Raw genomic sequence first — 52,320 nt, 5'->3', positions numbered from 1 at the left:
CCGGGGTGGGCGGCGGGTCGATCAGGGAGAAGGTCTCCAGCCAGCCGGCCGGGTTCTTCGCCAGCAGCAGACGCAGGTCGCGGCCCTGGAACTGGACCACGTCGTACCGTCCGGCCACCGCCTGCACCTGGTACATGCGCTCCAGGGCGACCTGCGGCGGCACCCCGAACACGGCGGCGACGGCGGCCGAGGAGGCGGCGTTGGCCTTGTTGGCGCGGCCCGGCAGCTGGAGGTGGATCGGCCAGGCCGAGCCGTGCGGGTCGAGGACGTGGTCGCCGGAGAGCGCCCAGCTCGGCGTCGGACGGCGGAAGCCGCACTCGCCGCAGAACCAGTCGTCGCCGGGCCGCTGCATCACACCGCCGCAGGACGGGCAGGACCAGGCGTCGTCCTTCCACATCTGACCGGCGGCGACCCAGATCACATTGGGGGAGGAGGACGCGGCCCACACCACCAGCGGGTCGTCGGCGTTGGCGACGATCACGGCCTTGGAACCGGCGAGCCCCTCGCGCCAGTTCTCGGCGAGCATCCGGGTCTCGGCGGCACGGTCGAGCTGGTCGCGGGAGAGGTTCAGCAGGGCGATGCACTTGGGGTCGGTGTCCCGGGCGACGCCCGCGAGGTACTTCTCGTCGACCTCGATGACGCCGTAGCGGGCGTCCGAGCCGCCGGCCAGCGCGGAGGTGATGCCCGCGGGCATGTTGGCGCCGAGCGCGTTGGAGACGACCGGGCCCGCGGCGCGCAGCGCCTCCGCGATGAGCCGGGTGGTGGTGGTCTTGCCGTTGGTCGCCGAGACCAGGACCACGTCCAGGTTCTGGGCGAGCCGGGCGAGGAGGTCGGGGTCGAGTTTCAGCGCCACCCGTCCGCCGATCACCGATCCGCTGCCGCGCCCCGCGGCGCGCGATGCCGCCGCGACCGCCTTGCCCGCGGTAACGGCGATCTTGGCCCGCGGAGTGAGCGGGTCCGAGTTGCCTGCCATCAGTCCTCGATCCTCCCAACGTCGTAGGTGGTCAGCCTATCGAGATCCATTCGCACTCCCGAATCGGCCGTAGTCTTGCGCCCATGCGACACGGCTCGATCCCCGGCGCCCACGGGCGTGTCCGGCCCCTCACCCTGTACGGCGACCCGGTTCTGCACGCCGCCGCCGGGGAGGTCACGGACTTCGGCCCCGAACTGGCGACGCTCGTCGAGGACATGTTCGCGACGATGTACGCGGCCCAGGGCGTGGGCCTCGCGGCCAACCAAGTCGGCGAGCCGCTGCGGGTGTTCGTCTACGACTGTCCCGACGACGAGGACGTACGGCATGTGGGCCATGTCGTCAACCCGCGCCTGGTCGAGGTGGACGGGGTGGTGGTACGCGGGCCCGAGGGCTGTCTGTCGCTGCCGGGGCTGGAGGCGGGGACGGAGCGCCACGACCACGCCGTGGTCGAGGGGTTCACGATGACCGGGGAGCCGGTGACGGTGCACGGGACCGGCTTTTTCGCGCGTTGTCTGCAGCACGAGTGCGACCACCTGGAGGGGACGGTGTACGCGGAGCGCGTGACGGGCTGGCGGTACCGGAGGCTGAGGCGCCAGGTGGAGAAGGCGTCCTGGCGCCGTCGGCCGTAGCGTTGTTCTCGGGGTCCTGACCGGGATGCTCAGAACCCCGGTCCGCCCATCTTGTCCCCCGCGGCGGCCAGGCGGCCCCACAGCAGGTCGGCCAGGCTGCGCACCAACTCGGCGCGGGAGCAGGGGCGTTCCCCGAGCCACCAGTCGCCGGCCGCGTGCATCATGCCGACGATGCCGTGGCCCCAGACCCGGGCCAGCTGCTGGCTGCCGGGGCCGAGGTCCAGCCGGTCCTCGATGACCTGCGCCAACTCCTCGCCCATCCGCCGCAGCAGGGGAGCGGAGTGCTTGCCGACGTCGAAGCCCTGGTCGCCGGACTGGCCGCCCTCCGCCGGATGCATGAGGAACCGGTACACCTGCGGGCGTGCCTCGATCGCGGCCAGGTAGGTGTCGAGGGTGGCCTCCACCCGCTCGCGCCGCTCGGCCGGGGCGTCGAGCGCGGCGCGCAGGGAGTCCAGCAGCGCGTCGGTGTGCCGCTTGGCGAGGGCCGCGTAGAGCCCGCCCTTGTCGCCGAAGTGCCGGTAGAGGATCGGCTTGGTGATGCCCGCCTCGGCGGCGATGGCGTTCATCGAGGCCTGCGGGCCGTCGCGCAGCACCACTCTGTCGGCGGCCTCCAGCAGCTCGCGCCGACGGCGATCGGCGGACCGCTGCTGCTCGGTCCGCTGTGTGGTGTCCATGTGCTCTCCCCACCCGTGCTGTTTCGGTGACGCCAGCGCAAACTAACACCCATCTCGGCCCTGACATCGAACGGGCTGCCGACCTGTCATCAGGAGTTGACTTTTCCTACTCGCTGGTAACAGACTGCGGTTACCCCAAGTAACATGCATGTGCGCCGCCGCTGGAGGGAACATGGCCGAGTTCACCATGGAGCTCAACGACGAACAGAAGGAGGTCCGCGACTGGCTGCACGGCTTCGCCGCCGATGTCATCCGGCCCGCGGCCGCCGAATGGGACGAGCGTGAGGAGACTCCCTGGCCGGTCATCCAGGAGGCCGCGAAGGTAGGCATCTACTCCCTCGACTTCTACGCGCAGCAGTACTTCGACCCCACCGGCCTCGGTATCCCGATGGCGATGGAGGAGCTGTTCTGGGGCGACGCGGGCATCGCGCTGTCGATCGTCGGCACCGGCCTCGCCGCGGTGGGCGTCCTCGCCAACGGCACCGAGGAGCAGATCGGCACCTGGATCCCCCAGATGTACGGCGACGCCAACGATGTCAAGGTGGCCGCCTTCTGCTCCTCCGAGCCCGACGCCGGCTCCGACGTCGCCTCCATGCGCACGCGTGCCGTGTACGACGAGGCCAAGGACGAGTGGGTGCTCAACGGCACCAAGACCTGGGCGACCAACGGCGGCATCGCCAACGTCCATGTCGTCGTCGCCGTCGTCGACCCCGAGCTGGGTTCCAAGGGCCACGCCTCCTTCATCGTCCCGCCGAACACCCCCGGCCTGTCCCAGGGCCAGAAGTTCAAGAAGCACGGCATCCGCGCCTCGCACACCGCCGAGGTCGTCCTGGAGAACGTCCGGGTGCCCGGCTCCTGCCTGCTCGGCGGCAAGGAAAAGCTCGACGAGCGCCTGGCCCGCGCCCGGGAGCGGGCCAAGTCGGGCGGCGAGCGGGTGAAGAACGCCGCGATGGCCACCTTCGAGGCGTCCCGCCCCGCGGTCGGCGCCATGGCGGTCGGCACCGCCCGCGCCGCGTACGAGGTGGCGCTGGAGTACGCCTCCACCCGTGAGCAGTTCGGCCGCCCGATCATCGACAACCAGGGCGTCGCCTTCCAGCTCGCCGACATGCGCACGCAGATCGACGCCGCCCGCCTGCTGGTCTGGCGTGCCTCCTGGATGGCGATCAACGGCAAGCCGTTCACCGCGGCCGAGGGCTCCATGTCCAAGCTCTTCGCCAGCGAAACCGCCAAGAAGGTCACCGCCCAGGCAATCCAGATCCTCGGCGGCAACGGCTACACCCGCGAATACCCGGTGGAACGCATGCACAGGGACGCAGCGATCTACACCATCTTCGAGGGCACAAGCGAAATCCAACGCCTGGTCATCGCCCGCACCCTCTCCGGGATGCAGATCCGCTAACGCGGCGCCCCCACTCACCCGGCAACACCGAAGGCCCCGGTCATCCGACCGGGGCCTTCGCGCTGTCCACCTGCGCCCGCCACTCGTTCCGGTCACAAGGCCGCCACACCGCCACCTCACCTTCACCACACCCCATACGGCGCAAAGCCGGTTGCCGGGGCGGACGCCAAGGGCGCGGGCAGTGACAAGGGGGAGGAGGCGGTGAAGAAGACGCAGGCCGAGGGGACATCCTGCTACGAATCCGACAACGGTCTGGTGACTGTGTACGGCGAAGACGGTGAGATGATCGCCAACGCCAACTTCTAGCCCTTCAGCGGTGCTTCAGCGGGGTGAGCTGTTCGATGTCGTAGCGGCGGCGTAGGTCCTCGATTGCCGTGTGGTCCGGTGGGCCGCCGGTGCTGAGGATTTCCAGTAGTTCCTCGAAGTAGCGTTCGTGGTCCGGGGGCGGGCTCGCCTGGAAGAACATCTTGGCGGGCCCGTCCGTCGGGTTGGCGAAGGCGTGTGGGCAGCCGGGGGGGACGACGATCACCGTGCCGGGGGTCGCCCGTACCACTCGGTTGCCCGAACTGGACTCCCAGCGCTGCCAGTTGTCGGGGGTGCGTACCTTCGGCTCGAAGGCGAGCACGTCCAGCTCGCCCTCCAGCACGTAGAACAACTCCTCGCTGCGGGTGTGCACATGGGCGCCCACGTCGAAGCCCGGCGGCACGACCACCTCGAAGGTGGACGCCGTGCGGGAGTGGGAGCCGGTGACCTTGAAGGTCACCTGCTGGGCCGGGGCCTCGACCACCCGGCCCGCACCCGGCGGCACCAGCAGGCCTTCCGTCGCCGTCATCGGTCGGTCACCACGTCACGGGCAGGGCCTCGGGACCGCGGATCAGCGCGCCCTTCCTGAACGGCACCTTCTCCGGCGGCACCGCGAGCCGCAGCCTGGGCAGCCGGTCCAGCAGCGCGTCCACCAGCAACTGCTCCTCCATCCGGGCCAGCATTCCGCCGGGGCAGTAGTGCGGGCCGAAGCCGAAGGACACGTGCGGGTTCGGCGAGCGGTCGAAGTCGATCGTCTCCGGGTACGGGAACACGTCCGGGTCCCGGTTGGCTGCCAGGTACGACACATAGATCGCGTCCCCGGCCCTGATCCGCACGCCCTGGATGCCTACGTCCTCCATGGCGATCCGGGACAGGCCCACCGCGTTGCGGTGCGGGATGTACCGCAGCAGCTCCTCGATGGCCTGCGGGCGGATCTCCGGCTCGGCGCGCAGCCGTTCCGCCAGATCGGGGCGGGTGAGCAGGACGTAGAACAGCTGCCCGCTGTTGTTGGTGACCGCCTCGCCGCCGATCTGGAGCAGCACCGCCAGGCCCACGGCCTCCTGCAGCGTCACCTCGTCCTGGCCGACAGCCGCGCCGAGCAGCGAGGCGACGTCCTCGGCGGAGCTGTTCTCGCGCTGCCCGATGAGGTCGGCGAAGTAGGCGCCCATCTCCTTCTTGGCCTTCTCGCTGACATCGGCGCCGTGGGAGGAGGACAGGATCAGCTGGGTCCAGGTGTGCATCAGGTGCCGGTCCCCGGCGGGCACCCCCATCAGCTCGCAGATCACCGCGATGGGGAACGGCGAGAGGACCGTCGCGGTCAGGTCGGCCGGGGGACCGTCCTGGATCAGTTCACTCACCAGCTCTTCCAGCATGCGCCGGGACCGCTCCCGGATCCGCTCCACGCCCTTGGCGGTGAACGCGGCCGCCACCGAGCGGCGCAGCCGGGTGTGGTCCGGCGGATCGAGGAAACCGACCGCGCCGCGCTCCGGGATGAAGTGCGGGGCGAGCCGGGTGACCGGCCGGTCCATCACCGCCTCGCGGCTGAACCGGGGGTCGTTGGTCACCGTCCGCACGTCCTCGTACCGGGTGACCAGCCAGGCCCAGCCCTCGCCGTTCGGCAGCTGGATCCGGGTGATGGGGCCCTCCCGCATCAGCTCGGTCAGCACCGGGTCGAACTCGACGCCCGACAGGTCCAGGGCCGGCCAGTGCCGGATCGGGGGGAGGATCTCGGTGAGTGTCTCTTCGGTCATGCCGCCTCTTCGTCCGTGCGCTGCCAGCGGCCGAGGCTCATCTCGGCGGTGATACCGGGTCCGAACCCGGCGAGCAGCCCGCGCGCCCGGTGCCGGGCCCCGCCCTCGTCGAACAGCCGGCGCAGCGCGTCGAGCACGACAGCGCTGGCGATGTTGCCGTACTCGGTGAGCGTGGCCCGGCTGAACCGGAAGGCGTGCGGGTCGACCTGGAGGAACTTGCTCAGGTCGTCCAGGATGCGGGGACCGCCCGCGTGGACTATGTAGAAGTCCAGGTCGGCCGCGTCCCAGCCGTGCAGGCCCGCGAGGTCCTGCAGCGCCGGGGCGAGCGGCTCCATGGTGGCGGGCACCCGCTTGTCCAGCTGGAAGTGGAATCCGGTGGCCCGGACGTCGTACATGATCCACTCCTCGGTCTTCGGGATCAGGTACGAGCCGTTGCGCTCCAGCGAGATGCCCTCGCCGCCGCGTCCGCGCACCACGGCCGCCGCGATCCCGTCGCCGAACAGGCCGTTGGAGAGCAGGTTGCCGATGCCCAGGTCGGTGGGCTGGTAGCACAGCGAGCAGAACTCGCAGGCCACGATGAGCGCGTTGGCCTCCGGGTAGGCCGTGCAGAAGTCATGGGCCCGGTTGATCGCCGCGCCGCCCGCCGCACAGCCCAGCTGGGCTATCGGTATCTGGCGGGTGGTGGCGTCGAAGCCCATCTCGTTGATCATCCAGGCCGTCAGCGAGGGCATCATGAAGCCCGTGCACGAGACGTAGATGATCACGTCGATGTCGGTGGTGAGCAGCTCGGCGTCGTCGAGCGCCCGCTGGACGACGGAGGGGACCCGGGACTTGGCCTCCGCCACGTAGATCTTGTTGCGCTCCTCGAAGCCGGGGTGCTTCAGCGTCTCCTCGATGGGCTGGACGATGTGCCGGGTGCGCACTCCCGTGTTCTCGATCAGCCGGAGCGCCAACGGCAGTTGAGGGTGATCGGAGTGACGCGAGCGCGCCAGCTCCAGCGTCTCCTCCATCGTGATCACATGCTCGGGAACGGACACCGAGGGTCTGCACAAAGTCGCCATGAACCGTGCCTGCTTTCGCCTCAGAAGGTGGTCCAGTCCACCTTCACCCCGGAGGTCGGCGACTTCGCGCGGGGCTACTCCGAACGCGCGACGAGGGTGCGACGGCGACGCGGCGAGGGCCGTGCGTACGGGGCCGCTACGGCGTGCCGCTGCTGTGCGCGATGCACGCCACGTCGATACGGTCCGCCAGCTTCGCCAGCTCGATCGTCAACGCGGCCACCGTGTCCTCGTCGAGGTCCTCCCCGGCCTCGACGAGGTGCAGCCAGCGGCCGCCCACGGTGCGCAACAACTTGCTGACGTCGGCCGCGGCCACCTGCAACGTCCCGCGGTCGTCGACGATCAGAGGCAGAGTCACTTCGCGGTTCACAAACGGGATGGTAGCCGCGCAGGTGTCACGCGCCGTGCCAAACCGTGGTGATGTTGCAGAACTCGCGGATTCCGTGCCCGGACAGCTCACGCCCGTACCCCGACCGCTTGGCGCCGCCGAACGGGAACGCCGGATGCGAGGCGGTCATCCCGTTCACGTACACGCTGCCGGCCTCCAGATCCCGCTCGAACCGCTCGACCTCGGCGTCGTCCCGCGTCCACACATTGGAACTCAGGCCGAACGGCGTGTCGTTGGCGATCAGCACCGCCTCGTCCAGGTCGCCCGCCCGGTACAGCGTCGCGACCGGCCCGAAGGCCTCCTCGCGGTGGATGCGCATCTCACGGGTGATGTCGGCCAGCACGGTCGGCGGGTAGTACCAGCCGGGCAGTTCCGGCCTGCGCAGCCGGTGGCCGCCGCACAGCGCCGTCGCGCCGCTGCGGGTGGCGTCGTCGACCAGCTCCTCCAGATCGGTCCGCCCCTGCTCGGTGGCGAGCGGCCCGACCTCGGTCTCCTCGTCCATCGGGTCGCCGACCTTCAGCGCCTTCATGCCCGCCACGAACCGCTCGGCGAAGGCCTCGTAGACGTCGGTGTGCACGATGAACCGCTTGGCGGCGATGCACGACTGCCCGTTGTTCTGCACCCGCGCCGTCACCGCGATCTGCGCGGCCCGGTCGAGGTCGGCGGAGGGCATGACCACGTACGGGTCGCTGCCGCCGAGCTCCAGCACGGTCTTCTTCACCATGTCCCCGGCGACCGAGGCGACGGCCCGGCCGGCCGGCTCGCTGCCGGTGAGGGTGGCCGCCTTGACCCGCTCGTCGCGCAGGATCTCCTCGACCGCGCCGGAGCCGATCAGCAGCGTCTGGAAGGCGCCCTCGGGACAGCCCGCCCGGTGGAAGAGGTCCTCCAGGTACAGCGCGGTCTGCGGGACGTTGGAGGCGTGCTTGAGCAGGCCGACGTTGCCCGCCATCAGCGCGGGCGCGGCGAACCTGATCACCTGCCACAGCGGGAAGTTCCACGGCATCACCGCCAGCACCGGGCCCAGCGGCCGGTAGCGGACCCGGGCCCGTACGGCGCCGGAGTCCCGGACGTCGGAGTCGTCGGGCACCTCGTCGGCGAGGAGTTCCTGGGCGCGCTCGGCGTACCAGCGCATCGCCTTGGCGCACTTGGCGGCCTCGGCGCGGGCCTGCCGGATCGGCTTGCCCATCTCGGTGGTCATCACCCGGGCGATGTCCTCCTGGTCCTGGTCCAGGAGGCCGGCGGCCCGGTTCAGCAGCCGGGCGCGTTCGGCGAACGTCGTCGTCCGGTACGTGCGGAACGTGGCCTCGGCGAGCTGGAGGCGGCGCTCGGTCTCCTCGGCGCCCATGGCCTCGTACGTCTTCAGCGTCTCGCCGTTCGCCGGGTTCACCGTTGCGATGGGCATGACTGACCTCCCGGGGAGCTGATGTGTTTCGACCTTCCCGCGCGGCGCCGGTGCCCGCAACGCGGAGTTCAGCCCGAGTGCTCCGCCAGCCGGTCGAGAAACGCCCCCTGCGCCTTGATGATCACCGCGCGGGCGCGGTCCAGCGGGAACCAGGCCACCCGGTCCAGCTCGGGGAACTCCGCCACATGTCCCGACTTCGGTGGCCACTCCATCCGGAAGGTCCCGGGTGTGACGGCGCCGGGATCGAGGTCCGCCTCGATGGCCCACACGGTGACGAGCTTGCCGTTGGACTGGCGGACCTCGCCGAGCGGCACCGCGTCCCCGTCGGGCGGCAAGAGCCCCAGCTCCTCCTGGAACTCGCGCCGGGCCGCGTCCCAGGCGGTCTCCGACTCCGGTTCGTACTCGCCCTTGGGCACGCCCCACGCCCCCGCGTCGCGGTGGGCGAAGAAGGGGCCGCCCATATGGCCGAGCAGTACCTCCGTGCCGCCGTCGCCGTCACGCCGGTAGAGCAGCAGACCGGCGCTGTACTTCACGGCTTCACCCCGGGGTGTGCCGAGAGCAGGGTCTCCACGGTGTCCGCCTCCTCGGGACGCTTGTCCTCCCGGTAGCGAACCACACGGGCGAAGCGCAGGGTGACGCCCGCCGGATAGCGGCTGGATTTCTGCAGCCCGTCGTAGGCGATCTCGACCACGAGTTCGGGACGGACCGTGACGACGTATCCGTTCTCCTCGACCGCGAGTTCCTGCAGCCGCTCGGTCTGCCAGGTCAGCATCGCGTCGGTCATGCCCTTGAAGGTCTAGAAGGGTTCACAGATACGTATGGGACGCTACTCTGCCGGTCATGCCGATAGCCCCTGAATACCTCCACCTGGTGTATCCGGACCTCGCACCGTTCGAGGCGTTCCTGTACGGCCGCAACAGCGCCGACCCGAAGAAGAAGGCCCGGTCTGTCGCAGACCAGCTGGACGAGGGCCGTGCGCTGTGCGCCGAGCACGGCTGGCCGGTCAAGCGAGTATTCAAGGACCCCGGTATCTCCGCCTCGCGCTACGCCCGGAAGGGACGCGACGACTTCGAGGAGATGCTCGCCGAGATCGAGGCCGGCGAGTGCCGCATCCTCGTCGCGTGGGAGGCCTCCCGCTACTACCGGGACCTTGAGATCTATGTGCGGCTGCGCAACGCCTGCTACGCCGCCGGCGTCCTGCTCTGCTACAACGGCATGGTCTACGACCTGTCCAAGAGAGCGGACCGCAAAGCGACCGCCCAGGACGCGATCCAGGCCGAGGACGAGGCCGAAGGGATCCGCGACCGCAACGTCCGTACGCAGAAGCAGAACGCCTCTAAGGGACGCCCGCACGGGCCGGTGCTCACCGGCTACAAACGCGTCTACGACCCGGAAACCGGCGAGCTGATCAACCAGGTGCCGTACGAGCCACAGGTGGAAACCGTGGGCTGGTGGTTCGAACTGGCCGAGGCCGGCACACCCTCTAACGGGATCGCGCGCGACACGAAGGAGAGGAAGCTCAAGGTGGCTGCCGAACTGGCGGCCGCCGGCATGGAGCCCGGCGAGGTCACCAAGGAGCTGATCGACCGCGCCCTGCTCACCAGGTACGGCAACGACTGGCGCGGCAAAGCCATCACACAGGTGCTGAAGAACAAGGCGTACATCGGGCGCAAGGTGCACGAGGGCAAGGACATCGGCAAAGCCTCCTGGGACCAGCTCATCCCAGGAGAGGAGTTCGTCGAGCGGTTCTACAACGTGCAGGCCATCCTTGAGGGCCGCGAGCTCGGCAGTGCGCACGACACCTCCGTCAAGCACCTTCTGTCCCGGATCCCTTGGTGCGGGGAGCACGGCGAGCACGAGCCCGTGGTGCGGTGGAAGTACGACGTGAACGGACACCACACGTACTCCTGCTCGGAGCGTGGGGACGTGAGCGTGAACGCCATCCGCCTTGAGGCGTTCGTGGAAGAGGCCGTGCTGACGTGGCTCGGCTCGGATAAGGCGGTGGCTGCCTTCCAGAGGGGCAACCGGCCCGCCGAGGCGAAGCGGGCGCAGCTGCAGCTTGCCGGCATGGAGCAGCAGCTGCGGGAGGCCAGAGCCCTGTCGACGCAGTTCGGTCCGGACGGGCAACCGAGGATGTCCGCGCTGACGCTCGCTGACCTTGAGTCGTCGTTGCGCCCGCAGATCGAGAAGCTGAGGGAGCGGATCGAGCAGGCATCGGTGCCACCACTGCTGCGCGGCCTGGTCGGCAACCGGGACGCTGACACGGTGTGGTCGCGGCTGGACATGCATGCGCAGCGCATGGTGCTGCGGAAGGTTGTGACGATCCGCTTGTACAGGGCACCCGCGCAGGGGTCGAAGGTTCTCAGCGGCAGGGTGAAGCTGTCGTTCTACGGTGAGCCCGGCTTCAAGCCCGAGGGGCCGCGAAGCCGGGCATGAACGTTACGCCGCGATCAGCGGGGCCCTGGGTGTGGTGAGCGGGGGCGCCGGGGTGTGGGCGCTGGGCAGGGGCCGGCGGTCGAACCAGACCTGGATCCAGAAGCCGTCTCCGGCGAGCCGGAGGTGGAGGTCGTTGACGGCGTTCTGGAGCTGCGGCGTGCACGTGTCCTCGTCGACGAGCATGACGCAGCTGCCGTCCTCCTCGATGCAGACGGCAGCCCGGCCCGAGGGCAGCAGGCGGCCCGGTATGCGCTCCCAGCGGGAGACGCCTCTCAGGAACCCTTGGGCCTCTCCTGCGGCCTGGCTGCTGCCGGTCCATCTCTGCCGCCAGGAGCCGTGCACGACCTGGTGATTGGCCAGGCGTCTGATCCCGGCGACGAGTCTGGGCTTGATGTGGCCGGGTGCGAACAGCACCTCGGCCCGGCTGCCTGGCAGGTCCCGGATGTCAGCGGTCCGGTCGCCCGGTATCTCGCCGCGCGTCGCGATCCGGTATCGCACATGTATGTGTGGCCTGTAGGACATTCGTCCCCCCAAGTACGCCGCGCTGTCGCTGTGCAGGAGTGACCGCGCGGACCCGAGCTGTCGTCCGCTGCCACGCGGGGGCACCCATCTTGCACACAGCGAACACTTTTGGCCACAAGATCTTCACGCTGTGTTATGGCTGGATCCTCAACTGGGGTTATGTTTCGCGGAGTTGAGGATTCCGAAAATTTTCAGCCACGCGGCGGGCGGGGTGTCTTGCGGTAGAGGTGCATGAGGTTCTGCATCTTGGCGGCGTCCTCGGGGCTTAGCTCACCCTCCACCAAGCCCCGGACTTGGCCGTCCTCGCTCCACACCGTATGGACGTCCGCGAACTGGACGCCCGCCGCTTCCTGCACCTGGGCGGGGTCCAGGTGCAGCACGGCCACCAGTGCGTCCAACTGCGGGTACTCCGGGTGCTCCGACGGGTCCAGCGCTGCCCGCTCCAGACGGTCCAGCCAGTCGGCCTCAACCAGGCGCTCACCGTCGGGGCCAGCCGTCGCGGCCGCCACCGCCTCCAGGCTCAGCCCCGCCTCCGCCCGACCCACACGCACCAGATCCGACAGATCGGTGCGCGGCGGTCCTGCCTCGTTCAGGTCATGCCGGACGGCCTGGAAGACCGCGTCGAGGTCGCTGGCGGTGACGCCGAACTCGCGAGCCGAGGAGCGCCAGACGCGACGCAGAGCCTCGCTCCGATCGAGCGGGTGCTCGACTTGGGGCTCCTCGGCCTCCCTGGCAGGCGCGTGGTGTTCGGCGTACAGATCGGCGGCGTTCTCGGCGATCGCGAATGGGTCCGTGAGGGCAGTAGGCTCGCCGCCCCTGAGGATCGCATCGACTGATCCCTGCTCCCAGGCCAAGGCCCGTTCCAGCTTGCGATATGTAGAAGGGCGCGCCTTGATCGCGCCCTTCCGGATTTTGCTGAGGGTTTCGTCGGAGAAGCCGCCCGCCCGGCAGACGGCTGCGTACTCAAGCCCCAGCTCGGCGATGCGCCGTTCCACGTACTCGCCCAAGCGTGTGAGCGCGCCTGCGTCAACCGTCATAAGCCGAGGTTACCTCCGCATTCCAACTTGTTCCAAAGCTGCACGTCATTGGCGAGTGGCTGGTGTGAGCCACCCGCAGCCTCCCCGTCGGTAATCCAAGAAACCCCATGAATACCCAACCTACTCGCTGGTAGGTGTTGAAGTTGGCCAAGCATGGACTAGATTGGATACATGCTCAGTCGGAAGATCTCCGGGGACAAGCTCCGGCGCGTCCGTGAGGACCGAGGCCTGTCGGTCAAGGCCGTAGCGGACGCCGTGAATCGAACACCGTGGAACATCTACAAGATCGAACAGGGCAAGACGCAGCCGTCGGCCGTCGTCTACAAGGCCCTCAAGGCCGCCCTGGACGTCGGCGACAACGAGCTCGTCGACGACACCGTCGGGAGCGCGGCGTGACGCGGGAGGAGAGGCACCGGATTCTCAGCCCGGCTGAGATCGCGGACGCCCGCGCCCAGGCCCAGCGCGCCATCAGCACGGTGGGTATCCCGCCCGAGCTGATCGACGTGCTGCGGCCGATCCTCGCTCCCGCCGCCGCGGCCCTGGCCGCCGAGGACGCTGCCGCGCAGACGGCGGCCGCCTGATCCAACAAGACGGGGCCGCGCCCGGCTGGCCCCCGGAGCACGACCCCTCGGCCACCTCAACCATCAGAGAAATCGAGGTCACCGTGACCGCATCATCTCAGACACCTGACCAGCCGTGGCCCCCGGAGGGCCTGCACGACCCGCGTCCGCTGCGGGACGCCGTCGCTTCCTACGCCGCGGTGGTTCCCGTGCCGGCCGGCTCGTCGCCGGACCGCCAGCCCGCTGTGGTGACGGGCGCGGCCGGTGTCCTGCGGGCTGCGATGGAGCAGGGCAGCACGGCCCCCCTGGACCTCGCCCGGGCCGAGTACGACCGGGGCATCCTGTTCGACCCGGAACGTGCGCAGGCCATCGCGGACGCCGCCCGCGAGCAGGCGCTGGCGGAGTGCGCGGCGGAGCTCGCCGGCGCGCGGCAGGACCGTGAGGCCCTGGAGTGGTTCCACCAACGCTGCCGCGCTGTGGGCCGCCTGTGTGACGACCGGCATCCCGAGGACCTGTTGAAGGTGGGCGAGGTCCTGGCCGCCGTCGACGGCCGTGCGCCCCGCGCGCTGCCGCTGACCGTCCGCTGGAGCGGGCAGGTGACCGGACCGGCCGGTGACGGCCCCGGCGAGACCACCCTCGTCGGCGGTACCACCGCGCGGGGCGGCCGCGCCGTCCTGGTCCTCACCGACGACGAGCGCCTGCGCTTCGGGGAGCTGCTGCTGTCGACCGTGCACACCGCGGAGGCGTGCACGACGCCCGGCTGCGGGATGCCGGACGAGGACCTCGACGCGTCCGACCCGACGGTGTCCGGCTGGATCCTCGTCGGCGTCGCCGGCACCGAGACCGGGCCGCGCTGGTGGTGCAGCCCGCTGTGCGCGCAGGCCGCGATGACCGCCGCAGGCGCCGAACTCGCCGCCGCCGACCGGGCCGCCGCCCTCGACCCCCGCCAGCAGGCACCGGAGCAGCACCCGTACGGGGACCCGCTGGCGTATGGGCCGACCGGCATCCCGTGCGGCTGCGGCAAGCCCGCGCACTCCAACCTCGTCCCCTGCCAGCCCGACAGCGAGGACGAGGCCGTGCGCCGCTCCGTGGATGCCCAGTTCCCCGCCGTGGCCGCGTTCCTCGCCGAGGAACGGGGTGAGCGCCCGTGAACCGCAAGCCCACCCCTGCCAGCGAGGCCCGCGACCTGCGCGCACTCCTGGCCACCGTCGTCGACGCGCTCACCCTGCCCTACGACCTTGATGACTACGACCAGCGTCTCCTCCGCCGCGCGGGCCTGGTCCGCGTCCTCGTCAGCGAGGCCCTCAAGGAGAACCCGGACAGTCTCGGCTGGAACGTCGACTACCTCCGCACCAAGCTCACCGCCGAGCAGGCCGAGCAGGCCGAGCGGGGTGAGGGCCGGTGAGTACGCACACGGCGCCGGTGGACATGAGCCTCCTGGGCGCCTACAACGGCGGCCCGTGCCACGGGGACGTGGACGCCGAGCTGCGCGAGGCCGCTCGGGTACTGGAGACGACCGCGACCGCCAGCGTCCACGACCAGGAGGACATGATCCAGTCGGCGGTGGCCCTGCGGATCCGGCTGGTCGCGCTTGCCGCGGCCGTGAACGCCGAGCGGGGTGAGGGCCGGTGAGCGCCCGCGAGGACAGCGTGCGTGAGGCGGGCGGCCTCGGCCAGGACACCGGGAAGTGCACCCGCGGCAACGGCCGGTTGCCGGCGGGCGATGCCACCCGGATTCCGGCTCTGCCGCACCTGCCGTACGGGGACGCCGTGCACGCCGGGCTGGCCGCGTCCGGGATCGCACCCGACGTGGTGGAGGCCGGAGTACGTACCGAGCAGCTCGGCGATGGCGGGGAGTTGTTCCTGACGGTGTCGTGGCTGACGGGTCATCCGGACGTGGACGACCCGGGCGGGCTGGACCTGCTGTGGTCGGACCTGACCGGCTGGACTGCCCGCGCCGGCGGTGACGTCCGGGTCCTGGCCCTGGACGACCTCGCCGCCCCCGACGTCGTCGCGGATGCGGCGCTGCACCTTGCCACTGACGGCCTGGACGGCGCATGGATGCCGCCGGACGGGCCGCACCGGTGGGAGCACGCGCCCGCTGTGGAGGCGGCCCTGGCCGACTGGGACGACCGGGAGGCGATCCGGTGACCGGGCTGAACGGCAAGAAACTGGCACAGGCGGGCCTGGTCCTGCCCCGCTCCGCCCGGCCCGGGCAGGCGTGGGCGCCCCGCACCCCGGCCGAGGAGCACCTGCTGCGCGAGGCGCAGCGCCTGGACCGGATCCGGCTGCTGCTCCTGGAGGAGCTCGGCCGGGCCCGGGCGGAGGCCGGGCGCAGGCCGCTGTCGGAGAAGGTGGCGGCCGCGGCCCGCGCGGCGGAACGGCTCAAGGGCTGCCCGCTGCCCCCGGCCCAGCTGAACGCGGTGGCCGCGGCGGCCGCGGGGGAGTCCGTGCACGCGACCGCGCGCCGACTGTCGCTGTCGTGGGAGACGGTCCGCTCGCACCGGCAGCGCGCCCTGCGGCGCCTGGGCGCGCGGGACATGGAACACGCCGTCCAGCTGTGCACGGCCGCGGGGTGGATCACCCCGGAGCACGCCTCGGCGGGGGTGAGCCAGTGATGTGGCTGTTGTGCTGCTGCGGGCTCGGCGTCCTGGTCGCCCTGGTGCTGCTGCTCGCGGTCGCGGCGGACGCGGCCGCCGAACGGCGGCCCGCACCGCGGATCGGGCAGCCCGTACGGGCCACCCCGCCGCCGCTGCCCCGCTCCTCGCCGTGGTGGCACGCCGATCTCCGGCACACCCGCATCCCCCGCCATGGCGGTCAGGGGGGTGTGCGGTGAGCCGCGCGGAGACCATCGCCGCCGTGCTGCGGCGCCCGGACCTGGACCGGCCCCTGCTCGGGCACGAGCTGCGCGGCCGCCTGGTCCAGGGCCTCGCCCCGGCATCCACCGGCGTGGAGTGGACGGCCACCGTGCCGCAGCTCGCCGCGGCCATCGACACCGCCCTGACGGTGAGCGACGCGAGCGCGGCCGCGCACACCGCTGACGCGGAGGCCTCCGGGCACGCCCTGGGCATCCAGCACCGCGGCGGCGACCTGGTCGGCGTCTGCCAGTGCGGCCGCACCCTCGGCCGCATCACCCCCGGCACGCCGCTCGACGCCCTCGCCGTGCCCTGGCTGCACCACACCGGCCTCGAACTCCCCCTGGCCACCGCCCGCCCGGGCGCCTGACCCATCCCCAGTACTCCGGGCGGGCGGGACGTGCCCTGACAACCGTCCCGCCCGCCCGGCACCAGCCCTGAAGGAGCATCACATGCGCCGTACCGAGGCGTTGAAGGCCATCACCCGTGTCCTCAAGCAGCCCGTCGAGAACGTGACCGCCGCTGACCTGATCTACGGGCGCGCGCTGGCCCACATCGAGGACCCTGCCGCGCAGGACGTCAAACCGTGGGCCATGCAGGTCGACATGCTCGCGCTGAAGATCGCCGCGCAACTCCCCCTTGACGACGACCGGAGCCCGCTCGCCCGCGCCGAGGACGCCAAGCGCGCCCGGGACATCGTCGGCGAGGTCGAGGCCCTCAACTCCGGCTACACCGCGCTCACGAAGGCCTCCTGGTATCCGGCCCGGCCCGGTGACATGGTCCACGTCCACTACGAGCAGGCCGGTGAGATGGCCGCGTTCGGCGAGACGTACCTCGTCTCCGCCGGATCCGGCGGGTTCCTGTCCATGCAGCTGCTCGCCCACACCCTGCCCGAGGACACCGAGTTCCTCGACGGCATGGTCGGCTGCTTCGCCGTCGACGACGACCCCGAGCCGCTCACCGAGCTGTGGATGGAGGCCGGGCCGCACCGGCTGACCATCGTCCGCGACGGCCGCCCCGTCCACATCGGGAGTGGCGCATGAACGCCGCCGACCTGCACGCCGAGGCGCACCGGCTGAAGGCCGAGCTCGGCTACGGCGCGCGCCGTATTGCGAAGGAACTCGGGATCACCCGCTACGCCGCCGAGCAGATGTTGAAGCAGCCTTTCCCTGCGAAGGCTCGCGATGCACGGCTGGAAGCGGTCATCGGGGCTGTTGTGGGCACCGTCCCGTACGCGGTGGAGACGGACACGGTGGTGACTGTCGAACACCGCTACAGGCAGGGTGACCGGCACGCGTGTGACACCTGGACGGGCAGCGTCGAGCGGCTGGCCGAGCGGATCGTAGCCGCGCTCGACGAGGCGCCCTCACCCGAGGGGCCGAAGGGCCTGCTGGTGGACGTGCCCCGGCTCGTTGTCGAGCTGCGCGGCCCGGTCAGCCAGGACCAGGTGCGCCGCATCACCACGGGCCTCGCGGCGATGATCCGCCCTGCCGAGGGGGTGGCGCGGTGACGCGGGCGGACCGGCGCACGCTGGTGCGCCAGCTTGCCGGGGAGGGCCTGAGCCGGCGTGCCATCGCCAAGCGGCTCAATGTCAGCAAGGACACGGTGCGCCGCGACCTCGACGCAACCGCCCAGGACAACACGCCGGACAACACGCCGGACAGTGCGCCGGGCAGTGCGCCGGTCATTGATCCGCCTGAGCCGCCTGCGCCGCAGGCCGCAGGGGGTGACCTGCCGGACACTGCGCCGGACAGCGCGCCGGACACTGCGCCGGTCGTTGAGCCGCCTGCGCCGCAGGGTGCGCCGGTGGCGCAGGTACCCGATCCGCATGCGGGTATCGAGGTGAGCCGGTGCGCCGGTCTGCGCCGCGACCTGGCGCTGCTGGCGCAGACGGGGAAGTCCCCGCAGGCGCTGGTCTACCAGGCGGTTATCGCGATGGCGCACGCCTACCGCCTGGCCCGGGCCCGCGGCGATGTGGCGCCCGGGGTGCCGTTCACCGTGCACTCGATGCGGCTTGCGCCGCTGCCCCACCGCGCCGGGCCCGCCGGGCCCGCGGAGGCGGGCTGATGTGCGGGAGGCGGCCGGTGGCGGTCCGTGCCGGGGCCGTGCTGGTGGCGGCGCTTGTGCTGGTGGCCGCGCTCGCTCTGGCCGCGTCCTGCAGCGGGCCGCCTCCGGCTGTGCGGCCGTGGCCCAGCCCGGCCCCCGCCCCGGCCGCGGGCGGGTAGCGGTGGCCGCCAAGGCGTGGCCGCCCGCAGGCCTGCATGGGCTGTGGGCGGTTGCCGACTACCGGCCCCCCTACGGCTGGATACGGCGCCCGTACGCCCGGCTGACCTGCCCGCACGGCTGCTTCCTGGAGTGCTCCGGTGAGGCGGCCGAGGTGGCCCGCTTCGTCGCCGCCGCCCACTTCGTCCACGCCCGGCGCTGCCCGGGCCCGAGAGAGGACAACCCTCATGGCTGAACGGCCGATCCCGACACCCGCAGACCTGGCACGCCGCCGCGCCCCGGCCCCGGCCCCGGCGGCCCCGGTCCCGCCCGTCCCGTACACCCCCGCCGCCTGGGAGCGGGCCGTGCTGGCCTGCGGCCTGGACGCCCCGGCCAAGGCCCTGGCGTTCGCGCTCGCGGCCCGCGCGGACTCCTCGGGCCGCATCCCCCAGGGCCTGTGCCCGCCGCCGGACCGTCTGCGCGAGGAAGCGGGCCTGACCCAGCCTCAGCTGACGCGGGCGTTCGAGGCCCTGCACGTGTCCCGGCTCATTGCCCGCCCGGCCCGGCGCAGCTGGGGCCCGGGCCGGGGACGGCGTCCCATCCACCTGACCGTCCCCGCCGGCGCCACGGTGCGCAGCGAGCCTCCCCATAGCGGCGGTGCGTCATGAGCACCTGCCCCGAGCAGTTACCGCTGCTCCCCGCCGATCCGCCGCGCTGGGGCGGCCCGGCCGCTGTGCCGTGCGATCCGATCACGACGTCGGGCCGCACCGAGTACACGGTCCGCTGCACCGGCCCCGGCGGCTGCGGCCAGAACCACCGCCACACCGGGCCCGGCATCCGCCGCGGCCCGTGCGGCGCCACCTACACCGTCCCCGACGCCATCGATGAGGAGTCCCCGCCGTGAGCAAGTCCCGCACGCCGAAGAACCGTTCGGCACGCACCAGGAAGCGCGCCCGCCAGGAGGCCGCGCGTGCCGCCCGCACCGTCCAGCCTCCCGGCGGTGCGGCGGGGCCCGAGGGATCGGCGCTGTGGCTGATGCGGCCGCCGTACAGCGGCTACGAGAGCTGGATCACCCTCACCCCGTCCAACAGCGTTCCCGAGGGGGCGCAGGAGGGCCTGGACGGCGAACTCGCCGACGTCTACGGCACGGTGCGGCGCCTGGCCCCCTTGTACGAGTACTCGGTGCCCATGGCCGCGCTCACCCTGGAGCGGCTCATCCGCCGCGGGCTGCTGCCCCTGGCCACCCCCGGCACGGCCGACCTGGTGTCCCTCGTCCCGCTGGCCGACCTGGTCGCGGTCTGCGCGGCCGACGAGGTCCTCGCCCGCGCGCCCGAGGGCCTGGACGCGCTGCTGCACGAACTCCACGCCCACGGCGCCCTGGTCGTCGACGACGACCACGTCATCCGCCTGGCCGCGCTGGTCTGACATGCCGTTCCTGCCCGCGCCCGCCCCCGAGCCCCGCCACAGTGGCGGGGCCGGAGGTGCTGGCCCGGCAGGAACGGTTCCCCTGTGGCACGCCCAGAAGATCGCCCTGCCCAAACGGGTGTGGGGCAGCGGCCACTACTCGCCCGGCGCCGTCCGCTACCGCGCCCAGCTCGCCGCGCTCGACATGCGCCGGCAGCGCTGCCGTGCGGGCGTGGCCACGCTGGCCGCGATGCTCGGCGACTCCAAGCGCACCGCCGAGCGCTACCTCGCCGAGCTCGCCGCGCCCGGCCCCGACGGCGTGCCCGAGACCGACGTCATCCGCCACACCGACCCCGGCGGCCGCGGCACCACCGCCGAGCGCCGCGTCCGCCCCCTCGGCAAGGCCGAGCACTTCGCCTACGTCGACGTCTGCGCCTGCAAGGCACTGCGCCCGACCCAGTTCGTCCTGTACTGCGCCCTGGCCTACGCCGACGCCATGCACATCCCCGCCACCGCCTCCGAGCTCGCCGCGCTCCTGGGCGTCAGCGAGCGCACCGTACGGCGTCTCCTCGACGCGCTGGACGCCCTCGGCTGGATCACCCTCGGGCGCCGCGCCGGATACCAGGGACGCCACGTGATCACCGTCAACGGCTGCCCCGGCCACGGCACATCCCCGGCGCCGAGTCCGGACACCAATGGCGGATCGGGTCCGGACACCAGTGGCGGATCCCTCGCGATCAAGGAAGACACTCAACTGACTGACGGGAGAAGCACGCCCGAGCGTGGTTCCTTCCGCCGTAGGCGAGATGACGGTAGTTACGGGCCCGCCCCTGTGGATACCTGCGGTAACACCCCTCGGGTGCCTGCAGCGCTCCGCGGCCGTGTGCGCCCCGCAGCGCGCCCCGCGTACGCCGGGCCGCCCCTGACGCTCAGCCCGCGCGTCTGGGCCGTCCTGGACCCCGTCAGGGATCTCCTGCCCGCCTGCACGCCGTTCACCGTCCGGCGCATCGCCCGCGAGGTCGGCCGCCAGCTCGACACGGGCGTCTTCGCCGAGGACATCCGCGACCAGCTCACCCGGATGCGCGCCCAGACCCACACCATCCACGACCCCGGCCGGTGGATCCTCGGCGCCGCCCTGCCCGCACGCCCCGGCCCCTGCAACACCGCCGACTGCTACCGCGGCTACCAGCGCCACACCGGCACCCCCTGCAAAGCCTGCGCCGAACTCACCGCCGCCCGCCTGCGCGCCGCCCGGCCACCGCACACCAGCGCCTGGCACGAGTGCAACCAGTGCCGCGCCCCCGCACACACGCCCTCCCCGTACGGCCTCTGCGCCGCCTGCCAGCCCACCGGCACCTGAAAGGAGAACCCGCCATGCCCTACCCCACCCCACGCCCGGCCGCCCCCAACGGGCCCGGAACCTGCGCCAGATGCCTCCAGCCGGTCATCTGGTGCGTCAACGCCAACCAGAACACCCAGGCCGTCGACCGCGCCCGCAACCCCGAGGGCAACCAGGCCGTGCGCCAGGACGGCACCGGCCGCTGGCTCACCCGCCAGCTCACCAAGGAACGCCCCACCCCCGAGCACGACGAGCAGCTGCACATGCCCCACCACGCCACCTGCCCCGTCCCCGCGCCCCGCCAGCCCCGCCGCTCCGGCCCCCGCAGCCGCCACGGCGTACGGCCCGTCAGGTGGCAGCGATGAACGCCCCCCGCCTCCTCGGCCTCCTCCTGCCCGCCCTGTACCTCGCCGCAGCCCTCGCTTTGACCGCCCACCACCTCCTGCACCGCATACGGAACCGCCGATGACCCTCGACCACACCCTCAGCACCCTCACCGCCGCCGTCCTCCTCGGCGCGCTCCTGGCCGTCGTCATCCTCGCCGCGACCGCCTACAACACCGTCTGCCACGCCCTCGACACCCACACCGACCGCCGCGCCCGCCGCGCCGCCCGCACACGCCACACCCGCACCCGGACCGCCTTCGACACCGAAGTCGAGGACACCGTGACCACCGCCCTCAACAACGCCTGCTGCGAAACCTGGTGGACCTCATGCGGCTTCCACCACGACCCCACCTGCCCCCACCACACCCACCGGAGTGCCCCGTGACCGGCCAATGGACCGACGACGACTGGAACACCGACCTCGAAGACCCCGCGGACGTCCGCGCGTTCTGGGCCGCTCTCGCCGCCGAACACCCCACCGGCACGAACAGCGAACCCCGGTGCACCTGCACGTACGGCCAACGCTGCCCCAACTGCCGCGACTGACACCAGCCGAGAGCCCCGCGCGCGCCTGCGAACGCGCGCGCGGAACGCAGGCGCACGCACGCGCACGCACGCGCACGCGAGACACCCACCCCTACCCGCCAGTACAAGTGACCTCCGCCCACCGACGGGAGACCCGCCCCATGTCCACCTTCAAGATCATCAAGCCTGACGACGAGTTCATCGTGCAGAACTCCGGCACACAGATCACCGACACCGCGGTCTGCGCACACGGGCAGGCCGCCGCCCTGCTCGTCCTCTTCGGCTACAACCGCTCGCAGCGCGGCCACACCCGCCGCCTCGACGCCCTGATGCCCCGCTGCGTCCTCGCCGAACTCCTCGGCTCCGTACAGGCCCAGATCCTCCGCCACGAAGGCGAGGACGCCCTGCAGCAATTCCGCGCCGAGATCGACGCCCACACCCAGACAGCGGCCCGCGACCTCGAAGAACTCCACACCCAGCGCCGCGACTGCTGCGAAGCCGGCTTCCGCACCAACGGCACCGAACACACCTGCGGCCGCAACCCCCAGGAAGGCCCCACCCCGTGACCGACACCGTCTGGATCCGCTCCGCCACCAACCCCGCCGACGGCCGCGCAGCCTGCCTCCTCCAATGGGGACCCGTCCACGCGCTCCTGGAGCCCGACACCGTCCTGAACACCGCCCGCGACCTCATGGCGGCCGCCGCCCACGCCGAGTCCGACATCGCCCTCATCCGCGTCTTCCGCACCCGTCTCAAGCTCGACATGACCACGATCGGCCACATGGTCCGCGCCATCCGCGCCGAACGCCCCGCCCCCACAGGCAAGACCGCACTGCGCATCGAAGCCGTCGCCGGCGCGAAGACCGGACTGCCCTACGTCCACGTCGCCCGCGGCTCCATGAAGGGCGAACTCAGCCCCGACGAAGCCCGCGCCATGGCCGGACACTGGACCCAGGCCGCCGTCGCCGCGCAGATCGACGTACGCCTGCGCTACGTCCTCGGCGAATACCCCCAGCTCACCCCCCACGACATCGGCAGCATCTTCAGCCAGCTGCAGGAGGTGCAGCGATGAGCGCCGAGCCGATGCCGATCAACATGCTTCAGTTCTCCCGGGACCTTGCACACCTCGAAGAGGTCCTCACACAGGCGGCATACTCCATTGGCCCGAACGGATTCGAACGATCGGCGAAGGCAGCCAGCTATCTGACCCTGCTGCGGGCATTGACCGATGGCGCCGAGCCGGTCCCCGCGATCGCGGAGGCGCTCCGCGTCTACAAGGAAGTCCGACAGCAGAAGTACGAAATTTGGGCGAGCCGCGCAGAGTTGGAGAAGGAACGACACGAGCGGCTCATGGCCGAGGAAGAGATCACACGCAAAGTCGAGTGTCCGTATTGCGGTGCAGCGCCACAGACCAGCTGCCGATCCGTTGGGTCGAGCCGGTCGGTTAGGACCGAGAGTCACAGAGGCCGGTATCGGCTCGCGCGGGGCCTCGATGACAAGATCTGGAAGGGGCAGAAGCCGTGAACGCCTGCGCCGTCTGCCGCCGCAGCACCGACCCCGGCCTGCACGCCTGCCCACGCCACACAGCCGAGCTCCGCGCCTGGCTCGCCGAACTCCCCCACCAGGCCGAACTCCTGGAGGAGTTCCTCACCCCCGCAGCCAGGCCCGCCGCCGGCCGCATCGGAGGCACCGGCCGAGCCCACAGCCCCGCCCCCGCCGACCTCCGCGCCCTGGCCCTCCTCGGACCCGGCCACGCCGACCCTCACGGCCCCGACGACGACGGCACCATCCCCATCCGCGCCCTCCTCGACGCCTGGGCCGGATACATCGCCTACACCTACCCCGCCGTCCACCGCGACCCCCACGGCACCCAGCACACCGCACCCTGCCGCCAGGCCCTGCCCCGCCACGGCGCCACCATCACCGGCTGGTGCACCTGGCTCACCGCCTACCTCCCCTACGCCCTCACCCACCCCTGGATCGGCGAACTCCACCGCCAGCTCGGCGACCTCACCGCCCGCATCCACGACCTCACCCACACCACCCCCCGCGAGCACCACATGGACGCCCCCTGCCCCGCCTGCGGCACCTTCCGCCTCGTCACCGCCGGTGAGGACATCACCTGCCACGCCTGCGGCCACCACCTCACCCGCACCGAGTACGACGACCACACCAAACACGTCCTTGAGGCGCACACGGCCCCCGCCGGATGAACAGCCGCACAGCCACCACGGCGCTCCTGCTGGACAAGATCCCTCACTTAGCGCAACACTCATGCCAACGGCACACGTGTGCCCACCCCCTGACTCCCACTAAGGGGTGACGCCAAGGGATGGGGAGCCGGACCGGCCCAAGGGCCCATGAACCGGCAAGGCTGCCGCAAGCCTGAAGAGCGGCCCCTGTCACCCCGACCTCACAGAAGCTGCGGCCCCCGGACCCCTTGGTCCGGGGGCCGCAGCACACCCCGGGAGGTGACCGGCCGTGACCGAGGAGCTCTACACCGCCCCCGAAGCCGCCGAACTCGCCACCACCTGGCGCCGCATCGTCTCCGCCGGCGCCGCAGCCGTCACCGCCACAACCATCCGCTCCTGGGCCCACCGCGGACACCTCCACGCCGCAGGCATCGACGAGACCGGCCGCGCCCTCTACACCCGCACCGGCATCGCCCTCGCCGAAAGAGCCACCCGCGCCCGCGCACTACGCCTCGTCGGCATCAGCACTCACTAGCCCCCGCTGCCCGGGCCGTACGGCACACGCCCAGAGCGCCGTACGGAACAGCGCCCGGGCAGCGGGCCACGGCCTACAGGCTGTCCAGGATCTTCCCCCGCCGGTCCCGGTACTCCTCATCCGTGATCGCCCCCGACGCACGCAGCTGATCCAGCGTCTGCAGCCGCGCCTCGACACTCTGAGCACCCGCCGCGGCAGGGACCGCAGCCGGGGCGGCCGGCGCACCGCCCGATTCCAGGTCCGCGAGCCGCGCCCGCAGCGCGTCAGCGAGCGCCTTGCCCGCGTCCTTCGGCATCTGCTTGATCTCAGCCTTGTTGCCCGACGCGAACACCGTCAGCGTCCCCATGAGCATGCCGCCCGACCACTGCACCGAGCTGATCCGCCCGTACGGGAAGTCCTCCAGCTGCTGCGACATCACACCGTGCTTCAGGAAGATCAGCCGCTTGTTCGTCATAGCGACCAGCCCGTTGCCCTTCCCATACACGCCAGTCGCGAGCATCTGAACCGTCTCGCCCTCCCACAGCACTTCAGGCAGACGCTGGATCTCCCGCTTCGAACCCAGCGTGCTCTGCAGCTGCTCGGCAGCCGCGTCGATGTCTGGCCGTACGTCGAACTTCGCCATCAGGAACCTCACTTCACCAGGGCCGGTGTCAACGCGGCCTGTGTGGGGCCAGCACCGCGGGTACACGTGGGGGAGGTCCTGAGCGTATCGGGGCCACCGCCATCCGAACCCCCTGATCGGCGCAAGACCACCCAGGGCCGGGTGGAAGAAAGAGCGTCGCCCGGGTGACCTGAACACCTGGGCGACGCTCCCCCGCAGGAGGTGAGCCCGCCATGCCCTCCCGCGCCCCACGGCCCTGCACCACAGGCAGCTGCCCCGGCACCCCCGTCAAGGGATCCGCCAAGTGCGCCGAGTGCCTGGCCCGCTCACGACGTGACCGCCCCTCAGCCCAAGCCCAGGGCTACGACGCAGAGCACCGCGACCGCTTCCGTGCAGCCGTCCTCGCCCGCGACCCGGCCTGCGTATGCACCGACGAGGGACACAAGCACGGCAGCCCGTGCGGCGCCCGCAGCGAACACGCCGACCACTACCCGCTGTCCAAGCGCGAGCTCCGCAAGCGTGGCCTGGACGAGCACCACCCGAACTACGGCCGCGGCCTGTGCGCCAGCTGCCACGCCCGGGCCACCGGCCGGCACCAGCCCGCCGGCTGGGCAGCCACCCCCCGCGAACCCGACACCCCTCCGTACTGACGCAGCGTGACTGCCGGCCGGGGGAGGGGGCTGGAAATTTCTGGGGGTGGGGACCCGCGGAACGCGGGGGGGAGCCGGGGCTCGTGCTGACAGGTTTCCGGATCCGCCGTACCGGGGGCAGTTGACCTAACACTGCGTGACCACGGAGGTGATCATGGGGAAGCGTGGACCGGCGCCGAAGCCGACGCAGCTGCGGGTGCTGCACGGTGACCGCAAGGACCGGATCAACACCGACGAGCCGGCCCCGTCCGCCGGCGAGGTCGTCCCGCCCGAGTGGCTCGGCGCCGAGGCCCTCGACGTCTGGGAGGAGTACGCCCCCGACCTGGAGGCCAAGCGGGTGCTCACGTCCTGGGACGTGGAGGCGTTCGCGGCGTGGTGCGACGCGGTGGCCCGCCGGCGGGACGCTGCCCGCCACGTCGAGGAGGAGGGCGCGGTGGTGGAGCATCCGGTGTTCAACAAGAACGGCGACCAGACCGGGGTGCGGATGGGCAAGAACGCGTGGCTGCTGGCGCTGGATACGGCCGATGCGCAGGTCCGCGCCTACGGTGCCCGCTTCGGTCTCACCCCGTCCGACCGCGCGAGCCTGAAGATCCCGAACGAGGGCGAGGGGCTGGGGGCCGAGCGGCTGCTGTCCTGATCCCGGGAGGGTGCCATGGCTACCGGAGCCACGACACGGCGCCCGGCCCGCAGCAAGGCCGCGACGCGGCCCGCACGCACGACCCGGCGGCGGGTGCTGAAGGTCGACCACCACAAGCGGTGGCGGCCGGCCTCCCGCCGCGGCGGGGTGTGCGGGTACACCCTCGACGGCAAGACGTGCACGAAGCGGGGCGCGCACTACTGCGAGCCGCGCGCGGACCGTGTCGTGCGGTTCTTCGCCGAGCTGCTGGTGCACCCGGCTGGAGCGTTCGCCGGCACGCGGTTCGAGCTCGCGGCGTGGCAGGAGCACGAGATCATCCGGCCGCTGTTCGGTGAGGTGGTCTGGTCGGAGCAGTGGGGCCGGTACGTGCGCCGGTACACCCGCGCGACGATCGTGATGGCCCGCAAGAACGGCAAGTCCGCGCTGCTGTCGGGGATTGCGCTGTACATGCTGTGCGGGGACGGCGAGGAGTCCGCGGAGGTGTACTGCGCGGCGGCGAACACCCGGCAGGCGGGCAAGGTGTTCGAGCCTGCGGTGAAGATGGTCCGCAAGTCGCCGGTGCTGTCGAAGCGGCTGAAGCACATCAAGAACGTGCGGCGCCTGGTGGACGAGAAGACCGGCAGCCACTACGAGGCGATCCCGTCCGACGCCGACAACGAACTCGGGCACTCGCCGCACTGTTTCATCCTGGACGAGGTTCTCTCGCAGCCGGACGACACGCTGTGGAAGGCGATGGTCACGGGTGCGGGTGCGCGGACGCAGCCGCTGATGCTGGCGATCACCACGGAGACCACCGATCAGGCGTCGTTCGGGGCGGACTTCATCGACGAGGCCGACCGGGTCATGGAGGACCCGGCCCGGACTCCGCACCATTTCGCGTTCGTGCGGAAGATGCCCCGCACCGTGGAGGATCTGGAGCGGCTCGCGCGGCTGTTCCCGGCCCGGCCGGAGCTGCCGGTGTCCACCGACCCGTGGGACGAACGGAACTGGGCCTGGCCCAATCCCGCCCTGGGGACGTTCCTGGCGGTGCAGGCGCTGCGCGAGGACGCGATCGAGGCCCGCACGGACCGGTCGAAGTTCAACGGGTTCCTGCAGTTCCGCCTCAACCAGCGCGTGAGCCAGGTGACGCGCTGGCTGTCGATGGATCTGTGGGACGCGCGGGCCGGGGAGATCGCCCCCACCCCGGACTGGGTGCGCGGGCGGCTGAAGGGCGAGCGCTGCTGGGGCGGCCTGGACCTGTCGTCCAAGCTGGACATGACCTCGCTCGCCTGGGTCTTCCCCGACGGGTCGGTGCTGTGGCGGTTCTGGCTGCCCGAGTCGATGATCGAGCCGCTCGACGAGCACACCAACGGCCGGATCTCTCAGTGGGTGGAGGCGGGCTGGATCACCGCCACCGAGGGCGACACGATCGACTACGAGCGGATCTACGACGACGTCGCCCAGGATCACAAGGACTTCCGGATCGTCGATATCACCTACGACAAATGGAGCGGTGAGCCGGTACGGCAGGCGATCGTGAAGCGGACCCGGCTGAAGATGGTCGAGTCCGACACCACGTATCTGCGGATGACGGCGCCGATGGGTGAGCTGATGCGGCGCCTGAAGGCGGACGAGATCCGCCACTTCGGGAATCCGGTCGCCCGGTGGATGGCCGACGTTGTCGAGAAGAAGTCTCCGCGCGATGACCCGGACCGGCAGCGGCCGGTGAAGCCGGACCGCGACAAGACCGGCAAGAGGATCGACGGCATTCCCGCCCTGCTGTTCGCGCTGGACGGCGCGATGCGCGGCCTGCCCAAGCCGTCCGTGTACGAGAGCCAGGGCATGGCCCTGTAACCGGAAGGGGGCTCGCCGTGGACCGGTGGGACGTGATGGCCCTGTGCGGGATCGTGCTGCTCGGCGCGGGCCTGTGCTTGCTCGCCCCGTGGCTCGGCCTGACCGTGACCGGGCTCGTACTCCTCGCCCTCGGCCTGTCCGGGTCCATCGCCGCGGAGCGGGCCTCGGCCCGCCAGGCCCTGATCGACGCCAGGGAAAGGCAGGTGCGCTGATGGGGTTCCTGCGTTCCGCGGTACGGTCCGTGGCCCGCGCTTCGGCCGGCCCTCTGTCCTCGATCGCCACCCCCGAGAAGTGGGTGGAGGAGTGGTGGTCGGGCGGGTCGGTGAACTCCGCGGGTGTGCGCGTCGACCAGGAGACGGCGCTGATGTACGCGCCGTTCTTCGCCGGGGTGCGGGTCATCGCCGAGGACCTGGGTCTGCTGCCGCTGCACCTGTATGAGCGGCTGGAGCGGGGCAAGCGGCGGGCCACCGAGCATCCGCTGTATGCGCTGTTGAAGGACGCGCCGAATCCGATGATGGGCGCGATGGCCTTCAAGGAGGCCCTGCAGGGGCACGCCATCACGTGGGGCCGCGGTGTCGCCTACGTCGTCGCCGACGAGCGCACGGGCGTGGTGAAGGAGCTGTGGCCGCTGCGCCCGGACCGGGTGCACATCAAGGTCCGGAACATGGGCAAGGGGCGCATCGAGCGGTGGGTGCAGTACCGCGACGACGTCAACGGCATCTACGCCAACCTCGCCCCGGGCGAGTACCTGTGCATCAACGGGCTCGGCGACGACGGCGTGACCGGCTACTCCGTGGTGGAGCTCGCCGCGAACTCGATCGGGCTGGGCCTGGCCACCGAGCACTACGGCGCCAAGACGTTCTCCAACGGGGCCGCCCCGGCGGGCGCCCTCAGCCACCCGGACAACCTCTCGCCCGAGGCCCGCAAGCGGATGGCGGACGACTGGGAGAACATCCACCGCGGCATCGACCGCGCCCACCGGGTGGCGATCCTGGAGGAGGGTGTGACCTGGCAGCAGGTCGGACTGCCCAATGACGCCAACCAGTTCCTGGAGACCCGCAAGTTGCAGGTCACCGACATGGCGCGCTGGCTGCGGCTGCCCCCGCACAAGATCGGCGACCTGGAGCGTGCGACGTTCTCGAACATTGAGGAGCAGCAGCTCGACTACGTCTCCTCGGCGCTGAGTGCGTGGCTGACGCGGTGGGAGCAGGCCGTCCTCACGCAGCTGATGCTCCCGGAGGAGCGGGCCAGGTACTTCCCCGAGCACCTGGTCGACGCGCTGCTGCGCGGCAACAGCGCAGCCCGGTACGCGGCCTACGCCATCGGCCGCCAGTGGGGATGGCTGTCGGCGAACGACGTCCGCGAGCGGGAGAACATGAACCCGGTCGAGGGCGGCGATGCCTACCTGATCCCCCTCAACATGATCCCCGCCGGGCGGGGTGACGCCCCGGCCCCCGAGGCGGACGAGGAGGCCCGCCAGGCGGTGCGCCGGTATGCGCGGCTGCTGCGCGGCCGCGGGGTCGCCGCCCGGGACCGGATCGCCGAGGCGTGGGCGCCGAAGATCGAGGAGGCCGATCAGGAGATCGCCGACCTGGAACGGGAGAAGGTCGGCGCCCTCGTCGAGAAGCACCTCGACACCGGCGATGGCCGTGCCCGGTCGGCGCCGGCGTTTCTGGCCGCGCTGTCCGTGCTGTACGGCGCGGACGGGCCGATCGCGCAGGCGATGACGTCGCTGTGGCTGCCGGTCATGACGGGGTTCGCGGCGGACGTCGCCGAGGACGCCGCCGAGGAAGTCGGCCACACGGAGAAGGTGGACCTGTCGGTGTGGGCGCGCGCCTACACCGAGTCCCACGTCGCCTACCGCACGGCGACCTCGTTCGGCGGGCTGCGCAACCGGGCCGAGGACGCCGACAGCCAGGAGGACGCCGCGACCGCGGTCGTGGATCTGCTGGTGAAGTGGCAGGAGGAGCGGCCCGCGCAGACCGCCCGCTGGGAAGCGTCTCAGCTGCCCAACGCGGCGGCGCGCGAGACGTGGAAAGAGGCCGGGGTCCGAAAGCTGAAGTGGGTGGCGCGCGGGTCGAAGACCTGCCCGTACTGCACCAAGCTCGACGGCCGCACCGTCGGCATCGAGACCCCGTTCATCGCCAAGGGCGACGAGGTCGAGGGCGAGGACGGCGAGGCCCTCAAGGCCAAGCGGAACACCTTCCACCCGCCCGTGCACGCGGGCTGTGACTGCGAGGTGATCCCCGTTGTCGACGACTGATGAGCCGTCCGCCGAGTACGTGCGCGGGTGGCGCGACGGCTACGCGCAGGGCCGCGACGACGAGGCCGCAGGCGCCGACCTGCGCGACGGCCCGCCCGGACCGAGGCAACGCCGGCAGCAGGCCGGGCTGCGTGACCGGCAGATACGACACCCCGGGAGGGACCGATGAAGGGACAGCGCCACTATGTCCGCGGCTACGTCCAGCGCGCCGACGACGACGGCGGCGGCGGCTCGGCAGGCAAGGCCCTGAGGATCGTGGCCGCCACCGCGGGCCGCAAGGACGACGGCCTCAACCTCACGATGGAGGGCGCCCGCCTGGAGCGGTTCGAGGCCAACCCGGTGGTCGGCTACGGGCATTCGTTCTGGGGCCGCGACGGCCTGCCGATCGGCCGGTCCGACAAGACGTGGATCGACGGCGACCGGCTGATGATGGACGTCCTGTTCGACCAGGGCGACGAGTTCGCCCGCAAGGTCGAGGACAAGTACCGCGGCGGCTTCATGAACGCCTTCTCCATCGGCTTCTCCGCCTGGAACATCGGCGACGACGGCACCCCCGAGGGCTGGGAGCTGTTCGAGGTGTCCGCGGTCCCGCTGCCCATGGACCCCAACGCCGTCGTCGAGTCCGGCCGCGACAGCCAGCTCGCCCTCGTGCGCGGCCTGGTCGCCGATCTCCCGGACGCCGAGGCGTTCGCCCAGGCCGTCATGGCCCACCTCGACGCCCTCCAGACGGGCGGCACCGGGCGCGCGGGCGCGGTGCTGTCGAAGAAGAACAAGACCCTCGTGCAGAACGCCCGCGATGCGCTGACCGAACTCCTCGACGCGGCCGGCGGCCCGGACGAGGCCGACGACGACGAGGCCCGTGCCCGCCGTGAGCAGCGCCTGCTGCGTCTGGCGGGCCTGCGCGCCGCCAACTGACTTCCGCCCCCGCACGCGGGCGGCACCACCCACACCCGGAAGGGGTCGGAAATGACAGCCCTGAAGATCCGCGAGCTGAAGGCCAAGCGCGCCCAGCTCGGCCACGAGGCCACGGCGATCATGCAGGAGGCGACGGACGCGAACCGCGCCATGACGCCGGAGGAAGAGACCAAGTTCGACAAGGTGATGGACGAGCGGGACAAGCTCGACGCCACCATCGCGCGCGCCGAGCGGCTCCTGGACGACGAACGCAACACCATCGACGACATCCCCGACGACCGCCGCGGCGGCGGCGAGGAAGCCGCCAGGGCCGCGCTGCGCACCTACGTCCTCGGCGGCCGTGGCGCTCTCACCCCCGAGCAGGCGCGCGCGCTGAACGCGGGCAACGACCCCGAGGGCGGCTACCTCCTGCCGCCGATGCAGTGGATCAAGGAACTGATCAAGGCCGTCGACGACGCCGTCCCGCTGCGGGGCCTGGCCACCGTGCACCAGCTGACGGCCACCGACTCGCTCGGTGTGCCGACCCTGGACACCGACCTGGGCGACGCCGAGTGGACGTCCGAGATCGGCACCGGCAGCCAGGACGACGCGCTGCGCGTGGGCAAGCGGGAGCTGTCTCCCAACCCGATCGCCAAGCGCGTCAAGATCAGCCGGAAGCTGCTGCGGCTGACGAGCGGCAACGCCGAGGACCTGGTCCGTGAGCGCCTGACCTACAAGTTCGGCGTCACGCAGGAGAAGGCGTTCATGACGGGCGACGGCAACAAGAAGCCGCTCGGCCTGTTCACCGCCTCCGACGACGGCATCCCCACCAGCCGGGACGTCAACTCCGGCAGCGCGACCGGGTTCACCGGCAACGGGCTGATCGACGCCAAGTACACGCTGAAGGCGGCGTACTGGCCGCGGGCGAGGTGGCTGTTCCACCGCGACGCGCTCAAGGTCATCCGGAAGCTGAAGACGACGACCGACGAGCAGTACATCTGGCAGCCCGGCCTCGCCGCGGACCGCCCCGACACCATCCTCGACGTCCCCTACGTCGTCTCGGAGTTCGTGCCGAACACGTTCACGGACGGCCTGTACGGCGGCATGATCGCCGACTTCAAGAACTACTGGATCGCCGAGTCCCTCTCCCTGGAGATCCAGCGCCTGGTGGAGCTGTACGCCGAGACGAACCAGGTCGGGTTCATCGGGCGCCAGGAGCTGGACGGCATGCCCGTCCTCGCCGAGGCGTTCGTCCGCATCAAGTGCGCAACCTGAGCCGCCGCGTCGTCCTTGACCCGCCCCAGACCAGAAGGGAAGTCCCGGCATGAGCCGCGACCTGAAGAACAACGTCTCCGCGGTGCAGTCCCTCGCACCCGCCGCACGGACCGCGGCCGCCGACGGCGCCGCGGTGGACCTGGCCAACTATGGCAGCGCCACGGTCATCATCGACGTCGGCACCGCCGCCGGCACCAACCCCTCGTTCACCTTCGAGGTCCAGGAATCCGACACCACCACGAGCGGTGACTTCACCGCGGTGGCGGACGCCGACCTGGACGGCACCGAGCCGGTCGTCACCACGGCCAACGACGTGGCCGTGTACGAGATCGGCTACCGCGGAACCAAGCGGTACCTGCGGGTGACGATCGAAACGGTCGGCGGCACCGACACGCCCACCCTGCCCTGCACGGGCCTGGTCCTGCGCGGCTCCCCGCGTGTGGCCCCGAAGTAAGGGGGCGGCCAGGTGCGACGCGTGACGATGAAGACCCTGTACGCCGGGCCTACCCGGTCCGTGCAGGCCGGGCAGACGGCCGAGTTCGACGACGCCGAGGCGGAGGCCCTGGTGTCCGGCGGCTACGGCGTCTACGAGGGGGACGCACGCCCCGAGCCTCGGTCCACGGCCGGGCCGAAGACGGACCCCGGGGACAAGCCGCTGGAGAAGATGACCGTCGACCAGCTCAAGGCCTACGCCGACGAGCACGACATCTCACTGCCCCCGGACGGCCGCAAGGCCGATCTGGTGGCTGCTATCGAGGCCGCCCAGCAGGGCCAGGAGTGAGCTGGGGGGTGGGGTGCCGTGGCTGCTGCCACCGCCAATGAGCTGCGGCTGTTCCTGCGGCACCCGGCCGCGTTCACCGCCGACGAGACCGCGCAGGCCGAGCTGCTCATCTCGCTCGCCGAGGGCGAGATCGAGGACGTCACCGGGCAGTCCCTGGAACTGGCCACGGACACGGTCGTGCTGGACTCCCCCACCCGCCAGGACCCGTGGCCGCACGCCCCGGGGACCGGCTCGCACAAGTTGGTCCTGCCGCGCTGGCCGGTCACGGCCGTCGCCTCGGTCACGATCCTGAACGACGACGAGGATGACGAGGTCCTCGTCTTCGGCAAGGACCACGACTACACGTGGTCCGCGGACGGCACCCTGACCCGCGTGAACAGCTGGTGGCCGACGTGGGACCAGTCGGTCCAGGTCGTCTACACCGCAGGCCACAGCCCCTACCCCGTGGGGGCGAAGCGGATCGTGCTGCGGATGGCGGCCGCCGCGTGGGGCAACCCCATGCTGCTGGCCTCGGAGTCCCTCGGCGACCACTCCCGGTCGTTCTCGGCGGAGGCTCTGGGCATGTCGCTGTCGGACAAAGACCGCAAGCTGCTCGGCCTGTACAGGGCGCGGACATGATCGGGCACTGGCTCAACCGGCAGCTGCAGGTGTGGCGGCGGACGGCCGTGGACGACGGCTACGGCGGGCAGACCTCCACCCGCGTGCGGCAGCCGGACGACGTGCGCGCCAAGGTCGACCAGCCGTCCGCCACCGAGCGGCTCCTGGCCGCGCAGACCAACAGCCACCACACCCACAGCATCTACCTGATGCCGGACGCCGACGTGCGCCGCGGCGACGAGCTGCACGACGAGTCGACGGGCCAGCAGTGGCGGGTCCTCGCCGTCGTCGCCCCGTCCACCGCCCGCTACCGCAAGGCCGACGCCGAACTGATCCAAGGAGAAGGAGAACCCGATGGCTGACCTCGACCTCACTGCGGTGCCGGTCGCGACCGGCGTCGCCGACGTGGCCGCAGCCGCGGTCGCCGCGGCCGGTGGCGGGGACACCGCCCCGGTCGGGCCCGGCCGGTTCCTGTACGTCAACAACGGCTCGGGCGGGTCGATCACGGTGACCGTGGCCACCCCGGGCTCGGTGTCCGGTCTGGCTATCTCCGACACGGCGGTCGCCGTCGCGGCCGGGGACATCGCGCTGATCCCGCTCGCCAACGTCCACCGCGGCGCCAACGGCCGGGCAGCGATCACCTACTCGGGCGTCACCGACCTGACCGTCGCCGCATTCGAGCTGGGCTCCTGACATGGCCGCCGAGGACACGCGCCTGCCGCAGGCAGGACCGCAGGAGTGCCGGCGCCGCGCGGAGGAGTACCTCGGGCTCGGCGAGACGGACGTCGACGTGCCGCGCGCGCTGGCGTTCGGCCTGCTGGCCGTGGCCGGTGAACTCCACGAGATCCGCAAGGAACTCAGGCGCGAGAAGAGGCGGTGACCACGATGGCGATTCCTGACCTGATCCGGATCGTCCGCCGGGGCGCAATTGCCCACATGTACGTCGACGGAGTCGAACTGCCCGCTCCCATCCCCCGGGAGCCGGGCGCCCTGGTCGTGGATGTCGACCCGGACGGGATACCCACCGTCACGGTCAGGCTGATGGCCCACCGCGTGGACGTGATCAACGACATCAGGGAAGGCGGTGACGACGATGGCCCGGTCGGTGCGGATCAGCGGGACAGCCCGCCTGCGCCAGCGTCTTGAGGAACTCCCCGAGGACATCAAGGACGCCCTGAAGAAGGGCGTGCGGGAGTCCGCCGAGGCGGTCCGTGACGACGTGAAGCAGCACGTCCGCGTGGACTCCGGCAACCTGCGGGACACGGCCGCCATCCGCTACGAGGAGAACGGCCTGGCCGCCAGCATCGGCTGGCACGACCCGTCCGAGTTCTACGCCGTCTTCCAGGAGCGCGGGACCCGGCGGGTGCCGGCGAACCCGACGCTGCTTCCGGCGCTGGAGCGTGAGCGGGGCAAGTACCGGGCGCGGCTGACCGACGAGGTGCGGAGGGTGCTGCGGTGAGCACGCCGACGCCGGGCCTGGCCGCGCTGGCGGTGCAGAAGGCGGTCCGTGACGCCCTGCTCGCCGACGCCGCGCTGATGGCCCTGATCCAGGGTGTGTTCGACTTCGTCGACGAGAAGCAGCCCTACCCGTACATCGAGACCGGGCAGGCGGTGGAGGTCCCGGACAACGCGCACGACCGGCACTCCTCCAGCATCCTCGTCACGCTGCACGTGTGGTCGCGGGAACGCGGCTTCGCCGAGGCCCTGCGGATCGCCGCCCGTGTCGTGCAGGTCCTGGACCACGCGCCCCTGACCATCGCCGGGCACCGGCACTGCTGGACGCGGTTCGTGTCCCTGACCGCGCTCAAGGACCCCGAGCCGCCGGGCGACCTGCGGCATGTGCCGGTCGACTTCCGTATCGGCACCGAAGTGGCGGCCTGACCCCGCCAGACCCATGTGACAACACCCCCGGGAGGGACCAGTGGCAGGCAAGGACGCATTCGGTACCCAGCTCAAGCGCGACAGCACGGGCTCGGGCAGCTTCGTGACCGTCGCGAACGTCTCCGATCTGAGCGGCCCCAGCCGCCAGCGCGACGCCATCGAGGTCACCGCCCACGACAGCCCCGACCAGTACCGGGAGTTCGTCAAGGGCCTCAAGGACGGCGGCGAGGTCAGCGTCACGATCAACTACGACCCCGCCGAGACCACGCACGCCGCCCTGGACGCCGACTTCGAGGAGAACGACCTGCGCGACTACCAGCTCGTCATCCTCCCCGGAGCGGCGGACGAGCACACGTGGGACTTCTCGGCGCTGATCACCGACATCGGCGACGCGTTCCCCGTCGACGACCGCATGGAGCGGGAAGTCACCTTCAAGATCTCCGGCAAGCCGGTCCTCACCGCGACCGGCAGCTGAGCAAGGAAAGCGAGGCACCTGTGGCACTGGTGACGAAGGCGCAGATCAGTGCGGCCGTCGACCGCAAGTGGGAGGACGTGCCCGTCCCGGAGTGGGGCGGCGAGGTACGGCTGATGTCCCTGTCGGCCGCGGACCGCGGCTACATCGAGGCCGGGACGGTCGTCGCCAACGGCCAGAACCCGCAGCTGAAAGTCGAGTCCCTGAAGACCTACCGGGAGAAGCTCGTCGGGCTGTCGATGGTCGACGACAACTACGAGCGCATCTACAGCAACAAGGAGATCGCCGACGGCGCGCTCGCGGGCAAGGACGGCCAGATCATCGAACGGCTCGCGGCGAAGGTGCAGGAGCTGTCCGGGATGGGCCGGTTCGCCAAGCGGGAGGTCGAGGGAAACTCCGACGCCGCCCCGAGCGGCTCTTCCGCTTCCGCCTAGCGGAACATCTCGGGATGACGGTGGCGGACCTCGACTCGCGGCTCGACTCCTACGAGCTGACCGAGTGGATGGTCTACGAGCAGATGACCGGGCCGCTCGGGCGGCGCCGGGGCGACATCCAGGCGGCCACCATCGCGGCAACCATCGCCAACGCCAACCGTGGCAAGGGCGGCAGGCGGTTCCGCATGCAGGACTTACTGATCCCTTACGGAGGATCCGGACGCAAATCGCCCGAGGAGATCCTCGCAGCGGTCCGGGACATCAACACACGGCTGGGGGGTGTCGAGCGTGGCCGAGACCCTGACAGTTGAGATCGACGCGGACCTCGGCAACACGTCCGCCACAATCAACGAGGCAACGACCGGCCTGGACGACCTGAACCGCGCGGCCGACACCGCCGGCAGCGGCCTGGACGGGGCGGGCGACGCGGCGCAGGGAACCGAGAACCGGCTGGCCGGTCTCGGAGCGGGCGCGCTGGCCGGGGCCGCCGGGTTCGCGTCCATGACCGACATCGTCGGCCAGGCCGTCGACATGTGGAACCTCGGCGACCAGGCCGCCGACGACCTCGCGCGCGCCGAGGCCGACGTCGAGCAGGCCACACTCGACCTGGCGCAGGCCAACGTCGACGGCCGCCAGGCCCAGCTGGACGCCAACCAGGCGAAGATCGACGGCAAGCAGGCCGGTATCGACCTCAAGCAGGCCCTGCTGGACCAGGAGATGGCGCAGAAGGACTACAACGACGCGGTCAAGGAGTTCGGCAAGGATTCGGCGGAGGCCAAGCAGGCCGCCATCGACATGGAGCAGGCGGACGCCGACGCCGAACAGGCCAAGCTGGACGCCAAGCAGGCCACCGAGGATCTCAGCCAGGCCCAGCTCGACGGCAAGCAGGCCACCATCGACGGCAAGAACGCGCAGCTCGACCTGAACGAGGCCCAGCGCAATGTCCAGTCCGCGGAGATCATGGGCGGCTGGTTCGGGGTCGTCTCCCAGCTCGGCACCGTGATCCTCGGCCTGGTGGGCACGTTCGCGCTGCTCGCCGGGGGCATGCTGACGACGGCCGCGACCGCCGTCTCTTCCGCGGCAACGACGGCCGCATCGTGGATCGCCAGCATGGTCTCCCAGGCTGCGACCGCGGTAGTCACCGCGGCGACCACAGCGGGTGCGTGGATCGCGGCATGGGTGTCGATGGCCGTGCAGTCCCTGATCCAGGCGGCGCGGATGGCCGTGGCCTGGCTGATCGCGATGGGCCCGATCGCCCTGGTCATCGCGGCCGTGATCGGCCTGGTCGTGGTCATCGTCAAGAACTGGGACACCATCACCAAAGCCGTCAGCGACGGCTGGACCTGGCTCGTCGACCACGTCCTCAACCCCATCGGCCGGTTCTTCACCCAGACCATCCCCGGCTGGGTCGGCGACGGGCTCGGCTGGATCCAGGACCGGTGGAACGACACGGTCGGCTGGTTCGCCGGCATCCCGGGCCGTCTGGCCAAGGCCGCCTCCGGCATGTGGGGGTTCGTCACCAACGGGCTCAAGGGCGCCATCAACTCGGCGATCGGGATCATCAACGACGGCATCTACTTCATCAACGCCAACCTGATCGCCAACGCCAACCGCATCCCCGGCGTGAACATCCCCTTCATCCCCTACATCCCGTACCTGGCCGAGGGCGGAATCACCACCGGCCCCACCCTCGCGATGATCGGCGAGGGTCCCGAGCAGGAGGCCGTGCTGCCACTGTCACGCCTCCAGGGCATGCTCAACGCCGCCGCGGCCCCGGGCGGGCAGGTGCTGGTCCTCGAACTACGCGGCGGCAGCCGGGCCTTCCGTGAGTTCTTCCAGGAGTCGGTGAAGACCACCGCGGGCGGTGACGTCATCAAGTACGTGGAGGGATAGCCATGGTGAGTCTGCCGCCGGACGTGTGGGCCGAGCTGTTCTACGACGGCGACTGGCAGCCGGTCAGCCGCGACGTGCGGGCCACGCGCACAGTGTCCGTCTCCCGGGGGCTCACCTCGGAGTCCGCGCGGGCCGCCGAACCGGCCTCCGGGGAGATCACCCTGAACAACCGCGGCCGCCGCTACGCTCCCCGTGACCCGTCCTCGGTCATCCACGACCACGGCCGCAACACCCCGATCCGCTACGGGTACAAGGTGGGCTCGCCGTGGGCGGTGTTCGACGACCCCAACGTTCTCATCTACCAGTCCCTGTTCACCCTCGACGATCCGGCGCTGGACGTTTCCGGGGACCTCGATCTGCGCGTGGACATCGCCCTGGAGGACTGGTCCACCTCACAGCTGCTGGCTCTGCGGGCCGTACCGTCCACGAACTACTGCTGGGCGCTGGAGATTGTCAACGGAACTCTGATGCTCCAGTGGTACCCCGACGGCACCACCAGCAGCAGAACCTACCTCCTGTCCACCGAGGCCATCAGCGGCTACCACGGGCAGCGCATGACGGTCCGTGCCGTCCTGGACACCGACAACGGGGCGGGCGGGCACACCGTCCGCTTCTACACCGGCCGCACCGTCGACGACGACGACACCGAGTGGAACCTGCTCGGCGCCCCGGTCACCGGCACCGGCACCACCAGCCTGTTCACCGGAAATGCGTACATGGAGATCGGGGGCAGCTTCGCCGCCTCCAACCTGGGGCCCGACGGCGGATTCATCCCCGACATGCGAGGCCGGGCCTACGCCCTGCAGCTGCGCGACTCGGGCACCGTGAAGGTGAACATGTCCACCCGCAGCGCCTCCCCGGGCGGTACCACGTTCGTGGACGGCACCGGCCTGACCTGGTCCCGAGGCGGCACCGCAGTACTGACCAACCGGCACGTCCGCCTCTCGGGGGAAGTGCCCGAGTGGCCCGCCACCCGGGACCAGTCCGGCAACGAGTCCCGCATCACCGTCAACCCGGCCGGGATCTCCCGGCGTATGGACGCCGGGAACGTACCGCAGGACTCCGCGCTGCTGCGCTACATCAAATCGCAGGGCCCCATCGAGTGCTGGCCGCTGACCGACGGCGTCGACACGAGCGGCGGCAAGGCGATGAACGGCTCGCCGGACATGCGGCTGGACCTGGACAGCGGCACCGCCACCCCCAAGTGGGGGCAGGGCCGTCTCGCGGACTGGATCGAACCGGTCGTGCTGCTGCCGTCCGGGTCGGACGGGCAGCTGCGCGGCTCCACCCCGCGGGCCGCGTCCGCCGCCACCGGCTGGTCGGTGGACTTCTTCTACAACGGCCGCCAGGACCTCGACGTCACCATCGCCGACTACGGCGACCTCACCGACGCCGACCCCCGCGTGGGCTGGACCCTCGGCCTGGAAGCGTCCTCAGACCAGATCACCCTCCTATCGGTGTCCGCGGGGGACTCCTCCTCCTCGGTGGCCCTGCAGGCCACCGTCAACAGCGCCGGCATCTTCGACGGCCGCCTGCACCACATCCGGCTCACCACCACCGTCTCCGGCGCCAACTCGCTGTTCCAGGTGTTCGTCGACGGGGTGTCGCGGGCGTCGGGGACCGCAACCGGCTACGCCAGCGAGGCCGTCTACTTCGTGCGGCCCACCTGGTTCTACTCCGCCGTCACCCAGGACATCCCCGCCATCGGCTACATCACCTACTGGGGGTCCACCGCGCCGTCGGCCGCCGACATGTACGACGCCGCAACCGGCTTCCAGGGGGAGGCGGCAGGCGCCCGGATCGAGCGGCTCGCTGCCGAGGCCGGGTACGTGGCCAGCGTGGCCGGGGAGAGTGCGTATCAGCGGCCCATGGGCATCCAGGGGCAGCGCAAGCTGCTGGAGCTGCTGAACGAGGCGAACACCACCAACTTCGGCTACCTGGTGGATGCCCGCGACCGGCCTGAGATCATCCACCGCGGGCACTCCACCTTGTGGAACCAGCATCCGGCCATCGTCATCGACTTCTCTGCCGGGCTGGTGAAGACCTACAAGTGGCGCGACGACGACCGGCTCACCGAGAACGACGTCTCCGTCAAGCGGGAGTACGGCTCCGTGCCCTCCCGGCAGGTCCTCGAAGAGGGCGCACTGTCCGTACAGGACTACCCGGACGGGGTGGGCCGCTACGACAAGGCCTACACCTACAGCCTCTACGAGGACGCGGACGCCGCACAGACCGCCTACATGCGCCTGCACCTGGGCACCTACAACGGGGTCCGGGTCACCCGGCTGACACTGGACCTCGCCAACCCCCGCGTCCACCAGATGATCGACGACATCCTCCGCGCGGACGTCGGCGACCTGATCCGGCTCACCCACCCGCCGAAGGAACTCGGCCCGGACGACATCGACATCCTCATCAACGGCTACACCGAGGAATCCGACGACGTCCAGTGGACGATCACCTTCAACTGTGTTCCCGGCGAGCCGTGGACGGCGCTCACCGTCGGCGTCGACGGACGGGACCGCATCGACACCGCCGGATGTGAGCTTGCCGAGGACCTCGACGAGACCGAGACATCCGTGGACGTCACCACGACCGCCCTGTACCGGTGGGTGGACTCAGCGGCCTACCAGGCCGACTTCCCCTTTGACGTCCGCACGGGCGGCGAGGTCATGCGCGTGCTGATGTGCGGGCCCATCCTGAACTCCAACCCGACGTTCCAGTCCGGGGTGTCCGGGTGGACCGCCACCAACGCCACGATCGACGCCGCCACCGGCCTGTCGCCCGACGGATCCAACCACGTGGCCAAGCTGACGTCCGCCGCCGGGTCCACCCCGCGCGCCGCCTCCGGGCTGTGCCCGGTCGTGGCCGGGCAGACCTACACGGCGGTCGGCCAGCTCATGGCCCCCGTCGCCCTGCCCAGCACCGCAGGCGTCAACGTCAACTGGCGCAACAACGTCGGCGGGCTGATCTCCACCAGCAGCAGCCCCATCACCCTGACGGCAGGCCAGTGGACGGCCGTGTCCAACAGCTTCACCGCGCCCGTCGGCGCGGTGAACGCCGAGGTTGTCATCGTCGAGGGCGGCACCCCCGGCGCGGGATACGTCCTGTACGCCGACAACGTGGCCCTCATCGATGACGCGCTCGTGGACTCCCTTTCCCAGACGTTCCACGTCATCCGCGGCATCAACGGCGTCAGCAAAGCCCACAGCACGGGCCAGCCCATCAGCCTGGCCCGGCCCGTCTACATCCCTCTGTAGGAGGCGACTGTGACTGTGTTCCTGGCAGGTATGCGGGCCACCGCCGACCGCATGAACGACCACACCCTGGAGGACTCCACCGCCTCCGGCCTGACCCCCGGAACAGATTTCACGGTGAACACGTTCTCGGGCCGCAAGGTCAGCGGGATCACCACCGTCCACTGCTACCTGCTGTACACCGGCGCCGGGCTGAACGTCAGCCCCGACCCGGGCGGCAACCTCGGCGACGTGACGATGTGCACGCTGCCCGCCGGGTGGAGGCCCCCCGAGACGATCAACGCGATCATCGGTGACGGCGTCCAGGACGGCGAATGCACCATCAGCAGCGCCGGTGTGGTCAGCCTGCGCTCGGTGTTCTCGTCCATCGAGAACGGCCGCAACATCCGCATGACCGCCGTCTGGATCAGCGAAAACGGCTGACCCGCCCAACCCCCGCCCCGAGCCACCCGGCCGGGGCATTTGCATGTCTGGAGGCCCTATGCCGCATCAGGACTGCCGCTGTGCGGTCTGCGGTTGCTGCCGTCACGACCACCACGGCTGGCGCCACCAGTGGAAACCGAAGGAGTAACCATGGCCACACCCCTGACCGCTGACCGGCTCGTCGCAGCACTGCGCGCCGAGGGCGTGACCGTGCGCGAGGTCTCCGGATGGCGCACCAACAACCGCAACCACAAGGGGGCGTGGGGGCCCGTCAACGGGGTGATCGTCCACCACACGGTGACCGGGCCGGGCACGGACGTGGTCGGCCTCGTCTACCGCGGGCACAGCGCCCTGCCCGGCCCGCTCGCGACGGGCTGCATCACCAAGGACGGCGTGGTGCACCTGACCGGCAACGGGCGCGCCAACCACGCCGGCGGCGGCGACCCGGACGTCCTCGCCGCGGTGATCGCCGAGTCGTATGAGGCCCGGCCGCCGGCCCCGCACGAGCACGACGGCAGCGCGGGCGCGGTGGACGGCAACTCCCGCTTCTACGGCTGGGAGTGCGAGAACGAGGGCGACGGCCGCGATCCGTGGCCGCGCGTGCAGTACAACGCGATGGTCAAGGCGACCGCGGCGGTGTGCCGGGCGCACGGCTGGGGAGCGAAGTCCGCGATCGGGCACCTGGAGTGGTCGGACTGGAAGCCCGACCCCCGCGGCTTCGACATGAAGGATTTCCGCAGCGATCTCACCGCGTGCCTGCGCCTCCAGGCGGGCGTCTGGCCCGGCCAGCAAGAAGACGAGGAGGAGGACGGCATGAAGCTGAGCGATCAGGTCCCCGTCGGGGACTGGGTGAAGAAGCAGTGGCCCGACGACGCAGGCCTCCAGGACGGCAAGATCAGCGTGACCACGGCGCTCGGCTCCGGCTACGCACACGCCCGCCGCGCCGCCGACAACACCACCCAGCTCATCGCCCAGGTCGCCGCGCTCACCGCGGCTGTCGGCAAGCTCGCCGAGGGTGCGGGCCTGGACGCCGCCCAGATCCAGGCCGCAGCCGCGGCCGGTGCGCGGGCGGCACTCGCCGAGCTGGGTGAGGCACTGACGGGGGGTGCGGTGTGAGCGGCAGACAGCAGACGGCATGGTCGGTCGTCGCGATTTTCGGTATCTCTGTCGGCGGGTTCGTAGCCCTGGCGGTCGCGGGTGAGGCGACGGTGGACTACGTCGCGCTCGTCGGCCCCATCCTCGCCGCCGCTTTCCTCGCCCCCAAGTTGGGGCAGATCGAGCACAACACGAACGGGGCGCTGACCCAGCGCATCAAGGACGCAGTCGCCGCGGCGCTTGCCGAGCGCGAGAACCGCTGAGAGGAGTGCGTCATGCCGCTGCCTGCGGGCGTGGAGACGGTCACGGTGTCGTCCGGTGAGCCGCTGACGTCGCCGGACGGCACCCTGCTGGAGGGGTTCCTCATCTTCACCGGGCCCGACCTGGTCACGATCGGGGATGACGACCTGGTCCTCGGCGGCGGCGTGCGCGTGCAGCTGCTCGGCGGAGAGTTCAGTGTCGAGCTGGTCGCCACCGACGCGACCGGCATGTCCCCGACCGGCTGGACGTATGAGGTACGAGCCGAGCTGAAAAACGCCCCCGGCTGGAGGCGCTACATCAGCCTGCCCAAAGCCACTCCCGGCGTGGTCCTGGCCGACATCCTCGTCCCCGACCCCGTCGCCGGGGAGTACGCGACGCTCGCCCCCGTCGACCAGTTCCTGGCCAAGGCCGAGAACCTCGACGACCTGCCCAGCGCGTCCGCGGCCCGCACCAACTTGGGGCTCGGCGGCGCGGCCGTCCTCGATGTGGGCACCACGGCGGGCACCGTCGCGGCCGGGGATGATGCCCGGCTGTCCGACGCGCGCACGCCCACCGCGCACGCCGACTCCCACACCGACGGCGGATCGGACGAGATCACCCTCACCCAGGACCAGATCACAGGGCTCGCCGCAGCGCTCGCGGCGCTGCTCCCGCTCGCGGGCGGCACCATCACCGGCGCGCTCACCGTCGAGGGCTACACGACCTTGGCGGGCGGCCAGTTCAACAGCGATTTCGCCGCGTTCGGCGACATGACCCTCGTCGGCACCGGCAAGCGGTACCGGCTGCGCCGCTCCGGCGACGCCCTGGACTTCGAGGGCTCGGGCGTCGACATGATCCTGTCGATGTGGTCCGCCGAGGATTTCACCGGCACACAGCGGTCCTACGCGCGGCTGTCCGCCGACGCGCAGAACACCCAGTGGCAGGGGAAATTCGAGTCCGTGGCCGCCCTGTACGGGGCGGCCGTGCACACCCTCGACCCGACCAACGGGGTCGCATCCCTCGGCGGGAAAAACGGGCTCACAGCCCTCAAGTTGGCCGGATTCAAGAACAGCTCGGGCGCACCGGCAGCGGGCACGTGGGAGGCCGGGGACATCGTCCTCGACTCCGCCGGCGCCTGGCACCTGTGCACCGAGGCCGGCACACCCGGCACCTGGACCTGACACCCTCGAACGCCCCCTTGCACTGCCCGCTACGGGCCGTGCAAGGGGGCGCTCTCGTCATGCCCGGGTGTCAGTGCAGGTTCTCGATGGCCTTGAGGATCAGGGCGCGTGCGTCGGCGCCGTAGACGGCCATGCTCCGCAGCTGCTCGAAGGCCTTCAGATACAGGGCGATCTCCGAGGGCTGGGTGACGTTCACCTCGGCGGAAACCAGCTCAACGGAAACCAGGGCGTCGTCGTACACACTGAACGTCTCTTCCGGCCAATGCTCCCGCTCCCGCGTGGCCATCGGAATGATGCCGAGCGAAACCGCCGGAAGGGCCCCGGCCGTGAGCAGGTGGCCGAGCTGGGCGGCCATGGCCTCTTCGTCGGCAATCCGGCAGTACAGGACGTGCTCCTCGATGAGGATCACGAATCGGTGCCCCTGCTCGTGGATCACGCGGGAACGCTCGACCCGGGCCCGGGCGGCCTCGGCGCTGTCGTCGACGGGGAGTTCCCGAAAGCCGGCGGAGACGCGCAGGACACCGGCCGCGTAGCCCTCGGTCTGCAGCAGGCCGGGCACCAGGGTGGAGGAGTAGACCCGGAACAGCTCGGTGTCCCGGTAGAACTGCACCAGGCTGTTCTGCAGATGCTTGAGGCCGCTTCGGACTTGCAGGCGCCATTCACGGTACATCGACTCGGCGTTGAGGGACTGGACGATCAGGTCCTGCGCCTGGTCCTGAGCGTGCGTCGCAGAGCACCACTTACGGATGTCCGTCGCGGTAGGGCCGGTGAGGCCGTTCTCGATGCGGCTGGTCTTGGAGTAGTGCCAGCCGCACGCGGCGGCCAGTCCCTTGACCGTGAGTCCCGCCTCCTTGCGGAGATCACGCAATCGCTGGCCGATGGCCTCGCGCGCGGCCTGAGCGGAAGAGGACGGGGAGACGGACATGGACTGGCCTACCGGTGCTTTCTCAGCGGATCTCGTACTGCTCGTGCGGAACGGCGCGCGCCCACACGGCCTCGAACGCCTCCGTGCAAAGTTGCGCGGCCGCCGGATCGTCGGTGATCTCCTCGCCGGTCCAGGCGCCCTCGCCCGAGAAGTAGTTCCAGTGCACCCACTTCTCGTCGAACAGCCAGAAGTCGTTGCCTGGCAGCGCGATGGCGGACGCCTGACGGCGGGGCAGCCAGCGCACTTGCTCACCTGCGGCGATGTTGGTGAACGTGTCCGCGTGCTCGAAGCGGATGTATTCGCTGACCGGCTCGGAGACGATCCGGGCCCGCCTTACGACAACGCCGCGTGCGACGGTGGTCTGGATCAGGTCCAGCCACGGCCGCCACCAGGAGGCGCGGTCGGCCGGATCGTGGCGGAAGCCCTGCCGCCACGCCTCCAGTTCTTCCCGCTCGCTGTCCACAGCGTAGGAGTCGCGCATTTCCAGGTGCACGGCGGAGCGCGTGCACCTGGCCATCAGCTCATCGAACGTCGGCTCGTTCGAGGGCATTGCACGCCTCCCTGATCATGTGCAGCATCCTGGCCGGGATACGGATCACTGCCTCGTGGTCCGGGATGCCCTTTGCGTGGCCGGGCACCTCGAACGCGGCGCATTCCGCTTCGAGTTCGGGGCTCGGCTTCCAGCCCTGGAAGACGAGTTCCTTCCTCTCCGGGTCGACCCACACGGTGGGACTCGCCTTGTCCTTGGTGTCGGGGTCGATCCCGATGAACAGTAACGACACGTCAGCCTCCATCAACACCGGGTTGCAGTTGTTTGCGTCACCGTCGCGCACGAGCGGGGCCGGGTCAAGGGTGCAGAGTCGCCAGAATGGCGAGCAAATGAGGGCGCTCGCAAACATCTGCACATTGCTGGTTGTGCTGCACACTGCGCCCCTAGCGTCAGGAGTGACGCAAAGACCCCGCGGAGATGGTGGTCTCCCGGGGAGTGGCCAACGCTGCTGAGGAGCGCCGACATGGCAACAGATACCATCCCCGCGCCGCCGGCGTCAGGGCAGGACCAGATTCCGCCGGACATCGCGACGATGCGGGCAGTCGTCGGCGAGCTCCTCGACCCGGATGCCGCACCCGGTGTGCTCCCGCCGGCACCCGCCGACCTGGAGACGCTCACCCGCCAGCTCCGCGGCCACATCGCGCTGCTCCTGCCCGAGGTCGAGCAGGCCGCGAAGCGCCTCCCGAGGGGGAGCATCCCGCGTTACTGCCTGCTCGCCTGCGCCGGGGAGGCCCGCGGCAGGCTCCGCGAAACGCCGAGCCCGCGGTTCAACGGCCCGGTCGGGCACGCGCGGCGCCTGGCCCGCTCCCTCGGCGCCCTGTGCGACCACTACGAGCAGCTCGGGCACTGAGCCCCGCCGAACTCCCCTGCTGCTGCAGGCCTGCGAGCCGTGGCGGGAGGGGTCCTGCAGGAAGACGAAGAAGGGATACCCGATGGGCTCCATCTGCAACGGCAAGGTCACCGTCCCGTTCGAGAACGCCAACGCGCTCGGCCGGTCGTGGCGCAAGGCCTCCCGTACCGACCTCGGCCCGATGATCCCGGACGAGGACTGCGTCCTGGTCGCCGCCGGGCCGGACGCCGAGGGGCACCCGCACCCGAAGGTGCTCGACGGCACCCGCATGATCGAGGTGACGGACTCCAAGGACCCGGCCGCCCCGGTCCTGGCGTTCACCCGGGTGGAGTTCACCAAGTTCGCCGAGGGGATCAAGGCGGGCGAGTTCGACGACCTGATGGCCACGGACGCCGACCTGGAGGGCGCCGAGGCGGGCGCGGTCTCCGCCGCCTGATGGACAGCGCCACGACCGACCGGGCGTTCACCTTCGTGGAGCGCAGGTACGGCGGCACCCCCTGTATGGAGTGCAAGAGCCGCAAGACCGTCGGCACGCTCTACCAGGGCACCGTCATCGCCTCGTGCGAGAACTGCGGACGCGCCACGCCCATCGGCCCCCTGGCCCGACTGTGGAACCCGGGCCGGGCCACGGCCGCGCCCCGCGGGCGCCCGGCCCGCCCGCAGCTGCAGCGGTAGAGCGAACGGCCGCTGAGCACAAGATCGTCACTCATGGACGGCCCACCCCAATACCAGCTGCCACGCGGTGGGGTCGGGCTGCGGCGCCCTCGGTCTCCGGGCCGGGGGCGCTGTCGTATGCAGCACACATTCGTACAGGTGGACCCTTTTAGGTCTTGCCGAGCATCGCGAAGGAGCCGTCCGCGGTGCGGGCGCCGAGGTGCAGGTTGGAGAGCTTGCCGGTGCGTCTGCCATGGCCCCACTCGGCGGCCAGGACCACCAGGTCGAGGGTGTGCACGGGCTTGACCTTCAGCCAGGACGCGCCGCGCCGCCCCGCGCTGTAGGCGGCGTCCAGCGCCTTGACCACCACGCCCTCGTGGCCGCGCTCCAGGGTCGCGGCCAGGAACTCCTCGGCCTGCCGGACGTCCTGCGGGCCGTCGACCAGGGTGCGCCGGACCCGCATCGGCTCGGGGACCAGCCGGGACAGTTCCGCGTGCCGCTCGGTGAAGGGCAGGTCGAGCAGGTCGCGGTCGTCGACGGACAGGGCGTCGAAGAACACGGGCGAGACCGGCACCTCGCGGGCCGCCGTCGCCACGTCCGTACGGGAGCCCACGCGCCCGGCGGTCTCCTGGAAGGAACGGGGCCGCCCGGAGGCGTCGAAGGCGATCACCTCGCCGTCCAGGATGAACCGCTCGCCCCTCAACCTCAGTGCCAGCGACGTCAGTTCGGGTAGCCGGTCGGTGATGTCGTCGAGCGTGCGGGTGTAGACGCGCACCTCGTCGCCCACCCGGTGGAGCTGGACCCGGATGCCGTCCAGCTTCTCCTCCACCGCGCAGGCGCCGAGCTTGCCGACGGCCTCGGCGACCGAGGACGCGCTGTGCGCCAGCATCGGCAGCACCGGCCGCCCCACGGTGAGCCGGAACCGCTCCAGCGCCGCCGGACCGTCCGCGAGCAGCGCCTCGGCCACCGTCTGGAGCGAGCCGGCCAGCATCACCGCCCGCCGTACGGCCGCCGCCTCGGCGCCGGTCGCCTTGGCCAGCCCCTCCACGGCCACCGCGTCCAGGGCGCCCTGCCGGACCTCGCCGGCGATCAGACCGATCAGGAACCGCTGCTCCCGGTCGGTGGCGGCGCTCATCAACTCGCCCACCAGGCGGGACCGTTCGGCCTGCGATCCGGCACCGGACACCCGGGCGAGACCGGTCAGCAGGGCGTCGACCCCGGCGACGGTCAGGGTGGGTTCGGCGGCCGGGGGCACGGGACGCCCGAGCACCTTCCAGCCGACACCGAGCCGCCCCTGCGGCAACCGCCCCGCCAGATACGGGATGACGATCGGCACGTCCGCGGCCTCGGCGTCCCGGAACAACTCCGCCAGCAGGGCGACCTTCCGGGACCGGGCCGAGGTCGCGGCGACCTCCTGGGACACCTGGGCCAGCCGGGTCAGCAGCATGCCCCCATGGTGCAACGGGCGGCGCCGATGCACACGCCCACCGGGGCGGTGCTCTCAGGAGGCGTCGCCGGCGTCCAGGTCCGTCATCAGCAGCTCCCCGTTGATCGTCGCCGCGGCCCGGTAGCCGCCCGCCGCCGCGTTGATCACCTGCTCGGCGAAGCCCATCGCGTTGCCGGCCGTCCAGACGCCCGGCACGGTCGTCAGGCCCGTCGGGTCGACGACCGGGTACGCGCCGAAGGGGGTCTCGGTCAGTTCGGCGCCCAGTCGCTGGAGGAGGTCGGTCTGCGGGACGGCCCGGGGTGCCACGAACAGCACCTCGCGGGCGTGCTCCGAGCCGTCCGCGAGCCGTACGCCGGTCAGCCGGTCGTCCTCGACCAGCACCTCCGCCACCGTGCCCGGCACCACCCGGACCTCGGCCGCCGCAAGTCGGCGCAGGTCGTCGTCGGACAGCTCGCTCTCGTCGACCTCGTGGAGGAAGAAGGTCACGTCCTTGGACCACTGGGACACCATCAGCGCCTGGTGCACGCTCAGCGGGGTGGTGGCGAGCACGCCGAAGGCCCGGTCGCGCACCTCCCAGCCGTGGCAGTACGGGCAGTGCAGCGCGTCCCTGCCGAACCGCTCGGCGAGTCCGGGTACCTCGGGCAGCTCGTCCCTGAGCCCGGTGGCGATCACCAGCCGCCGGGCCCGCACACCGCGCCCGCTCTCCAGGGCGACGGTGAAGCCGGACCCGTCCTTCGTCACGTCCACCGCCCGGTCCCGGACCAGCTCCACGCCGTAGCGGGCGATCTCCTCCCGCCCGATCGCCAGGAACTCGGCCGGGCTCATGCCGTCCCGGGACAGATAGCCCTGCATATGGGCCGAGGGCGCGTTGCGGGGCTCGCCCGCGTCGACCACCAGGGTGCGGCGCCGGGAGCGGCCCAGTACCAGGGCCGCGGACAGGCCCGCCGCGCCGCCGCCGATCACGATCACTTCATAGGTCTCGGTCATGCGGCCACCGTCGCTCGCCGGTGCGGGATTGACAAACTTCTTTGCCGATTCTGCAATGTCGGCATGAGTACCGAACACGTTCTCTCCGAGGTGGGCCCCCGGCTGCGGCGGCTCCGCAAGGAGCGCGAGGTCACCCTGACGGCCCTGTCCGAGACCACCGGGATATCCGTCAGCACCCTCTCCCGGCTGGAGTCCGGCCTGCGCAAACCCAGCCTGGAGCTGCTGCTGCCGATCGCCCAGGCCCACCAGGTGCCGCTGGACGAGCTGGTCGGGGCACCCCCGGTGGGGGACCCGCGGGTGCGCACGGCGCCCATGGTGCGCCACGGCCGCACGTTCTGGCCGCTCACCCGGCAGCCCGGGGGCCTCCAGGCGTTCAAGGTGCTCGTGCCGCAGGCCGCGGAGGAGCCCGAGCCGCGCACCCACGAGGGCTACGAGTGGCTGTACGTGCTCTCCGGGAAGCTGCGGGTGGTCCTGGGCGGGCACGACGTGGTGATGACGGCCGGGGAGGCGGCCGAGTTCGACACCCGGGTCCCGCACTGGTTCGGCTCGACGGGGGAGGGGCCCGCGGAGTTCCTGAGCCTGTTCGGGCCGCAGGGCGAGCGGATGCACGTACGGGCGCGGCCGAAGGGGCCCTGAGCCGGGCGGGCGGGGCGCAGGGCTCTGAGCCGGGCGGGCAGGGCGCAGGGCCCTGAGCCGGGAGGTCGAGGCCGAAGAGGGTCCGGGCCGGGAGGTCGAGGCCGAAGAGGGTCCGAGCCGGGCCGGCACGTCCGTGACGCACGCTACTGTTCCCTGATCGGCAAGCGACCGCTTAGTATGCGGATCGACCCCGGTCAGACGACGCAGTCCCGTGGAGGCCCGCATGCAGGCTTGGCAAGTGCACGAGAACGGCGAGCCGAGCGAGGTGATGCGGCTCGCGGACGTCGAGCAGCCCACGCCCGGCGACGGCCAGGTCCTGCTGAAGGTACGCGCCGCCAACATCAACTTCCCCGATGTACTGATGTGCCGCGGCCACTACCAGGTCCGCCCGCCGCTGCCGTTCACCCCCGGCGTGGAGATCTGCGGCGAGACCGAGGACGGCCGCCGCGTCATCGCCAACCCCGCCCTCCCGTACGGCGGTTTCGCCCAGTACGCGGTCGCGGACGCCGCCGCCCTGCTGCCCGCGCCGGACTCGCTGGACGACCCCGAGGCCGCCGCGCTGCACATCGGCTACCAGACGGGTTGGTTCGCATTGTACCGCCGGGCCGGGCTCGAAGCGGGGGAGACGCTGCTCGTCCACGCCGCCGCCGGAGGGGTCGGCAGCGCGGCCGTGCAGCTCGGCAAGGCCGCCGGCGCCACCGTCATCGGTGTCGTCGGCGGCCCCGAGAAGGCCGCGGTCGCCCGGGAACTGGGCTGCGACGTGGTGATCGACCGGCGCACCGAGGACGTGGTGGCCGCTGTGAAGGAGGCGACCGGCGGCCGGGGCGCCGACGTCGTCTTCGACCCGGTGGGCGGGGACGCCTACACGCAGTCCACGAAGGTCGTCGCCTTCGAGGGCCGGATCGTCGTCGTCGGCTTCGCGAGCGGCACCATCCCCACCCCGGCGCTCAACCACGCCCTGGTGAAGAACTACTCGGTCCTCGGCCTGCACTGGGGCCTGTACAACACCAAGAACCCCAAGCTGGTCCAGCACTGCCACGAACAGCTCGTCGACCTCGCCGCCCGCGGCGCCGTCAAGCCGCTGATCAGCGAACGGGTCCCGCTCGCCGACGCCGCGGCGGCCGTGCAGCGCGTCGGCGACGGCGTCACCACCGGCCGCGTCGTGGTCGTACCGGAAGGAACGGAGGCCGCTGCCTAATGCTGTTGTCAAGCCACGAGACGAAGAGGCGGCCGGGCCTCGTAGGGGCGACGGTCGCGCAGGATGGCGTAGAGAACGTTGATCTTGCGCCGGGCAA

74 protein-coding genes and 2 pseudogenes (1 of these 76 only partly in view) are annotated in these 52,320 nt (G+C 71.1%); 59 read left to right on the top strand and 17 right to left on the bottom strand.

Going from position 1 to position 52,320, the window contains the following annotated elements; translation table 11 throughout:
• Positions 1 to 973 carry the 5' portion of a MurT ligase domain-containing protein gene (locus tag GA0115233_RS06925; protein ID WP_093719200.1) on the bottom strand. It extends 266 nt beyond the left edge of the window, so only the first 973 of its 1,239 coding nucleotides appear in the window; it begins with the start codon at positions 971 to 973; the stop codon falls past the left edge of the window.
• Between the two features lie 83 nt (positions 974 to 1,056).
• On the opposite strand from GA0115233_RS06925, the gene def reads away from it, so the two are divergent.
• A complete protein-coding gene (gene def / locus GA0115233_RS06920) occupies positions 1,057 to 1,602 on the top strand; it encodes a peptide deformylase (RefSeq protein ID WP_093719199.1) in 546 nt (181 codons plus the stop codon).
• 29 nt (positions 1,603 to 1,631) lie between these two features.
• Here the strand turns inward: def and GA0115233_RS06915 are convergent, their stop codons facing one another.
• Complete coding sequence (locus GA0115233_RS06915; protein WP_093719198.1) at positions 1,632 to 2,276, bottom strand: TetR family transcriptional regulator; 645 nt, start codon at positions 2,274 to 2,276, stop codon at positions 1,632 to 1,634.
• A 172-nt stretch (positions 2,277 to 2,448) separates the two neighbouring features.
• Between GA0115233_RS06915 and GA0115233_RS06910 the strand changes: the two genes are divergently transcribed.
• Positions 2,449 to 3,675, top strand: coding sequence for an acyl-CoA dehydrogenase family protein (locus GA0115233_RS06910; protein ID WP_093719197.1), 1,227 nt, complete (start codon positions 2,449 to 2,451; stop codon positions 3,673 to 3,675).
• Between the two features lie 310 nt (positions 3,676 to 3,985).
• On the opposite strand, the gene GA0115233_RS06905 is transcribed toward GA0115233_RS06910, so the two are convergent.
• The 7 genes and pseudogenes from GA0115233_RS06905 to GA0115233_RS06875 form a co-directional block, all read right to left on the bottom strand.
• The gene (locus tag GA0115233_RS06905) at positions 3,986 to 4,507 is read right to left on the bottom strand and encodes a cupin domain-containing protein (protein ID WP_093719196.1); all 522 of its coding nucleotides are present in this window, start codon (positions 4,505 to 4,507) and stop codon (positions 3,986 to 3,988) included.
• A 7-nt stretch (positions 4,508 to 4,514) separates the two neighbouring features.
• Positions 4,515 to 5,729: a cytochrome P450 gene (locus GA0115233_RS06900; protein WP_093719195.1), complete on the bottom strand. Its 1,215-nt coding sequence runs from the start codon at positions 5,727 to 5,729 to the stop codon at positions 4,515 to 4,517.
• Positions 5,726 to 6,790, bottom strand: a complete 1,065-nt coding sequence (locus tag GA0115233_RS06895; RefSeq protein WP_093719194.1) for a type III polyketide synthase — start codon at positions 6,788 to 6,790, stop codon at positions 5,726 to 5,728. The genes GA0115233_RS06900 and GA0115233_RS06895 overlap by 4 nt, the downstream gene beginning before the upstream one ends.
• Positions 6,791 to 6,926: 136 nt before the next feature.
• Positions 6,927 to 7,157, bottom strand: a complete 231-nt coding sequence (locus GA0115233_RS06890; protein ID WP_093719193.1) for a DUF6213 family protein — start codon at positions 7,155 to 7,157, stop codon at positions 6,927 to 6,929.
• 25 nt (positions 7,158 to 7,182) lie between these two features.
• Positions 7,183 to 8,577, bottom strand: a complete 1,395-nt coding sequence (locus tag GA0115233_RS06885; protein WP_093719192.1) for an NADP-dependent succinic semialdehyde dehydrogenase — start codon at positions 8,575 to 8,577, stop codon at positions 7,183 to 7,185.
• Positions 8,578 to 8,645: 68 nt separating this feature from the next.
• The gene (locus GA0115233_RS06880) at positions 8,646 to 9,110 is read right to left on the bottom strand and encodes an NUDIX domain-containing protein (RefSeq protein ID WP_093719191.1); all 465 of its coding nucleotides are present in this window, start codon (positions 9,108 to 9,110) and stop codon (positions 8,646 to 8,648) included.
• Positions 9,107 to 9,373, bottom strand: a pseudogene (locus GA0115233_RS06875) (ATP-dependent DNA ligase); the annotation flags it as partial. The gene GA0115233_RS06880 and the pseudogene GA0115233_RS06875, both read right to left, overlap by 4 nt.
• Positions 9,374 to 9,417: 44 nt before the next feature.
• On the opposite strand from GA0115233_RS06875, the gene GA0115233_RS06870 reads away from it, so the two are divergent.
• Positions 9,418 to 11,013, top strand: coding sequence for a recombinase family protein (locus GA0115233_RS06870; RefSeq protein WP_093719190.1), 1,596 nt, complete (start codon positions 9,418 to 9,420; stop codon positions 11,011 to 11,013).
• A gap of 3 nt (positions 11,014 to 11,016) precedes the next feature.
• Here GA0115233_RS06870 and GA0115233_RS06865 read toward each other — a convergent pair whose 3' ends face one another.
• Together GA0115233_RS06865 and GA0115233_RS06860 are read right to left on the bottom strand one after the other, a co-directional pair.
• Complete coding sequence (locus tag GA0115233_RS06865) at positions 11,017 to 11,511, bottom strand: hypothetical protein (protein WP_093719189.1); 495 nt, start codon at positions 11,509 to 11,511, stop codon at positions 11,017 to 11,019.
• Positions 11,512 to 11,726: 215 nt separating this feature from the next.
• Complete coding sequence (locus GA0115233_RS06860) at positions 11,727 to 12,572, bottom strand: helix-turn-helix domain-containing protein (RefSeq protein WP_093719188.1); 846 nt, start codon at positions 12,570 to 12,572, stop codon at positions 11,727 to 11,729.
• Positions 12,573 to 12,743: 171 nt separating this feature from the next.
• Between GA0115233_RS06860 and GA0115233_RS06855 the strand changes: the two genes are divergently transcribed.
• From GA0115233_RS06855 to GA0115233_RS06740, 25 genes are all read left to right on the top strand, one after another.
• Positions 12,744 to 12,968 carry a helix-turn-helix domain-containing protein gene (locus GA0115233_RS06855; RefSeq protein ID WP_093719187.1) on the top strand — a complete coding sequence of 75 codons (225 nt, stop codon included), beginning with the start codon at positions 12,744 to 12,746 and terminating at the stop codon, positions 12,966 to 12,968.
• Positions 12,965 to 13,153 carry a hypothetical protein gene (locus tag GA0115233_RS06850; RefSeq protein WP_093719186.1) on the top strand — a complete coding sequence of 63 codons (189 nt, stop codon included), beginning with the start codon at positions 12,965 to 12,967 and terminating at the stop codon, positions 13,151 to 13,153. Before GA0115233_RS06855 ends, GA0115233_RS06850 begins: the two co-directional genes overlap by 4 nt.
• 83 nt (positions 13,154 to 13,236) lie before the next feature.
• Positions 13,237 to 14,283 (top strand): hypothetical protein, encoded by a 1,047-nt coding sequence (locus tag GA0115233_RS06845; RefSeq protein ID WP_141689490.1) that lies wholly within the window; start codon positions 13,237 to 13,239, stop codon positions 14,281 to 14,283.
• Complete coding sequence (locus GA0115233_RS06840; RefSeq protein ID WP_093719184.1) at positions 14,280 to 14,537, top strand: hypothetical protein; 258 nt, start codon at positions 14,280 to 14,282, stop codon at positions 14,535 to 14,537. Before GA0115233_RS06845 ends, GA0115233_RS06840 begins: the two co-directional genes overlap by 4 nt.
• Positions 14,534 to 14,764 (top strand): hypothetical protein, encoded by a 231-nt coding sequence (locus GA0115233_RS06835; protein ID WP_093719183.1) that lies wholly within the window; start codon positions 14,534 to 14,536, stop codon positions 14,762 to 14,764. Before GA0115233_RS06840 ends, GA0115233_RS06835 begins: the two co-directional genes overlap by 4 nt.
• Positions 14,761 to 15,282: a hypothetical protein gene (locus tag GA0115233_RS06830; RefSeq protein ID WP_093719182.1), complete on the top strand. Its 522-nt coding sequence runs from the start codon at positions 14,761 to 14,763 to the stop codon at positions 15,280 to 15,282. Before GA0115233_RS06835 ends, GA0115233_RS06830 begins: the two co-directional genes overlap by 4 nt.
• Positions 15,279 to 15,749 (top strand): LuxR C-terminal-related transcriptional regulator, encoded by a 471-nt coding sequence (locus GA0115233_RS06825; RefSeq protein WP_141689489.1) that lies wholly within the window; start codon positions 15,279 to 15,281, stop codon positions 15,747 to 15,749. Before GA0115233_RS06830 ends, GA0115233_RS06825 begins: the two co-directional genes overlap by 4 nt.
• Complete coding sequence (locus GA0115233_RS06820; RefSeq protein ID WP_141689488.1) at positions 15,746 to 15,967, top strand: hypothetical protein; 222 nt, start codon at positions 15,746 to 15,748, stop codon at positions 15,965 to 15,967. The genes GA0115233_RS06825 and GA0115233_RS06820 overlap by 4 nt, the downstream gene beginning before the upstream one ends.
• The gene (locus GA0115233_RS06815) at positions 15,964 to 16,356 is read left to right on the top strand and encodes a hypothetical protein (RefSeq protein WP_093719179.1); all 393 of its coding nucleotides are present in this window, start codon (positions 15,964 to 15,966) and stop codon (positions 16,354 to 16,356) included. Before GA0115233_RS06820 ends, GA0115233_RS06815 begins: the two co-directional genes overlap by 4 nt.
• Positions 16,357 to 16,438: 82 nt before the next feature.
• On the top strand, positions 16,439 to 17,029 hold the full coding sequence (locus tag GA0115233_RS06810) for a hypothetical protein (protein WP_093719178.1): 591 nt from the start codon (positions 16,439 to 16,441) through the stop codon (positions 17,027 to 17,029).
• A complete protein-coding gene (locus GA0115233_RS06805) occupies positions 17,026 to 17,496 on the top strand; it encodes a hypothetical protein (protein WP_093719177.1) in 471 nt (156 codons plus the stop codon). Before GA0115233_RS06810 ends, GA0115233_RS06805 begins: the two co-directional genes overlap by 4 nt.
• Complete coding sequence (locus tag GA0115233_RS06800; RefSeq protein ID WP_093719176.1) at positions 17,493 to 18,053, top strand: HTH domain-containing protein; 561 nt, start codon at positions 17,493 to 17,495, stop codon at positions 18,051 to 18,053. Before GA0115233_RS06805 ends, GA0115233_RS06800 begins: the two co-directional genes overlap by 4 nt.
• Before the next feature lie 118 nt (positions 18,054 to 18,171).
• Positions 18,172 to 18,444 carry a hypothetical protein gene (locus GA0115233_RS06795; protein ID WP_141689487.1) on the top strand — a complete coding sequence of 91 codons (273 nt, stop codon included), beginning with the start codon at positions 18,172 to 18,174 and terminating at the stop codon, positions 18,442 to 18,444.
• The gene (locus tag GA0115233_RS06790) at positions 18,437 to 18,856 is read left to right on the top strand and encodes a hypothetical protein (RefSeq protein WP_093719174.1); all 420 of its coding nucleotides are present in this window, start codon (positions 18,437 to 18,439) and stop codon (positions 18,854 to 18,856) included. The genes GA0115233_RS06795 and GA0115233_RS06790 overlap by 8 nt, the downstream gene beginning before the upstream one ends.
• Positions 18,853 to 19,092 (top strand): hypothetical protein, encoded by a 240-nt coding sequence (locus tag GA0115233_RS06785; RefSeq protein WP_093719173.1) that lies wholly within the window; start codon positions 18,853 to 18,855, stop codon positions 19,090 to 19,092. Before GA0115233_RS06790 ends, GA0115233_RS06785 begins: the two co-directional genes overlap by 4 nt.
• The gene (locus tag GA0115233_RS06780) at positions 19,089 to 19,613 is read left to right on the top strand and encodes a hypothetical protein (protein ID WP_093719172.1); all 525 of its coding nucleotides are present in this window, start codon (positions 19,089 to 19,091) and stop codon (positions 19,611 to 19,613) included. Before GA0115233_RS06785 ends, GA0115233_RS06780 begins: the two co-directional genes overlap by 4 nt.
• A gap of 1 nt (position 19,614) precedes the next feature.
• Complete coding sequence (locus GA0115233_RS06775; protein ID WP_093719171.1) at positions 19,615 to 20,952, top strand: HTH domain-containing protein; 1,338 nt, start codon at positions 19,615 to 19,617, stop codon at positions 20,950 to 20,952.
• Positions 20,953 to 20,966: 14 nt separating this feature from the next.
• Entirely contained in the window at positions 20,967 to 21,296 is a 330-nt protein-coding gene (locus GA0115233_RS06770; RefSeq protein WP_093719170.1) for a hypothetical protein, read from the top strand.
• Positions 21,297 to 21,396: 100 nt separating this feature from the next.
• Positions 21,397 to 21,702 carry a hypothetical protein gene (locus GA0115233_RS06765; RefSeq protein WP_093719169.1) on the top strand — a complete coding sequence of 102 codons (306 nt, stop codon included), beginning with the start codon at positions 21,397 to 21,399 and terminating at the stop codon, positions 21,700 to 21,702.
• The gene (locus GA0115233_RS40910; protein ID WP_176711660.1) at positions 21,699 to 21,863 is read left to right on the top strand and encodes a hypothetical protein; all 165 of its coding nucleotides are present in this window, start codon (positions 21,699 to 21,701) and stop codon (positions 21,861 to 21,863) included. Before GA0115233_RS06765 ends, GA0115233_RS40910 begins: the two co-directional genes overlap by 4 nt.
• A 140-nt stretch (positions 21,864 to 22,003) precedes the next feature.
• Positions 22,004 to 22,408, top strand: coding sequence for a hypothetical protein (locus tag GA0115233_RS06760; RefSeq protein ID WP_093719168.1), 405 nt, complete (start codon positions 22,004 to 22,006; stop codon positions 22,406 to 22,408).
• Positions 22,405 to 22,914 carry a hypothetical protein gene (locus tag GA0115233_RS06755; RefSeq protein ID WP_093719167.1) on the top strand — a complete coding sequence of 170 codons (510 nt, stop codon included), beginning with the start codon at positions 22,405 to 22,407 and terminating at the stop codon, positions 22,912 to 22,914. Before GA0115233_RS06760 ends, GA0115233_RS06755 begins: the two co-directional genes overlap by 4 nt.
• Entirely contained in the window at positions 22,911 to 23,366 is a 456-nt protein-coding gene (locus GA0115233_RS06750) for a zinc finger domain-containing protein (RefSeq protein ID WP_093719166.1), read from the top strand. The genes GA0115233_RS06755 and GA0115233_RS06750 overlap by 4 nt, the downstream gene beginning before the upstream one ends.
• The gene (locus GA0115233_RS40905; protein ID WP_093719165.1) at positions 23,363 to 24,055 is read left to right on the top strand and encodes a hypothetical protein; all 693 of its coding nucleotides are present in this window, start codon (positions 23,363 to 23,365) and stop codon (positions 24,053 to 24,055) included. The genes GA0115233_RS06750 and GA0115233_RS40905 overlap by 4 nt, the downstream gene beginning before the upstream one ends.
• Before the next feature lie 268 nt (positions 24,056 to 24,323).
• Positions 24,324 to 24,569 carry a MerR family transcriptional regulator gene (locus tag GA0115233_RS06740; RefSeq protein ID WP_093719164.1) on the top strand — a complete coding sequence of 82 codons (246 nt, stop codon included), beginning with the start codon at positions 24,324 to 24,326 and terminating at the stop codon, positions 24,567 to 24,569.
• A 73-nt stretch (positions 24,570 to 24,642) separates the two neighbouring features.
• On the opposite strand, the gene GA0115233_RS06735 is transcribed toward GA0115233_RS06740, so the two are convergent.
• The gene (locus tag GA0115233_RS06735) at positions 24,643 to 25,191 is read right to left on the bottom strand and encodes a PH domain-containing protein (protein WP_218063410.1); all 549 of its coding nucleotides are present in this window, start codon (positions 25,189 to 25,191) and stop codon (positions 24,643 to 24,645) included.
• 212 nt (positions 25,192 to 25,403) lie between these two features.
• On the opposite strand from GA0115233_RS06735, the gene GA0115233_RS06730 reads away from it, so the two are divergent.
• From GA0115233_RS06730 to GA0115233_RS06610, 26 genes are all read left to right on the top strand, one after another.
• Positions 25,404 to 25,820 (top strand): hypothetical protein, encoded by a 417-nt coding sequence (locus tag GA0115233_RS06730; protein ID WP_093719163.1) that lies wholly within the window; start codon positions 25,404 to 25,406, stop codon positions 25,818 to 25,820.
• A 154-nt stretch (positions 25,821 to 25,974) separates the two neighbouring features.
• Positions 25,975 to 26,457, top strand: coding sequence for a phage terminase small subunit P27 family (locus tag GA0115233_RS06725; RefSeq protein WP_093719269.1), 483 nt, complete (start codon positions 25,975 to 25,977; stop codon positions 26,455 to 26,457).
• Between the two features lie 15 nt (positions 26,458 to 26,472).
• Positions 26,473 to 28,290, top strand: a complete 1,818-nt coding sequence (locus GA0115233_RS06720) for a terminase large subunit (RefSeq protein WP_218063407.1) — start codon at positions 26,473 to 26,475, stop codon at positions 28,288 to 28,290.
• Between the two features lie 17 nt (positions 28,291 to 28,307).
• Positions 28,308 to 28,502 (top strand): hypothetical protein, encoded by a 195-nt coding sequence (locus GA0115233_RS06715; protein WP_093719162.1) that lies wholly within the window; start codon positions 28,308 to 28,310, stop codon positions 28,500 to 28,502.
• Positions 28,502 to 30,553 carry a phage portal protein gene (locus GA0115233_RS06710; RefSeq protein WP_093719161.1) on the top strand — a complete coding sequence of 684 codons (2,052 nt, stop codon included), beginning with the start codon at positions 28,502 to 28,504 and terminating at the stop codon, positions 30,551 to 30,553. Before GA0115233_RS06715 ends, GA0115233_RS06710 begins: the two co-directional genes overlap by 1 nt.
• Positions 30,540 to 30,722 (top strand): hypothetical protein, encoded by a 183-nt coding sequence (locus tag GA0115233_RS40560; RefSeq protein ID WP_141689486.1) that lies wholly within the window; start codon positions 30,540 to 30,542, stop codon positions 30,720 to 30,722. The genes GA0115233_RS06710 and GA0115233_RS40560 overlap by 14 nt, the downstream gene beginning before the upstream one ends.
• Complete coding sequence (locus tag GA0115233_RS06705; RefSeq protein ID WP_093719160.1) at positions 30,719 to 31,468, top strand: hypothetical protein; 750 nt, start codon at positions 30,719 to 30,721, stop codon at positions 31,466 to 31,468. Before GA0115233_RS40560 ends, GA0115233_RS06705 begins: the two co-directional genes overlap by 4 nt.
• A 51-nt stretch (positions 31,469 to 31,519) precedes the next feature.
• Positions 31,520 to 32,722 carry a phage major capsid protein gene (locus GA0115233_RS06700; protein WP_093719159.1) on the top strand — a complete coding sequence of 401 codons (1,203 nt, stop codon included), beginning with the start codon at positions 31,520 to 31,522 and terminating at the stop codon, positions 32,720 to 32,722.
• Positions 32,723 to 32,771: 49 nt separating this feature from the next.
• Entirely contained in the window at positions 32,772 to 33,176 is a 405-nt protein-coding gene (locus GA0115233_RS06695) for a hypothetical protein (protein WP_093719158.1), read from the top strand.
• Positions 33,177 to 33,203: 27 nt separating this feature from the next.
• The gene (locus GA0115233_RS06690; protein WP_093719157.1) at positions 33,204 to 33,503 is read left to right on the top strand and encodes an SAP domain-containing protein; all 300 of its coding nucleotides are present in this window, start codon (positions 33,204 to 33,206) and stop codon (positions 33,501 to 33,503) included.
• 18 nt (positions 33,504 to 33,521) lie between these two features.
• Positions 33,522 to 34,121 carry a hypothetical protein gene (locus tag GA0115233_RS06685; protein WP_093719156.1) on the top strand — a complete coding sequence of 200 codons (600 nt, stop codon included), beginning with the start codon at positions 33,522 to 33,524 and terminating at the stop codon, positions 34,119 to 34,121.
• On the top strand, positions 34,118 to 34,462 hold the full coding sequence (locus tag GA0115233_RS06680) for a phage head completion protein (RefSeq protein ID WP_093719155.1): 345 nt from the start codon (positions 34,118 to 34,120) through the stop codon (positions 34,460 to 34,462). Before GA0115233_RS06685 ends, GA0115233_RS06680 begins: the two co-directional genes overlap by 4 nt.
• Complete coding sequence (locus tag GA0115233_RS06675) at positions 34,455 to 34,793, top strand: hypothetical protein (protein ID WP_093719154.1); 339 nt, start codon at positions 34,455 to 34,457, stop codon at positions 34,791 to 34,793. Before GA0115233_RS06680 ends, GA0115233_RS06675 begins: the two co-directional genes overlap by 8 nt.
• 1 nt (position 34,794) lies before the next feature.
• Positions 34,795 to 34,980 (top strand): hypothetical protein, encoded by a 186-nt coding sequence (locus GA0115233_RS06670; RefSeq protein ID WP_093719153.1) that lies wholly within the window; start codon positions 34,795 to 34,797, stop codon positions 34,978 to 34,980.
• The gene (locus GA0115233_RS40900; protein ID WP_093719152.1) at positions 34,977 to 35,246 is read left to right on the top strand and encodes a hypothetical protein; all 270 of its coding nucleotides are present in this window, start codon (positions 34,977 to 34,979) and stop codon (positions 35,244 to 35,246) included. The genes GA0115233_RS06670 and GA0115233_RS40900 overlap by 4 nt, the downstream gene beginning before the upstream one ends.
• Complete coding sequence (locus tag GA0115233_RS06660; RefSeq protein ID WP_093719151.1) at positions 35,194 to 35,559, top strand: HK97-gp10 family putative phage morphogenesis protein; 366 nt, start codon at positions 35,194 to 35,196, stop codon at positions 35,557 to 35,559. The genes GA0115233_RS40900 and GA0115233_RS06660 overlap by 53 nt, the downstream gene beginning before the upstream one ends.
• Positions 35,556 to 35,981, top strand: a complete 426-nt coding sequence (locus GA0115233_RS06655) for a DUF3168 domain-containing protein (protein ID WP_255310072.1) — start codon at positions 35,556 to 35,558, stop codon at positions 35,979 to 35,981. The genes GA0115233_RS06660 and GA0115233_RS06655 overlap by 4 nt, the downstream gene beginning before the upstream one ends.
• 40 nt (positions 35,982 to 36,021) lie before the next feature.
• On the top strand, positions 36,022 to 36,456 hold the full coding sequence (locus GA0115233_RS06650) for a phage tail tube protein (RefSeq protein ID WP_093719150.1): 435 nt from the start codon (positions 36,022 to 36,024) through the stop codon (positions 36,454 to 36,456).
• 20 nt (positions 36,457 to 36,476) lie between these two features.
• Positions 36,477 to 36,887 carry a hypothetical protein gene (locus GA0115233_RS06645; RefSeq protein ID WP_093719149.1) on the top strand — a complete coding sequence of 137 codons (411 nt, stop codon included), beginning with the start codon at positions 36,477 to 36,479 and terminating at the stop codon, positions 36,885 to 36,887.
• A 14-nt stretch (positions 36,888 to 36,901) separates the two neighbouring features.
• On the top strand, positions 36,902 to 37,198 hold the full coding sequence (locus tag GA0115233_RS06640; RefSeq protein WP_093719148.1) for a phage tail assembly protein T: 297 nt from the start codon (positions 36,902 to 36,904) through the stop codon (positions 37,196 to 37,198).
• Positions 37,176 to 38,780 (top strand): hypothetical protein, encoded by a 1,605-nt coding sequence (locus tag GA0115233_RS06635; protein WP_093719147.1) that lies wholly within the window; start codon positions 37,176 to 37,178, stop codon positions 38,778 to 38,780. Before GA0115233_RS06640 ends, GA0115233_RS06635 begins: the two co-directional genes overlap by 23 nt.
• A 2-nt stretch (positions 38,781 to 38,782) precedes the next feature.
• Complete coding sequence (locus GA0115233_RS06630) at positions 38,783 to 42,040, top strand: hypothetical protein (protein WP_093719146.1); 3,258 nt, start codon at positions 38,783 to 38,785, stop codon at positions 42,038 to 42,040.
• Between the two features lie 9 nt (positions 42,041 to 42,049).
• The gene (locus GA0115233_RS06625) at positions 42,050 to 42,460 is read left to right on the top strand and encodes a hypothetical protein (RefSeq protein ID WP_141689483.1); all 411 of its coding nucleotides are present in this window, start codon (positions 42,050 to 42,052) and stop codon (positions 42,458 to 42,460) included.
• Positions 42,461 to 42,610: 150 nt separating this feature from the next.
• Positions 42,611 to 43,576 (top strand): peptidoglycan recognition protein family protein, encoded by a 966-nt coding sequence (locus GA0115233_RS41640; protein WP_255310071.1) that lies wholly within the window; start codon positions 42,611 to 42,613, stop codon positions 43,574 to 43,576.
• Entirely contained in the window at positions 43,573 to 43,818 is a 246-nt protein-coding gene (locus GA0115233_RS06615) for a hypothetical protein (RefSeq protein WP_093719144.1), read from the top strand. The genes GA0115233_RS41640 and GA0115233_RS06615 overlap by 4 nt, the downstream gene beginning before the upstream one ends.
• A 12-nt stretch (positions 43,819 to 43,830) precedes the next feature.
• Positions 43,831 to 44,976, top strand: a complete 1,146-nt coding sequence (locus GA0115233_RS06610; protein ID WP_093719143.1) for a hypothetical protein — start codon at positions 43,831 to 43,833, stop codon at positions 44,974 to 44,976.
• Positions 44,977 to 45,046: 70 nt separating this feature from the next.
• On the opposite strand, the gene GA0115233_RS06605 is transcribed toward GA0115233_RS06610, so the two are convergent.
• The 3 genes from GA0115233_RS06605 to GA0115233_RS06595 are packed head-to-tail and all read right to left on the bottom strand — an operon-like array spanning position 45,047 to position 46,683.
• Entirely contained in the window at positions 45,047 to 45,901 is an 855-nt protein-coding gene (locus GA0115233_RS06605; RefSeq protein WP_093719142.1) for a helix-turn-helix domain-containing protein, read from the bottom strand.
• Between the two features lie 22 nt (positions 45,902 to 45,923).
• The gene (locus tag GA0115233_RS06600; protein WP_093719141.1) at positions 45,924 to 46,451 is read right to left on the bottom strand and encodes a DUF6879 family protein; all 528 of its coding nucleotides are present in this window, start codon (positions 46,449 to 46,451) and stop codon (positions 45,924 to 45,926) included.
• Positions 46,423 to 46,683: a hypothetical protein gene (locus GA0115233_RS06595; RefSeq protein ID WP_093719266.1), complete on the bottom strand. Its 261-nt coding sequence runs from the start codon at positions 46,681 to 46,683 to the stop codon at positions 46,423 to 46,425. Before GA0115233_RS06595 ends, GA0115233_RS06600 begins: the two co-directional genes overlap by 29 nt.
• Before the next feature lie 231 nt (positions 46,684 to 46,914).
• Here GA0115233_RS06595 and GA0115233_RS06590 point away from each other — a divergent pair, with 231 nt between their 5' ends.
• The 3 genes from GA0115233_RS06590 (at position 46,915) to GA0115233_RS06580 (ending at position 47,976) form a co-directional block, all read left to right on the top strand.
• Positions 46,915 to 47,301: a DUF6415 family natural product biosynthesis protein gene (locus tag GA0115233_RS06590; protein WP_093719140.1), complete on the top strand. Its 387-nt coding sequence runs from the start codon at positions 46,915 to 46,917 to the stop codon at positions 47,299 to 47,301.
• An 82-nt stretch (positions 47,302 to 47,383) separates the two neighbouring features.
• On the top strand, positions 47,384 to 47,737 hold the full coding sequence (locus GA0115233_RS06585; RefSeq protein ID WP_093719139.1) for a DUF397 domain-containing protein: 354 nt from the start codon (positions 47,384 to 47,386) through the stop codon (positions 47,735 to 47,737).
• A complete protein-coding gene (locus GA0115233_RS06580) occupies positions 47,737 to 47,976 on the top strand; it encodes a hypothetical protein (RefSeq protein ID WP_093719138.1) in 240 nt (79 codons plus the stop codon). Before GA0115233_RS06585 ends, GA0115233_RS06580 begins: the two co-directional genes overlap by 1 nt.
• Before the next feature lie 151 nt (positions 47,977 to 48,127).
• Here GA0115233_RS06580 and GA0115233_RS06575 read toward each other — a convergent pair.
• Both GA0115233_RS06575 and GA0115233_RS06570 read right to left on the bottom strand, forming a co-directional pair.
• Positions 48,128 to 49,402 (bottom strand): annotated as a pseudogene (locus tag GA0115233_RS06575) (ATP-dependent DNA ligase); the annotation flags it as partial.
• Positions 49,403 to 49,456: 54 nt separating this feature from the next.
• A complete protein-coding gene (locus GA0115233_RS06570; RefSeq protein ID WP_093719137.1) occupies positions 49,457 to 50,389 on the bottom strand; it encodes an NAD(P)/FAD-dependent oxidoreductase in 933 nt (310 codons plus the stop codon).
• A gap of 63 nt (positions 50,390 to 50,452) precedes the next feature.
• Between GA0115233_RS06570 and GA0115233_RS06565 the strand changes: the two genes are divergently transcribed.
• Both GA0115233_RS06565 and GA0115233_RS06560 read left to right on the top strand, forming a co-directional pair.
• Positions 50,453 to 51,025, top strand: a complete 573-nt coding sequence (locus GA0115233_RS06565; RefSeq protein WP_093719136.1) for a helix-turn-helix domain-containing protein — start codon at positions 50,453 to 50,455, stop codon at positions 51,023 to 51,025.
• A gap of 223 nt (positions 51,026 to 51,248) precedes the next feature.
• Entirely contained in the window at positions 51,249 to 52,223 is a 975-nt protein-coding gene (locus GA0115233_RS06560; RefSeq protein WP_093719135.1) for an NADPH:quinone oxidoreductase family protein, read from the top strand.
• Positions 52,224 to 52,320 lie beyond the last annotated feature (97 nt).

The organism is Streptomyces sp. DI166 (assembly GCF_900091315.1).
Taxonomy (GTDB): domain Bacteria; phylum Actinomycetota; class Actinomycetes; order Streptomycetales; family Streptomycetaceae; genus Streptomyces; species Streptomyces fuscus.
The sequence above is the reverse complement of the archived record's forward strand: the minus strand, read 5'-3'. Positions and strand labels throughout refer to the sequence as shown.

Coding starts and splice junctions, on each gene's coding strand:
- def (WP_093719199.1), top strand. CDS start 1,057: ATGCGACACGGCTCGATCCCCGGCGCCCACGGGCGTGTCCGGCCCCTC.
- GA0115233_RS06915 (WP_093719198.1), bottom strand. CDS start 2,276: ATGGACACCACACAGCGGACCGAGCAGCAGCGGTCCGCCGATCGCCGT.
- GA0115233_RS06910 (WP_093719197.1), top strand. CDS start 2,449: ATGGCCGAGTTCACCATGGAGCTCAACGACGAACAGAAGGAGGTCCGC.
- GA0115233_RS06905 (WP_093719196.1), bottom strand. CDS start 4,507: ATGACGGCGACGGAAGGCCTGCTGGTGCCGCCGGGTGCGGGCCGGGTG.
- GA0115233_RS06900 (WP_093719195.1), bottom strand. CDS start 5,729: ATGACCGAAGAGACACTCACCGAGATCCTCCCCCCGATCCGGCACTGG.
- GA0115233_RS06895 (WP_093719194.1), bottom strand. CDS start 6,790: ATGGCGACTTTGTGCAGACCCTCGGTGTCCGTTCCCGAGCATGTGATC.
- GA0115233_RS06885 (WP_093719192.1), bottom strand. CDS start 8,577: ATGCCCATCGCAACGGTGAACCCGGCGAACGGCGAGACGCTGAAGACG.
- GA0115233_RS06870 (WP_093719190.1), top strand. CDS start 9,418: ATGCCGATAGCCCCTGAATACCTCCACCTGGTGTATCCGGACCTCGCA.
- GA0115233_RS06860 (WP_093719188.1), bottom strand. CDS start 12,572: ATGACGGTTGACGCAGGCGCGCTCACACGCTTGGGCGAGTACGTGGAA.
- GA0115233_RS06855 (WP_093719187.1), top strand. CDS start 12,744: ATGCTCAGTCGGAAGATCTCCGGGGACAAGCTCCGGCGCGTCCGTGAG.
- GA0115233_RS06810 (WP_093719178.1), top strand. CDS start 16,439: ATGCGCCGTACCGAGGCGTTGAAGGCCATCACCCGTGTCCTCAAGCAG.
- GA0115233_RS06805 (WP_093719177.1), top strand. CDS start 17,026: ATGAACGCCGCCGACCTGCACGCCGAGGCGCACCGGCTGAAGGCCGAG.
- GA0115233_RS06790 (WP_093719174.1), top strand. CDS start 18,437: ATGGCTGAACGGCCGATCCCGACACCCGCAGACCTGGCACGCCGCCGC.
- GA0115233_RS06785 (WP_093719173.1), top strand. CDS start 18,853: ATGAGCACCTGCCCCGAGCAGTTACCGCTGCTCCCCGCCGATCCGCCG.
- GA0115233_RS06775 (WP_093719171.1), top strand. CDS start 19,615: ATGCCGTTCCTGCCCGCGCCCGCCCCCGAGCCCCGCCACAGTGGCGGG.
- GA0115233_RS06770 (WP_093719170.1), top strand. CDS start 20,967: ATGCCCTACCCCACCCCACGCCCGGCCGCCCCCAACGGGCCCGGAACC.
- GA0115233_RS06765 (WP_093719169.1), top strand. CDS start 21,397: ATGACCCTCGACCACACCCTCAGCACCCTCACCGCCGCCGTCCTCCTC.
- GA0115233_RS06760 (WP_093719168.1), top strand. CDS start 22,004: ATGTCCACCTTCAAGATCATCAAGCCTGACGACGAGTTCATCGTGCAG.
- GA0115233_RS06750 (WP_093719166.1), top strand. CDS start 22,911: ATGAGCGCCGAGCCGATGCCGATCAACATGCTTCAGTTCTCCCGGGAC.
- GA0115233_RS06735 (WP_218063410.1), bottom strand. CDS start 25,191: ATGGCGAAGTTCGACGTACGGCCAGACATCGACGCGGCTGCCGAGCAG.
- GA0115233_RS06730 (WP_093719163.1), top strand. CDS start 25,404: ATGCCCTCCCGCGCCCCACGGCCCTGCACCACAGGCAGCTGCCCCGGC.
- GA0115233_RS06725 (WP_093719269.1), top strand. CDS start 25,975: ATGGGGAAGCGTGGACCGGCGCCGAAGCCGACGCAGCTGCGGGTGCTG.
- GA0115233_RS06720 (WP_218063407.1), top strand. CDS start 26,473: ATGGCTACCGGAGCCACGACACGGCGCCCGGCCCGCAGCAAGGCCGCG.
- GA0115233_RS06710 (WP_093719161.1), top strand. CDS start 28,502: ATGGGGTTCCTGCGTTCCGCGGTACGGTCCGTGGCCCGCGCTTCGGCC.
- GA0115233_RS06705 (WP_093719160.1), top strand. CDS start 30,719: ATGAAGGGACAGCGCCACTATGTCCGCGGCTACGTCCAGCGCGCCGAC.
- GA0115233_RS06700 (WP_093719159.1), top strand. CDS start 31,520: ATGACAGCCCTGAAGATCCGCGAGCTGAAGGCCAAGCGCGCCCAGCTC.
- GA0115233_RS06695 (WP_093719158.1), top strand. CDS start 32,772: ATGAGCCGCGACCTGAAGAACAACGTCTCCGCGGTGCAGTCCCTCGCA.
- GA0115233_RS06690 (WP_093719157.1), top strand. CDS start 33,204: ATGAAGACCCTGTACGCCGGGCCTACCCGGTCCGTGCAGGCCGGGCAG.
- GA0115233_RS06680 (WP_093719155.1), top strand. CDS start 34,118: ATGATCGGGCACTGGCTCAACCGGCAGCTGCAGGTGTGGCGGCGGACG.
- GA0115233_RS06675 (WP_093719154.1), top strand. CDS start 34,455: ATGGCTGACCTCGACCTCACTGCGGTGCCGGTCGCGACCGGCGTCGCC.
- GA0115233_RS06670 (WP_093719153.1), top strand. CDS start 34,795: ATGGCCGCCGAGGACACGCGCCTGCCGCAGGCAGGACCGCAGGAGTGC.
- GA0115233_RS06660 (WP_093719151.1), top strand. CDS start 35,194: ATGGCCCGGTCGGTGCGGATCAGCGGGACAGCCCGCCTGCGCCAGCGT.
- GA0115233_RS06640 (WP_093719148.1), top strand. CDS start 36,902: ATGACGGTGGCGGACCTCGACTCGCGGCTCGACTCCTACGAGCTGACC.
- GA0115233_RS06630 (WP_093719146.1), top strand. CDS start 38,783: ATGGTGAGTCTGCCGCCGGACGTGTGGGCCGAGCTGTTCTACGACGGC.
- GA0115233_RS41640 (WP_255310071.1), top strand. CDS start 42,611: ATGGCCACACCCCTGACCGCTGACCGGCTCGTCGCAGCACTGCGCGCC.
- GA0115233_RS06610 (WP_093719143.1), top strand. CDS start 43,831: ATGCCGCTGCCTGCGGGCGTGGAGACGGTCACGGTGTCGTCCGGTGAG.
- GA0115233_RS06605 (WP_093719142.1), bottom strand. CDS start 45,901: ATGTCCGTCTCCCCGTCCTCTTCCGCTCAGGCCGCGCGCGAGGCCATC.
- GA0115233_RS06600 (WP_093719141.1), bottom strand. CDS start 46,451: ATGCCCTCGAACGAGCCGACGTTCGATGAGCTGATGGCCAGGTGCACG.
- GA0115233_RS06590 (WP_093719140.1), top strand. CDS start 46,915: ATGGCAACAGATACCATCCCCGCGCCGCCGGCGTCAGGGCAGGACCAG.
- GA0115233_RS06585 (WP_093719139.1), top strand. CDS start 47,384: ATGGGCTCCATCTGCAACGGCAAGGTCACCGTCCCGTTCGAGAACGCC.
- GA0115233_RS06580 (WP_093719138.1), top strand. CDS start 47,737: ATGGACAGCGCCACGACCGACCGGGCGTTCACCTTCGTGGAGCGCAGG.
- GA0115233_RS06570 (WP_093719137.1), bottom strand. CDS start 50,389: ATGACCGAGACCTATGAAGTGATCGTGATCGGCGGCGGCGCGGCGGGC.
- GA0115233_RS06565 (WP_093719136.1), top strand. CDS start 50,453: ATGAGTACCGAACACGTTCTCTCCGAGGTGGGCCCCCGGCTGCGGCGG.
- GA0115233_RS06560 (WP_093719135.1), top strand. CDS start 51,249: ATGCAGGCTTGGCAAGTGCACGAGAACGGCGAGCCGAGCGAGGTGATG.